Genomic DNA, 57,671 nt, shown 5'->3' with positions numbered 1-57,671 from the left:
GTGAACAGCCCAGGTCGTGCGCTGTCGGTAGTCGGGACCGACGTGATCGACGGTACTGGTGTGACTTCTGAGGCGAAAGTGACGATATGTAATCGTGAGCCGATCGCAATATTCGGCTCCTGTCGGATTCGGGCGCGACGGTCGCGGTCGGATACCCTTGCTGCCGATGACAGCTCGCTTTGACCTTATTGTCGTCGGCTCCGGATTCTTCGGCCTGACGATTGCCGAGCGCGTGGCAACCCAGCTGGACAAGCGGGTTCTCGTCATCGAGCGCCGCCCGCACATCGGCGGTAACGCCTACTCCGAGGCCGAGCCGCAGACCGGCATCGAGGTGCACAAGTACGGCGCGCACCTGTTCCACACCTCCAACACGCGGGTCTGGGACTACGTGAATCAGTTCACCGAGTTCACCGGATACCAGCACCGGGTGTATGCCATGCACGGCGGGCAGGCCTACCAGTTCCCGATGGGGCTGGGGCTGGTGTCGCAGTTCTTCGGCAAGTACTTCACTCCCGATGAGGCGCGACAACTGATCAGGGAGCAGGCCGCCGAGATCAAGACCGAGGACGCGCAGAACCTCGAGGAGAAGGCCATCTCGCTGATCGGGCGTCCGCTTTACGAGGCGTTCGTGAAGGGCTATACGGCCAAACAGTGGCAGACCGATCCCAAAGATCTGCCTGCGGCCAACATCACCCGGCTTCCGGTGCGTTACACGTTCGACAACCGCTACTTCAACGACACCTACGAGGGGTTGCCGGTCGACGGCTACACCAAGTGGTTGGAGAACATGGCCGCCGACGACCGCATCGAGGTCCGGTTGGACACCGACTGGTTCGACGTCCGCGACGAACTGCGCGCCCAGAACCCCGAGGCGCCGGTCGTTTACACCGGGCCCCTCGACCGGTACTTCGACTATGTCGATGGCCGGTTGGGGTGGCGCACCTTGGACTTCGAGATGGAGGTGCTCGACACCGGGGACTTCCAGGGCACGCCGGTGATGAACTACAACGACCTCGATGTGCCCTACACCCGGATCCACGAGTTCCGCCACTTCCACCCCGAGCGCACGTACCCGACCGACAAGACGGTCATCATGCGCGAGTTCTCCCGGTTCGCCGACAACGACGACGAGCCCTACTATCCGATCAACACTGAAGCCGACCGCGCGTTGCTGGCCGCTTACCGGGCCCGGGCCAAGGCCGAAACCGCTTCTGCCAAGGTGTTGTTCGGGGGCAGGCTGGGGACCTACCAGTACTTGGACATGCACATGGCCATCGCCAGCGCGCTGAGCATGTACGACAACACACTCGCACCGCACCTGCGCGACGGTGCGCCACTGACCGAACCGGGCCCAGAAAGCAGTAGCGCATGAGCGAGATCCCCTCCGGCGCATTGGAATCCGCGGAATCCAAGGCGGTCAGCCTGCTGGCCCGTGTGATTCTGCCGCGTCCAGGCGAACCCCATGACGTCCGTAAGCTCTACATCGAGGAAGCGGAAACCAACGCCAAGCGCGCACACGCGCCCTCGCGCACCGAACTCGAGATCGGCACCGAGTCGCAGGTGTCGTTCGCGACCTATTTCAACGCGTTTCCGGCGAGCTACTGGCGGCGTTGGTCGATTCTGCAATCGGTGGTGCTGCGGGTCGAGCTGACCGGCAGCGCGCGCGTCGACGTCTACCGGTCCAAGGCCACCGGCGCGCGGATCACCGTCGGCGGTGCCCCGATCGTCAGCGAGCGCGACGGCGAACCCGCCCATGTCGAGTTCGAGGTCGAGCTGGGCCCGTTCGAGGACGGCGGTTGGATCTGGTTCGACATCGCCACCGACGCCGCCTCGACATTGCACCACGCCGGCTGGTACGCGCCGGTGCCCGCGCCGGGCCGGGCCAACATCGCCGTCGGCATTCCGACCTTCAACCGCCCCGCGGACTGTGTCAACGCGCTGGCGGCGCTGACGTCGGATCCGTTGGTGGACGGGGTGATCAGTGCCGTCATCGTCTCCGATCAGGGAAACAACAAGGCCAAGGACCATCCGAACTTCGGCGAGGTGGCGGCCGCCCTGGGGAACCGGTTGACCATCCACAATCAGCCCAACCTCGGCGGCTCCGGCGGCTACAGCCGGGTGATGTACGAGGCGCTGAAGAACACCGACTGCGAACAGATCCTGTTCATGGACGACGACATCCGCGTCGAGCCCGACTCGATCCTGCGGGCGTTGGCGATGAACCGGTTCGCAAAGACACCGACGCTGGTCGGCGGCCAGATGCTCAACCTGCAGGAGCCCTCGCACCTGCACGTCATGGGCGAGATGGTCGACTCCGAGAACTTCATGTGGACCAACGCGGTCAACACCGAGTACGACCACAACTTCGCCAGACACGCTCTGGCGGACGAGGATTCAGAACGCAGCAAGTTGCTGCACCGGCGCATCGACGTGGACTACAACGGCTGGTGGATGTGCATGATCCCGCGCCAGGTGGCCGAGGAACTCGGCCAGCCGCTGCCGCTGTTCATCAAGTGGGACGACGCCGACTACGGCCTGCGCGCCGGTGAGCACGGCTATCCGACCGTCACGCTTCCCGGCGCCGCGATCTGGCACATGGCGTGGAGCGACAAAGACGACGCGATCGACTGGCAGGCGTACTTCCACCTGCGCAACCGGCTGGTCGTCGCTGCGCTGCACTGGGACGGCAACGTCAGCGGGCTGATCGCCAGCCACCTCAAGGCGACACTCAAACACCTACTGTGCCTTGAGTATTCGACCGTCGCGATTCAGAACAAGGCGATGGACGATTTCCTGGCCGGGCCCGAGCACCTGTTCTCGATCCTGGAGTCGGCGCTGCCCGAGGTGCGCAAGATGCGCCAGGAGTATCCGGATGCGGTGGTACTGCCGAGCGCGGCTGAGCTTCCGACCCCCTCGGACAAGCGCTGGCGCAAAAAGGTGCGGATCCCCACCAATGCGCTGGCCATCTCGACGCGGTTGTCACGCGGCGTCATTCACCAGCTGCGGCCGCATGACCCCGAACACCATCGGCGGCCCCAGATCAACGTCGCCACCCAGGATGCCCGGTGGTTCTCGCTGTGCCGGGTGGACGGCGTCACCGTGACGACCGCCGACGGCCGCGGTGTCGTGTACCGCCAGCGCGACCGCGAGAAGATGTTCGAACTGCTGCGGGAATCGCTCAAGCGCCAGGCGCGGCTCGCGCGCAAGTTCAACCGGATGCGCAAGGTGTATCGCGAGGCGCTGCCGACTCTGACTAGCAAGCAGAAGTGGGAGACGGTCCTTCTGGAGTCGTCTGCACATGGATGAGAGCTCGCTCCTGCGCCCTGCGGGCGAGGACCCGGCTCGTCGCCCGCGAGACCAGCGCGGCGAGGAGGCCGCTCTGGTCGCGGTGCAGTCCGCGCTCGGTGACCGCCCCGCGGTCCTGTCGGTCGCGCGCGCACTGTCCCATTTCGGCGAGCACAGCCTGGGGTGGTTGGCAATCTCCCTGTTGGGAGCGCTCTTTCAGGCCGACCGTCGGCGCGGGTGGCTGACCGTGGGCGCCGGTGCGTTCGCCGCACACGCCGCCGCGGTGCTGATCAAGCGGGTGGTCCGCCGCGAACGACCGCACCACCCCGCGATCTCGGTCAACGTGGGCACGCCGAGCCGATTGAGCTTCCCGTCCGCGCACGCGACGTCGACCACGGCGGCGTCGGTGCTGATGGCCAGGGTCACCGGGCTGCCGCTACCGGCGCTGCTGGTACCGCCGATGGCGTTGTCGCGGTTGGTGCTCGGCGTGCATTACCCCAGCGACGTGCTCACCGGCATCGCGGTCGGGGCCGTCGTCGCCAAGGCCGTCGGCACGGCGGCCGACCGCGCCGAAGGAAACGCATGAGCATCTCCAGTGACAGCAGCGCAGAGAGCGTACGGCCTATGAGCGAACAACCGGCACCGCAGAAGGGGCCGCCGCGCAACGTCGCGACGGGTCTGATCAAGGCGATCCGCCCACGGCAGTGGGTGAAGAACCTGCTCGTTCTGGCCGCGCCGATCGCCTCCCTCGGCGGCGACGTCCAATACGACTACGGCGGCGTCGCGGTCAACATTCTCATCGCGTTCGTGTCGTTCTCGTTGGCGGCCTCTTCGATCTATCTCGTCAACGACGCGCGCGACGTGGAGGCCGACCGTCAGCATCCCACGAAGCGGTTCCGGCCGATCGCGGCCGGCGTGGTGCCGGAATGGTTGGCCTACACCGCATCTGTTGTGTTGGCGGCTGCGGCGCTCGGTATCTCCGTTCTCGCGTCGCTGAACCTGACGGTGGTCATCGCGGTCTACATCGCGATGCAGTTGGCGTACTGCTTCGGGCTCAAGCACCAGGCGGTGCTCGACATCTGCATCGTGTCGTCGGCGTACCTGATCCGCGCCATCGCCGGCGGCGCCGCGGCGGGCATCCCGCTGTCGCAGTGGTTCCTGCTCGTGATGACGTTCGGTTCGCTGTTCATGGTGGCCGGCAAGCGGTACGCCGAACTGCAACTCGCCGAACGCACCGGCGCCAAGATCCGAAAGTCTCTGGAGAGTTATACGGCGTCGTATCTGCGCTTCGTGTGGACGTTGTCGGCTACTGCGATGGTGCTCTGTTACGGCCTGTGGGCCTTCGAACGCGACGGGTCCACCGCGTCGTGGTATGCGGTCACGATCATTCCGATCACCATCGCCATCCTTCGGTACGCGGTCGACGTCGACGGCGGTTTGGCCGGGGAGCCCGAGGAGATCGCGCTCAAAGACCGGGTTCTGCAGCTGCTGCTGCTGGCGTGGATCGGGACCATCGGTGCCGCCGTCTTCCTCAGCTGAGACCCTCCGCCGGCCGGCGCCGGGCGGATGGGTCGGTGAGATCGAACGCAGCCTCGCCCGCTGGCCCGCGTTCCGGTACGACAACACGGTCCGGATCAGCCTGTGGCTCAGCGTGCTGGTGGTCGTGGTGCTGTTCGGGTGGGGGGCGTGGCAGCGGCGCTGGATCGCCGACGACGGCCTGATCGTGCTGCGCACGGTCCGAAACCTGTTGGCAGGCAACGGCCCGGTGTTCAACGCCGGTGAGCGCGTCGAGGCCAACACCTCGACCGTGTGGACCTACCTGGTCTACCTCGGCGCGCTGGTGGGCGGCTCCGTGCGGTTGGAGTACGTCGTGCTCGTCTTGGCGCTGGTGCTCAGCCTGGCTGGCGTCGCCTTGGTGATGTTGGGCACCGGACGGTTGTACGCGCCGAGCCTGCAAGGCAGGCGTGCGTTGATGCTGCCTGCCGGCGTACTGGTCTACATCGCGCTTCCGCCCGCGCGCGACTTCGCCACCTCCGGTCTCGAAAACGGTTTGGTGCTGGCGTATCTGGGTCTGCTGTGGTGGATGATGGTGTGCTGGTCCCAGCAGCCGCGCAGTCACCGCACCACCGCGGCTCCTGTCCCGCGCGCAGGCGCACCGACGATCCGCCGACAACCCCTGGCAACCCAGGCGTCACGCCCCGACAGTCGAACCTTCGACGTCGCACTGGCTTTCGTTGCCGGCCTGAGCGTGCTGATCCGGCCCGAGCTGGCGTTGATCGGCGGGTTCGCCCTCGTGATGATGTTGATCACGGCACGCGGTTGGCGTCGCCGCGCGGTGATCGTCGTCGCCGGCGGCCTGCTTCCGGTGGCCTACCAGATTTTCCGGATGGGCTACTACGGCCTGGTGGTTCCCAACACCGCGGTGGCCAAGGACGCGAGTGGCGCGAAATGGTCGCAGGGCTTCGTCTACTTGGCGAACTTCAATCAGCCCTACCTGTTGTGGGCGCCGGCGATCCTGCTCGCCGGGCTCGCTGGGGTCGTCTGGGTCATCCGCGGCCGTCCCCGTCCGAACCGCGGTGCGTTGGCCGCTGGCTCCGGGCGCCTGGCGCGGATGGTGCAGAGCCCCGCCGCGGTGGTGATCTTCTTCCTCGTCAGCGGTCTGCTGCAGGCGATCTACTGGATCCGTCAGGGTGGGGACTTCATGCACGGCAGGGTGCTTCTCACACCGCTGTTCGTCATGCTGGCGCCGATCGCGGTGATCCCTGTCGTACTTCCCGACGAGACCCGGATGGCCCGCGGCGCGGGCTATCTGTTCGTCGGCGCCACCGCCGTGTTGTGGCTGGCGGTCGCGGGATGGGCGCTGTGGGCGGCCAATTCGCCGGGAATGGGCCGCGACGCCACCCGCGTCACCTACTCCGGAATCGTCGACGAGCGGCGGTTCTACTCCCAGGCCACCGGCCATGCCCACCCCCTGACCGCCGCGGACTACCTCGACTATCCGCGGATGCGCGCCGTGCTCCAGGCGTTGGAGAACACCCCCGACGGTGCGCTGCTGCTGCCGTCGGGCAATTACGACCAGTGGGACGTGGTGCCCGCGCTGCCGCCGCCACCGGATGCGCCGGACGATTACCGTGGCCCGCACACGGTCTTCTTCACCAATCTCGGCATGCTGGGCATGAACGTCGGGCTCGACGTCCGGGTCATCGACCAGATCGGGCTGGCCAATCCGTTGGCCGCACACACCGAGCGCCTCGAGGACGGCCGAATCGGCCACGACAAGAACCTGTTCCCCGACTGGGCGATCGCGGAGGGGCCGTTTCTCAAAGAGCCCCCGTTCATTCCGGGTTACATCGACGAGGACTGGGTCAGACAGGCCGAGGCCGCGTTGGAATGCCCCGAGACCGACGCGATGCTGAACTCTGTGCGCGGTCCGATGACGCCGCGGCGGTTCCTGTCCAACCTCGTGCACGCCTACCAGTTCACGCAGTACCGGATCGACCGCGTCCCCCTCTACGAGCTCGCACGCTGCGGGTTGCCGGTGCCGGAACCGGTATCCGAGCCGTACACGGGGATGCCCGCCACGGGTCCGTAACGCCGCGACCCCTCTGCGCCGATAGACAGACGCGAACTGCTCCTTCGCGGCGCCCGAGATACGAACGGATGGACCGACCTGTGCGAACCTGGCTTCGCCGCGCGCTGGCGGTCGGTGCGGTGCCGCACGCCGGCGCGTTCTCCTGTGCGGGACTTCCCAACGAGTACCTTGCGGCCCACCACCCGCATCAGTTCGCTTATGCGGAGTCACTTTCGGAGTTCCTGAGCCCGTCGGCGCCGTCGATGCCGCAGGTGATCCGGGACAGGTTGGCGGCCAACAACACTCTGCTGTGGATTCACTGTGCGCCAGGCGGATCCGCGCCACCGGACGCGGGTACCGACAGCCTGGAATCGATGGCGGTCAAGAGCAACAAAGACTTCCAGACGGCCCACCTGACGGGCCGGAGGAAACCACGCCACGTTCGAATTCCCTTCCGGGGAAAACACGCGTGGCCGTACTGGGGTGCGCAACTGCAAGCCCTGAAACCCGACCTGGTCACCACACTCCGAGGCGGAGCGGCGTGACCAGGGTCGACATCTCTCGAATGGGAAGATCACGCCGACGTGTGGTTGACTGCACGGGTTACGCGGCTTGCCTGAGGGGCGGTTCCGCGTGCGGCATACAACAGATGGGATAGATGAAGCATGAAGTTCGTTGGCAAGATCCGGGGTGCCTGGATCCGTCGGCTTGCGGGAGCCGCCCTTGCGGCCGCCGTGCTGCCCGGCTTGATCAGCGCCATCGGAGGCTCGGCCACCGCGGGGGCTTTCTCTCGTCCGGGTCTGCCGGTCGAGTACCTCATGGTCCCGTCCGCAGGGATGGGCCGTGACATCAAGGTTCAGTTCCAGAACGGCGGACCGAACGCACCGGGCGTGTATCTGCTCGACGGCCTTCGTGCACGCGATGACTTCAACGGCTGGGACATCGAGACCGCTGCATTCGAGTGGTACCTGGACTCCGGCCTCGCGGTGATCATGCCCGTGGGTGGCCAGTCCAGCTTCTACAGCGACTGGTACAAGCCGGCCTGCGGCAAGGCAGGTTGCTCGACCTACAAGTGGGAGACGTTCCTGACCCAGGAGCTGCCCGCGTACCTCGCGGCCAACAAGGGCGTGAACCCGAACCGCAATGCCGCAGTCGGTTTGTCCATGGCCGGATCGGCCGCGATGACGCTGGCGATCTACTACCCGCAGCAGTTCCAGTACGCCGCCTCGCTGTCGGGCTTCCTGAACCTCTCCGAGGGCTGGTGGCCCATGCTGGTCGGCCTGTCGATGGGTGACGCCGGCGGCTACGAGTCCGAGGACATGTGGGGCCCGTCGAGCGATCCCGCCTGGAAGCGCAACGATCCGATGGTCAACATCGACAAGCTGGTCGCCAACGGCACCCGCATCTGGGTGTTCTGCGGTAACGGCAAACCGGCCGAGATCAACGGTCGCGTCGCCGGTGACAACTTCAACGCGAAGTTCCTGGAGAGCTTCACGCTGCGCACGAACGAGACGTTCCAGGAGCAGTACCTCGCCGCGGGCGGCAAGAACGGTGTGTTCAACTTCCCGCAGGGCGGTACGCACGACTGGCCGTACTGGGGCCAGCAGCTCCAGCAGATGAAGCCGGACATCCAGCGCGTGCTCGGCGCCACGCCGCAGCCGTCGACCCCGATCGCGACCGAGGCCTCGGTCACGACGACGGACGCCGGTAACTGACGGCAATAGGTTCATAGTCGGCGGCGGCGATCCTGCGGGGTCGCCGCCGTCGGCATTTTTGCTCCTCGCGTCCGCGGCGGCCTTTTTGCTCCTCGCGTCCGCGGCGGCCTTTTTGCTCCTCGCGTCCGCGGCCCCTTTTCCGACCACGTCCGCGCCGGTGTGTGATTGACTACCTCGCGCGGGGACAGCAGACCAATGTGAGGTGGGCGAGCCGATGCAGGGGATCTTCCGGGCGATCTTGACCGTGGCGCTGGCCGCCGGCTTGTGGACCGCGGGTACGGCGCTCGCGCCGAAGGCCGAGGCGCAAGTCGAGATGCTGATGGTGCCGTCGGCGGCGATGGGACGCGACATCCCGGTCGCCTTCCAAGGCGGAGGCCCGCACGCGGTCGTGCTGCTCGACGCGTTCAATGCCGCGCCCGACGTCAGCAACTGGGTCACCGCGGGCAACGCGATGAACACCCTCGCGGGTAAGGGCATCTCGGTGGCGGCGCCGGCGGGCGGCGCGTGGAGCATGTACACCAACTGGGAGCTCGACGGCAGCAAGCAGTGGGAGACGTTCCTGGCCGACGAGCTGCCGAACTGGTTGGCCGCCAACAAGGGCCTGGCGCCGTCGGGGCACGGCATCGTCGGTGCGGCGCAGGGCGGCTACGGCGCGATGGCGATGGCCACCTTCCATCCGGACCGCTACCGCTTCGCCGGCTCCCTGTCCGGCTTCCTGACCCCCGAGCGCACCGGCGTCGACGGCGCCATCACCGCCGGGCTGGCGCAGTTCGGCGGAGTCGAGACCCGCAACATGTGGGGACTGCCACAGCTGGGACGGTGGAAGTGGCATTCGCCCAACGTCCATGTGCAGTTGCTGGCGGACAACAACACCCGGTTGTGGGTGTGGAGCGCGCCGGCCGGCGGGTGCACCGATCCCCCCGCGATGATCGGCTACTGCGACATCGCACAGGGCACCAATCGCGAGTTCTACCAGCACTACCGCTCGGTCGGCGGCAAGAACGGACACTTCGACTTCCCGACCAGCGGGACCCACGACTGGGGTTCGTGGAGCGGTCAGCTCGCGGCCATGAGCGGCGAATTGGCGGCGACGATCGCTTAGCCGGCGACCCGCTGTTCAGAACCGGGCCCGCACGTCGGCAGCCGGTACCTTGGAGGAGTGCAACGCTCGGTACGGACGACTGCGGCAGGGTCGCTGCTGATAGCTTCGGCGACGGCGTTGTTGACCGGTTGTTCGGGTCCCGACGTCATGGCTGCCATGGGTTTGCCGACGTCGGAGGCGGCGCCCGCACCCGGCCAGCCGAGCGAGCCGACGGCCCCGCCGTCGGCGACCGGGCACTCCAACACGCTCGTGCTGACCGACCGGCAAAAGGGCTATCTCGACGCGCTCACGTCGGCCGGGGTGACGCCGTCCAGCGACCTGCTGGCGCTGCGCATCGGGTCGTACGTGTGCCAGGCCCGCGCCGCCAGGCACGACGACCAGAAGGTCTGGGATTCGATCTATCCGCTGGTGCGCGGCGATGCGATGGATCACATCTCCGGTAGGAAGCCGACCGTCAACGTGCACGCGGCGACCGCCGATTACATTCGCATCGCAACCGAACGACTCTGCTAGCAGGAGCCCAACCGATACATGGCCACTACCAACCGGCGGAAACGCCACCGTATCCTCGCGCTCGTCGCGGCCGGCGCGATGGCGCTCGTGGTGGTGTTGCTCATCATCATCGTCGTGGTGATCCTGCGAAAGCCCGAGGGCCCGACCGGGGTCCCGCCCACGGCCGTGCCGCCGACCGGGATCAGCCCGACCAAGAAGCCGCGACCGGAGTTCCAGGATGCGAGCTGCCCCGATGTGCAGATGATCTCGGTTCCGGGCACGTGGGAGTCCTCACCGCAACTCGACCCGTTCAACCCGACTCAGTTCCCGATCGCGCTGCTGCTGGGGGTCACCAACCCGATCCGCGGGCAGTTCGCGAACGACCGGCTCGAGGTGTTCACCGTCCCGTACACGGCGCAGTTCCACAATCCGTTCTCGCAGGACGGCCAGATGACCTACAACGACAGCCGCGCCGAGGGCTTCAACGCGACGGTCAGAGCCATGACGGAGATGAACGAGCGCTGCCCGCTGACCAGCTATGTGATCGTCGGGTTCTCACAGGGCGCGGTCATCGCCGGTGACATCGCCAGCGATATCGGCAACGGGCGCGGCCCCGTCGACGAGGACTTGGTGTTGGGTGTGACGTTGATCGCCGACGGCCGCCGGCAGACCGGCGTCGGGGTGGACGTTGGCCCCAATCCGCCGGGTCAGGGCGCCGAGATCACGCTGCGCGATGTGCCCATGCTCGACGGGATGGGCCTGGCCATGACGGGCCCGCGGCCCGGCGGGTTCGGCATGCTCAACGATCGCGTCAAGGAAATCTGCGCGCCCGGCGACCTGATCTGCTCGGCGCCGCCGGAGGCGTTCAACATCATGAACCTGCCCAAGACCATCGACATCCTGCTCGGCGGTGCGGGGCAACCGATTCACGCGATGTACGCCACCACGCAGTTCTGGAATCTCGACGGGCTGTCGGCCACCCAGTGGACGCAGCGCTGGGCGCAGGAATTGATCGATAACGCCCCGCAGCCGAAACATGGCTGACCTGTGACCAGACCTGATTTGGACGGCGCCAGCACGTCCCCTAACATTAAGAAAAAACTAAGAGCATTTAGTGGATAGCCGACCGGTACGATTTTGCGGGGGTTGGGGGCGGCTCGGGGATCATGCGATTCGGCATCCAGAAGTGTGTGCCGTTGACAGGAGAGTGCGATGGGGTTCCATAACCCGTTCATCAAGGACGGACTGATCAAGTTTCCCGACAACGGGAGCCTGGTCAAACACGTCGAACGATGGGCGAAGGTGCGTGGAGACAAGCTCGCCTACCGGTTCATCGACTTCTCCACCGAGCGTGACGGCGTCGCGTGCGACCTGCGCTGGGCCGACTTCGGCGCCCGCAACCGGGCCGTCGGTGCCCGCCTGCAACAGGTCACCCAGCCCGGCGACCGCGTCGCGATTCTGTGCCCGCAGAACCTCGACTATCTCGTCGCGTTCTTCGGCACCCTCTACTCGGGCCGCATCGCGGTGCCGCTGTTCGACCCCAACGAACCCGGCCACGTTGGCCGCCTGCACGCCGTGCTCGACGATTGCCATCCCTCGGCGATCCTGACCACCACTGCGGCCGCCGAGGGGGTTCGCAAGTTCTTCCGCACCCGCCCGGCCAACCAGCGGCCGCGCGTGATCGCCGTCGATGCGGTGCCCAACGAGGTCGGCGCCACCTGGGAGCCCGTCGATGTCGACGAGCACACCATCGCCTACCTGCAGTACACCTCGGGTTCCACGCGGATCCCGACCGGCGTGCAGATCACCCACCTGAACCTGGCCACCAACGTGGTGCAGGTGATCGAGGCGCTCGACGGCCAGGAAGGCGACCGCGGTGTGTCCTGGCTGCCGTTCTTCCACGACATGGGCCTGATCACCGTGCTGCTGTCACCGATGCTCGGCCACTACATCACGTTCATGACCCCGGCCGCGTTCGTGCGCCGCCCCGGTCGCTGGATCCGTGAAATGGCCCGCAAGGAAGGCGACACCGGCGGCACCATCTCGGTGGCCCCGAACTTCGCGTTCGACCATGCCGCGGCCCGCGGCGTGCCCAAGGACGGCGAACCGCCGCTGGACCTGTCCAACGTCAAGTGCATCCTCAACGGCAGCGAGCCGATCTCGGCGGCAACCGTGCGGCGGTTCAACGAGGCCTTCGGCCCGTTCGGCTTCCAGCCCAAGGCGATCAAGCCCTCCTACGGCCTGGCCGAGGCCACGCTGTTCGTGTCGACGACGCCGATGGACGCCGAACCGACGATCACCCCGGTGGACCGTGACGAGCTCAACGTCGGCCGCTTCGTTCCGGTGTCCGAGGATTCGCCCAAGGCCGTTCCGCAGGCCGGCGCCGGCAAGATCGGCATCGCCGAGTGGGCGGTCATCGTCGACAACGACACCGCCACCGAGCTGCCCGACGGGCAGATCGGCGAGGTCTGGATCAGCGGCCAGAACATGGGCACCGGGTACTGGGGCAAGCCCGAGGAGACGATCGCGACGTTCCAGAACATCCTCAAGTCGCGGACCAACCCGTCACACGCCGAAGGGAACACCGACGACGCGACCTGGGTGCGCACCGGCGACCTCGGCGCCTATTACGACGGCGAGCTCTACATCACCGGCCGCGTCAAGGATCTGGTGATCATCGACGGGCGCAACCACTATCCGCAGGACCTGGAGTACTCCGCGCAGGAGGCCACCAAGGCACTGCGCACCGGGTTCGTCGCGGCGTTCTCGGTGCCCGCCAACCAGTTGCCCGACGAGGTGTTCGAGAACGCCCACGCCGGCCTCAAGCGGGATCCCGACGACACCTCCGAACAGCTGGTCATCGTCGGTGAGCGCGCTCCGGGCGCCCACAAGCTCGACATGGGTCCCATCGCCGACGACATCCGCGCGGCGATCGCCGTGCGCCACGGCGTCACCGTGCGCGACGTGCTGCTGACCCCCGCCGGCGCGATCCCGCGCACCTCGAGCGGAAAGATCGGTCGCCGGGCGTGCCGCTCGGCGTACCTGGACGGCAGTCTGCGCAGCGGGAAGATCGCCAACGCGTTCCCCGACGAGACAGACTGAGATTCCACCGAATATGGCTGACACACAAGACGATTCGCAGCAACCCGAGATGCCTTCCGGCGACGAGATCCAGCTCGCGCCCGAAAAGCCGCTCACCGCCCCCAGGACCGATATGACGGTCAACGAGATGCGGGAATGGCTGCGCAACTGGATCGGCAACGCCACCGGACAATCTCCCGACTCGATCAGCGAGTCGGCGCCGATGGTCGAACTGGGGCTGTCCTCTCGCGATGCCGTCGCGATGGCCAGCGACATCGAGGACCTGACCGGCGTCACGTTGACCGCCACCGTGGCGTTCCGCCACCCCACCATCGAGTCGCTGGCCACGGTGATCGTCGAGGGCGAACCGGAGCCCGAGGACGCCGGCGATGACGACGAGGACTGGACGCGCACGCGCGACGTCGAGGACATCGCGATCGTCGGCCTGGCCACCCGCTTCCCCGGGGACATGAACACCCCCGACGAGACGTGGCAGGCGCTCATGGAGGGCCGCGACGCGATCACCGATCTACCGGAGGGCCGCTGGGAGGAGTTCCTCGGCGAGCCCCGCATCGCCGAGCGCGTGGCCAAGGCACGCACCCGCGGCGGTTACCTCTCCGACATCAAGGGGTTCGACGCCGAATTCTTCGCGCTGTCGAAGATGGAGGCCGACAACATCGATCCGCAGCAGCGGATGGCGCTCGAATTGACTTGGGAGGCGCTGGAGAACGCCCGTATCCCCGCGTCGAGCCTGCGCGGCGGCAACGTCGGTGTCTACATCGGCAGTTCGCTGAACGACTACAGCTTCCTGGCGATGTCGGATCCGTCGATCGCGCACCCGTACGCGATCACCGGCACGGCGAGTTCGATCATCGCCAACCGGGTTTCTTACTTCTATGACTTCCGCGGACCGTCGGTGGCCGTCGACACCGCCTGCTCGAGTTCGCTGGTCGCCGCGCACCAGGGAGTGCAGGCGCTGCGCTCGGGTGAGGCCGACGTCGCCGTCGTGGGCGGGGTCAACGCGTTGATCACCCCGCTGGTGACGGTGGGCTTCGACGAAGTAGGCGGGGTGCTCGCACCGGACGGCCGGATCAAGTCGTTCTCGCAGGACGCCGACGGTTACGCCCGTTCAGAGGGCGGCGGAATGCTTGTGCTCAAGCGGGTTTCGGATGCCCGCCGCGACGGTGACGAGATCCTCGCCGTGATCGCGGGCAGCGCGGTCAACCATGATGGCCGGTCCAACGGTCTGCTCGCGCCGAACCCGGACGCGCAGGCCGAGGTGCTGCGCAAGGCGTACAAGGACGCCGGCATCAACCCGCGCCTCGTCGACTACATCGAGGCGCACGGCACCGGCACCATCCTCGGTGACCCGATCGAGGCCGACGCACTCGGCCGGGTCGTCGGAAGGGGTCGGGCGGCCGACAAGCCCGCGCTGCTGGGCGCGATCAAATCCAATGTGGGACACCTGGAGTCGGCGGCCGGCGCGGCGAGCCTGGCGAAGATGACGCTGGCCCTGCGCAACGACAAAATCCCGCCGTCGATCAACTACACCGGCCCCAACCCCTACATCGACTTCGACGGTGTGCACCTCAAGGTCGCCGACACCGTCACCGACTGGCCGCGCTACAGCGGCTATGCGATCACCGGCGTCTCGGGCTTCGGTTTCGGCGGCGCCAACGCCCACCTCGTGCTGCGCGAGGTGCTGCCATCGGACCTCGTCGAACCTGAACCGGAGCCCGAACCCGAAGCCGAGAAGGACAAGTCGTCCGACGCGAACGCCGTCTACATCGGCGGGGTCCGGATGGACGAGTACGGCGAATTCGTCGACGATGACGATGACGACGCTCTGGACCGGCCCGCCCACACGCAGGTCGACGAGCCCGAGCTGCCTGGGCTGACCGACAAGGCGCTACAGCTGCTCGAGGCCGCGCGCGAGGAGATGGAGTCCGGTGAACAGCCGGCACCGGTTGTGCCGCTGGCGGTTTCGGGCTTTCTGACCTCACGGAAGAAGGCCACGGCCGCCGAACTGGCCGACTGGATCGACAGCCCCGAGGGACGCGCGTCGTCACTCGAGTCGATCGGCCGCGCGCTGTCGCGGCGCAACCACGGGCGCTCGCGCGCCGTGGTGCTGGCCCACGACCATGACGAGGCCATCAAGGGTCTGCGCGCGGTGGCCGAGGGCAAGCAGCACCCGAGTGTGTTCAGCGCCGACGGCCCGGTGACGAACGGACCCGTCTGGGTGCTCGCGGGTTTCGGTGCGCAGCACCGCAAGATGGGCAAGAACCTGTACCTGCGCAACGAGGTGTTCGCAGAGTGGATCAACAAGGTCGACGCCCTCATCCAGGATGAGCGGGGCTACTCGATCCTCGAGCTGATTCTCGATGACGCAGTCGACTACACCAACGAGACCTGCGAATACCCCATCGAGGTCGTCCAGACGGTGATCTTCGCCCTGCAGATCGCGCTCGGCGAGTTGCTCAAGCACCACGGCGCCAAACCCGCTGCGGTCGTGGGCCAGTCGCTCGGCGAGGCCGCAGCGGGGTACTTCGCCGGCGGTCTGTCGCTTCAGGACGCGACCCGCGCCATCTGTTCGCGTGCTCACCTCATGGGTGAGGGCGAGGCCATGCTGTTCGGCGAATGGATCCGGTTGATGGCGCTGGTCGAGTACTCGGCCGACGAGATCGACACGGTTTTCGCCGATTTCAAGGATCTCGAGGTGTGTGTGTACGCCGCGCCGACGCAGACCGTCATCGGCGGCCCGCCCGATCAGGTCGACGCGATCATCGAGCGCTGCGAGCAGGAGGGCAAATTCGCCCGCAAGATGCAGACCAAGGGCGCCAGCCACACCTCGCAGATGGACCCGCTGCTCGGCGAGCTGGCCGCCGAACTCGTCGGCATCGAACCGCATCCCACCAAGATCGGTTACTTCTCGACGGTGCACGAGGGCCGCTACATCCGGCCCGGTGAGACCATCCACGACGTCGACTACTGGAAGAAGGGGCTGCGCCACAGCGTCTACTTCACTCACGGCATCGGCAACGCCGTCGACAACGGCCACACCACCTTCCTGGAGTTGGCGCCGAATCCCGTGGCGCTCATGCAGGTCGGCTTGACGACGGCGGCCAAGGGCCTGCACGACGCCCAACTGATCGCGACGCTGGCGCGCAAGCAGGACGAGGTCGACTCGATGACCGCGGCGATGGCCCAGCTGTTCGTGCACGGTCACGATCTGGACTTCCGCACGCTGTTCCCCCGCCGCTCCAAGGGGTTGGCCGGAGCGCTGGATTTCGCGAACATCCCGCCGACCCGTTTCAAGCGCAAACCGCACTGGCTCGACGCGCGGTTCACCGGCGACAGCTCGGTGATGATGCCCGGCAACCACGTCGCCACCCCGGACGGCAGGCACGTGTGGGAGTACGCGCCCAAGGGCGAGCCCGATCTGGCCGGCTTGGTGAAAGCTGCTGCGGCGCAGGTCATTCCGGATGCCAAGCTCGTTGCCTCCGAACAGCGCGCGGTGCCCGGCGAGGGAGCACGGCTGGTGACGACGCTGACCCGCCATCCCGGTGGCGCCAGCGTGCAGGTGCACGCGCGCATCGACGAGTCCTTCACGCTGGTGTACGACGCCGTGGTGAGCCGCACCGGCACCGCGGCAGCGCTGCCGGTGGCGGTGGCGACCGGAGCGGCCGTCGCCGAACAGGTTTCGGCGACGCCTGCGGATGAGCCGGAGGAAGACGCTCCGGAGATCCTGCAGGACAACCTGACTGCCGGCGCGGGCCTGGCCGCCGGCTTCGCGAAGTGGTCCCCGGACTCCGGTGAGTCGATCCGCGACCGCCTCGGCGCGATCGTCGGCGGGGCAATGGGTTACGAGCCCGAGGACCTGCCGTGGGAGGTGCCGCTGATCGAGCTCGGCTTGGACTCGTTGATGGCCGTGCGGATCAAGAACCGCGTCGAGTACGACTTCGACCTGCCGCCGATCCAGCTGACCGCGGTGCGCGACGCCAACCTGTACGCGGTCGAGAAGCTGATCCAATACGCGATCGAGCACCGCGACGAGGTCGACCAGCTCGCCGAGCACCAGAAGACCAAGACCGCTGAGGAGATCGCGGCCGAACAGGCCGAGCTGATGGGCGGTGCGACCACCGTCGCCGAACTCGAGCAGGTGCTGGCCGAGAAGACCGGCATCGCCTCCGAGGTGACCAGTGCGGGCACGGCAACGGAATCCGACATACCGCCCCCACCCACCGACCCGTCCGGTCCGGCGGCCGACATACCGCCGCCGCCGACCGACCCGTCAGGCCCGGCGATTCCGCCGCCGCCGACCGATCCGAGCGGCCCGTCCCAGTCCACCGTCGCGGCCGCCAGCAAGCTCCTCACCCAGGAGGCGGTCACCGAGGCGCTGGGCTCCGACGTGCCGCCGCGCGACGCCGCGGAGCGCGTCACGTTCGCGACCTGGGCGATCGTCACCGGCAAGTCGCCGGGCGGCATCTTCAACGACCTACCCGATGTCGATGACGCGACCGCGACGAAGATCGCCGAACGGCTGACCGAGCGCGTCGACGAGGGCACCATCAGCGTCGACGACGTCCGCTCCGCCAAAACCATCGAGGAGCTGTCCACCACCGTCCGCGACTACCTCGAGGGCGGCAAGGTCGACGGCTTCGTACGGACGCTGCGGGCAGGCGACGACTCGGACCGGATCCCGGTCTTCGTCTTCCACGCCGCCGGCGGTTCGACGGTGGTTTACGAGCCGCTGCTCAAGCGGTTACCCCCCGACACGCCGATGTACGGCATCGAGCGTGTGGAGGGGTCCATCGAGGAGCGCGCCGCGGAGTACGTGCCGAAACTGTTGGAGCTCAACGGCTGGACCGACGGCAAGCGGGGCAAACCGTTCTTGCTCGCCGGCTGGTCGCTGGGTGGGGTGCTCGCCTACGCGTGCGCGATCGGGCTCAAGCAGGCTGGTGCCGACGTGCGGTTCGTCGGTCTGATCGATGCGGTCCGTCCGAGTGAGGAGATTCCCCAGACGAAGGAGGAGACCCGCGCCCGTTGGGACCGCTACGCCCGCTTTGCCGAGCGCACGTTCAACGTCGAGATCCCCGAGATCCCCTACGAGGAACTCGAGGCGCTCGACGACGAGGGCCAGGTCAAGTACGTCCTCGACGTGGTGAGCCAGAGCGGCGTGCAGATCCCTGGCGGCATCATCGAGCACCAGCGCACGTCGTACCTGGATCAACGGGCCATCGACACCGCCGAGATCAAGCCGTACGACGGCAAGGTCACGCTGTACATGGCCGACCGCTACCACGACGACGCGATCTACTTCGAACCGCGCTACGCCACCCGCCAACCCGACGGCGGCTGGAGTGAGTTCGTCTCCGAGCTGGAGGTCGTGCCGGTCGGGGGTGAGCACATCCAGGTGATCGACGAGCCGTACATTGCGAAGGTCGGCGCGCACATGAGCGAGGCGATCAGCCAGATCGAGGCAGACAACACCGATCAGGAGAAGCAGGGCAAGTGACGACGGAATCTCTCCCGCCCACCCGCACCAAGACCACCGCAGAACTGCTCGCCGAACTCCGCGAGAAGCTGGAGCAGGCGAAGGAGCCCGGTGGGGAGAAGGCGGTCGCCAAGCGGGAGAGGAAGGGCATCCCGAGCGCCCGCGCGCGAATCCACGCCCTGGTCGATCCCGGCAGCTTCCTGGAGATCGGCGCGCTGGCCAAGACGCCCGGCGATCCGAACGCGTTGTTCGGCGACGGGGTGGTGACCGGGCACGCCAGGATCAACGGCAGGCCGGTCGGGGTGTTCAGCCACGACCAGACGGTGTTCCAGGGCTCGGTCGGTGAGATCTTCGGCCGCAAGGTGGCCAAGCTGATGGAGTGGGTGGCCATGGTGGGCTGCCCGATCATCGGTATCAACGATTCGGCGGGCGCGCGGATCCAGGACGCCGTGACGTCGCTGGCGTGGTACGCCGAGCTGGGGCGCCGCCACGAACTGCTTCGCGGGCTGGTTCCCGAGATCTCGATCATCCTCGGCAAATGCGCGGGGGGAGCGGTGTATTCGCCGATCCAGACCGATCTGGTGGTGGCCGTCCGCGACCAGGGCTACATGTTCGTCACCGGACCGGACGTGATCAAGGACGTCACCGGCGAGGACGTCTCGCTCGACGAGCTCGGCGGCGCCGATGCCCAGGCCCGGTACGGCAACATCCACCAGGTGGTGGAGAGCGAGGCCGCGGCCTTCCAGTACGTGCGCGATTACCTGGAGTTCTTGCCCCCCAACACATTCGACGATCCGCCCATCGTCAACCCCGGTCTGGAGCCCGAGCTCACACCGCACGACTACGAGCTCGACTCGATCGTGCCCGACAGCGACAACATGGCCTACGACATGCACGAGATCCTGCTGCGGATCTTCGACGACGGGGACGTGTTCGATGTGGCCGAGCAGCAGGGCCCGGCGATCATCACCGCGTTCGCGCGGGTCGACGGCCGCCCGGTCGGGGTGGTCGCCAACCAGCCGATGCACTTGTCCGGGTCGATCGACAACGAGGCTTCCGACAAGGCGGCGCGGTTCATCCGGTTCTGCGACTCCTACAACCTGCCTTTGGTTTTCGTCGTCGATACGCCGGGCTTCATGCCGGGTGTCCAGCAGGAGAAGGGCGGCATCATCAAGCGCGGTGGCCGCTTCCTGAACGCCGTCGTCGAGGCCGACGTGCCGAAGGTGACCATCACCATCCGCAAGTCCTACGGTGGGGCATACGCGGTGATGGGATCCAAGCAGCTGTCGGCGGACCTGAACTTCGCCTGGCCGACCGCGCGCATCGCGGTGATCGGCGCCGAGGGCGCGGCCCAGCTGCTGGTGAAGCGGTTCCCGGATCCGACGGCGCCGGAGGTGCAGAAGATCCGCGCCGACTTCATCGAGGGGTACAACCTCAACATGGCCACGCCGTGGATCGCCGCCGAGCGCGGCTTCATCGACGCGGTGATCCAGCCCCACGAGACTCGGCTGCTACTGCGCAAGTCGCTGAACCTGTTGCGGGACAAGCAGATCACCCGCGTGCAGCGCAAGCACGGCCTGACCCCGATCTAGTCCCCGCGCTCGTGGTCACCCCGCGGGGGGTTGCAGCGGAACCCCTGGTATCAACACCGGGGGCGCGATCGGAGCAACGGGATTGCCGATGTTGGGCGGATTGACAGCGATCGTCGGGAGTCCTGCCCGAGGCGGCACTTGTGGTCCGGCGCCCTGGCCCTCGGCCGGCGGTGCCACGCACTCTTTTCGATTGTCGTTCCACACCCCGCCGCTGTGCTTACAGCAGTACTCGTTCGCGGTGTTGATCCAGTTCTTCGTGTTGTCGAGGCCCTCGTCCAGGGCTTGGGTGCAATTGTCGAACTCCTCGATGTCCCATACGGGCTCGGCACTCGCGATCGTGCCGCACCCGAGTGCGACGCATCCGAGCGCGGCGGCCAGCATCACAACACACCTGAGGAGGAAGGTGCGTGCGCTTTGGCAACGGATTGTCATGGTCAGTCCTAAGTTCATTGCTGTCGGGAATGAGAGACGTGCGACGCGTGCCCTTCAAGTGGGGTCGCCGGCGGTCATCGCCGAGATCGGTCGCGTGCTATTGCCTCGTGTCACATCAGAGCGCGTATCAGGGCGCTCGGCCGAGAGGTCTATCTAGCGGACTTCATCTGCCATATGCGTCCTCACCTTCATGCACCGTGATTGGCGCCGACCCCCGGAATTGGACGGAAACTTTCTCTGAGGATCTCACATCAGAGGCCGGGCGAGTGCAGAGTTTGTCGAACCGATCACCTCGACACCACCAAACTCCTTGTAAGCGCAAGCAGACGCGCGTCGCGGTTTTCTAGCTGTACTGACCACGGATGTCGGTAACGGCGGGGCGTGGTGACATGACGAAGACCTCCGAGTGAAGTTCGCGCGAGCGTGCAGTCAGCGCCGAACCCATCGGACGATGACGGTGCCGTCGTCACCGAGCAGTACGTCGCTGCGCCGCATACGGAGCTCGACATGCGCGGGTGTGGCGGCGATCCGGCGCGCGGGACCCGCCACCATCATCGGGCTGGTGGTAAGGCACAACTCGTCGATCTCGTCGGCTGCGACCAGGTGGGAGAACAGCGTCGGCCCGCCCTCCACCAGCACCCGGTGCAGACCCAGATCGCCAAGGGCGTGACGTATTGCGCCAGAGTCGATTCGCCCCTCCGCCATCTCGCACACGACCACCCCCGACGCTTCCAGCGCTCGCCGCGCTGAACTCGGGGCACTCGCAGAGACCAACACGATGGGCGGAACCGTCGCCGCAAGCAGATGAGGCGGGATCACGCCTCGACTGGAGACGACGACCAACCGCAATACCGACGCCAGCCCGTGGGCGAGCCGCCACCCCAGCGAGTCCGCATCGACACGGAGATCGGCATAGGGTTTGGACGCTGCGGTGGTCGCACCCACCAGGATCACGTCGGCGACTTCACGCAACCGGGCGAAGACGCGTCGGTCTGTCGGCGTACCCAGCTTGCGGCCGGCGCCGTCGAGCGTCACGGCGCCGTCGATGCTCGCGATGAAATTCGCCCGAAGCCTCGGAGCGGTCGGGGTTTCGGGATAGGCGAGCAGGTCGCGCAGCGCGTCATCGGTGAGCGTGTCCACCTCGTGCAGAGTCGACGGTGGCCTCGCGGCGACAGCGGTCATGGCGCAGTGCTCACATTTCTCTCGGAGTGGCTCACGGCTTGGACGGCTCGCGGGGTAAGGCCGGTGAAGAAGAACGCCGCGATCGCACCGATCCCCGCCGCCGCCGCGGGCAACAGCATCGAGTGCGACATCGCCTCGATGGCGGCGGTTGTGGACAACGTCGGCGCCGGTTCTGCAGCATCATGGGACTCGACGTCGGCCACGGCTGCCAACAATGCGGCGATGCTCGCGCTGCCGAGCGCGGCCCCGACTTGTCGAATTGTGTTGAAGGCGGCCGACCCCGCGCCGGCCAGATCGTCGGGCAGCGTCCTGGATGCGATGACAGCCAACGGTTCCCACGTGAGCGCACCCGCGGCACCGATGAGCATGAGCGGCAACGTCATTCGCCATACCGGTGCCGACTGGTTCATCTCCAGCGCGAGCCAGATCAACGCGACGGCCGTCAGCGTGAAGCCGGGGCACACGATGGACCGTGGCGCGACGCGGTCGACGAGCCTTCCGACGATCGGCGCCCCGACACCGGTCGCGACCGCCATCGGGGCCGTCACCAGGCCCGCATGTGTTGCGGACATACCGCGCACGTCTTGCAGATAGAACATCAGCGGAACCGCGAACGCGACGATCGTGAAGCTGATCAGCGCGATGCCGAGATTCGACAGGGCGAAGTCTCGGTGGCGGAACAGGTCCAGGGGTACCAACGGCTCCGAACGCTGAACTGCCTGCCACACAACGAAACCCGCCAGGAATGCGCATCCGCCGACGATCGCCACCCATGTCGTCGGCCCCCACTCGTGATGACGGCCCTCCTGCAGGGCGAAGACGATCAGGCTGACACCGATCCCGGACAGCAGCGCGCCGAGCGCGTCGAGTCGATGCGGTCGCGCGGGCAGGGCGGGAATCAGTCGGAGCGCCAGCACAAGTCCCGCGGCGCCGATCGGAATGTTGACAAGGAAGATCCAGCGCCACCCCAGCGTGTCCACCAGCAGTCCGCCGGCCACCGGACCGATCAGTAGGCCGACAGCCGCTGTCGCACCCCAGAGGCTCATGGGAATGCCGCGGTGCTGGGGCGGGAAGATGCGGGTGACCGCGGACAGCGTCTGTGGTGTCATCAGCGCCGCGCCAATGCCCTGGGCGACCCGCCCGGCGATCAGCATCCCGATCGACTCGGACACCCCGCACCACAGCGACGCCAGCGTGAACACCGCAAGGCCGGCGACATACAGGCTCTTCGGGCCGAAGCGGTCGCCGAGACGGCCACCCACGGGCAGCAGGGCAGCGAACGCCAGCAGGTAGGCACTGGTCACCCAGATGACGGCATGGTAGTGCGCCGCGAAATCCGCTTTGATGACCGGATTGGCGACGGCGACGATCGTGGAGTCGACGATGATCAGCAAGAAGCCGATCATCATGGCCCACACCGCGCGCAGCGACGGCCTTTCGGTCGGCGCGTTCGGCGTGGACACCGCGATCACCGTCGTAAGAGGAGATGCAGCGCCTCTGCCCGGGACGCCGGATCGGTCTGGAACTGCCCGCGCACCGCGGACGTCGTCGTGACAGCGCCCGGCTTTCGCACACCGCGCATTGCCATACACAGGTGCTCAGCCTCGACGACGACAATTACGCCACGAGGATGCAATTTGTTCATGACCGCCTCGGCTATTTGCCCGGTCAGTCGTTCCTGCACCTGTGGGCGCCTGGCATACAGGTCGACCAGACGCGCTATTTTCGACAGGCCGGTGACGCGGCCGTCCTCGCCGGGAAGGTAGCCGACATGGGCGACTCCGTGGAAAGAAACCAGGTGATGTTCGCATGTGGAGTACATCGGAATTTGCTTGATGAGCACGAGTTCGCCATGGTGCTCATCGAACATCGTCGTGAGAACGTCGTCGGGATCGGCATACAGACCTGCAAAAGTCTCCTGATATGCCCGCGCGACCCGTGCAGGAGTGTCGCGCAGCCCGTCGCGGTGAGGATCTTCACCAATGGCGACGAGCAGATCGAAAATGGCGGCTTCGACTGCCTCCTGATCGAATACGCGGGCCCGCGGTAGTTGACCGTTTCCGGTCTGCGGCGCTTCGGGAGTCTGCAACATCAATGCCTCCTCGCCGCATACAGAAAGCGCCACAATGTAATTTGCTACCGAAGCATTTCGAGCAGCTTCAAATTACTACTAGCAGAGGCTTTACCTCGCCGTCAGTTGATTTGTGAAATTCAGATCGACGGAAACGGCAGCCAATCGTCGAACATGAACGCGTCACCGCGGGCGACGACGGTGGCGCCGCCGTGCCCGGGATAGTGCGCGGGCACCACCGCGGCGCGCCGCCGCGACGCCTCGGTGAGGATGCGCTTGCGTGTTGTCGCGGCCGCCGTGAAGTCCTCGTCCCAGGCGCAGGGGTCCTCCGGTCGCAGAACCTGGATGGGGCAGTGCGTCAGATCGCCGACGAACACCGCGGGCCGGCCGGCGTCGAGCCACACCACCGACGATCCCGGGGTGTGACCCGGCGCCGGGCGCAGCCACAGCGATTCGCTGAGCCGATGATCCCCCGACCACAGTTCCATCTGCTCCTGCACCGGGGAAACACTGTCCTCGAACACCGTTCGGACGTGTCGCTGAACGGATTCCTCGTTCTCTGTACGCGGCGTCGTCGACTGCGCGGGACCGTCGGGCCCGAAATGACGGTAGTCGGCCTCGGGTACGAGATAGCGGGCGTTGGGAAACGTCGGCACCCAGGAACCGTTGCTCCACACAGTATTCCAGCCGACGTGGTCGAAATGCAGGTGCGTGTTGACGACCACATCCACGTCGGCGGGGTCGAATCCCGCGGCGGACAACGCGGAAAGGAACTCGGTCTGCAGGCCGGAGAGCACTGCCATCCGCGGTCGGCTCTTGCCGTTGCCCGCACCGGTGTCGATCAGCACCGTCAGGCCGTCGACCTGGATCACCCAGATCTGCATGATGATGCGCCATCCGGCGTCGGTCCAGTAGGTCGGCGAGAGCTCGTCGGCATGGTCGTCCCAGGCCTGCGCGGGAGTGTGCGGAAAAATCGCCCTCGGCAAGGTGTCGACCTGCCACTCCACCGCACGTGTGAGTGTCGCGCCGCCCCACCGGATCCGGTTCACGGCCTACAGGCTAGAGGACCGGTCTGCGGTGGGGCACGCTCGCGGCTCTGCGAATGTGCGCGATGCGTTGCAGATCTGTGGCGTGTCGTGTGCAGACTCGCACGCTCGCGCCCACCCGACGATGGCCCGGCGCTACGGCTTGATGCGGATATGGCCTGGGCTGTACAGGCCGCTGTGGGTGGCCGTGCCGAAGTCCAACGTCGCCGGCGTCGCTCCTTGCGCCTCAGGGGTCATCTCGAACCGGCGCAGCGAGCCCCAGTCCCGGCCCCAGTCCTCCGACAGATACGTCGCCATCACGTGCGCGCGCATCAGCAGATCCGTGATCCCCAGCAGACCGCCGTTGAGGCCGTCCTGCCACGTGTCGGTGTCCTTGCGCTTGGCGTTGTAGTCCGGAGTGATGCGGAACTTCGGAATCTCGGTGACGCCGTTGGCGTGCAGCATCGGCTGCTGGCACGGGAACGCCAGTCCGACCGCCCAGTCCATCAGCACCGGCTGCTCCGAGCCGACGTACTCCTGTACCGACCGCAGTTCGGGCACCCGGGGTGGAGTCACCGCGAGCCAGTCGCCCGGCGTGAGCGAAAGATCCTCGGCGACAACCCGAACGGCGACCGCGTCGGCGGGGATGTCGGCGCGGGGGAAGCGCAGGTTGCGCCACGACGGGATCGGGCCCAGGTCGTAGGGCACCATCCGGCCGGCGGGTACCAGGGCGCCGTCCGGAGCGCGGCGCGCGTACTCCAACTCGACCGTCTCGCCCTCGGTGCGCCCGTTGAACACGCTGTCGCCGGTGATGGTTCCGGCGGCGGTGACGACAACCAGCGGGTGCGCATCGTCGGGGGCCGGCAGTTCGTACCAGGCCGACGTCAACCGGCTCTGCTGCTGGGGTCCCTCGACGTAGGTGCCCGCCAGCGGCACCCGGTTCGGGTCGAGCCCATAGGGCAGCGGCACCGTGGATCCATTGACCCCGGGCTCTTCGAGCTCGGTGGGCTGGTCCCAGTCGTAGTCGGTGCCCGGCATCGGCAGGTTCATCCGGATAGCCTCGGCGACAATCTTTTCCGGCACACCATCGGCGGTGAACCCGACGGGCCGGTCTCCGCCCAGCGGGCCCAACGGCCCGTACTGTCCGGGCAGCGCTGTCAGAAAGCCTTGGTTGGCGTCGGGTTCGACGAGCACGTCGTCGGCAAGCCCGCAGCCACCGGCGAAGGCGCGCAGGTTGGCCCACGCGTTCGAGTAGGTGGGGTACTGGCGAACCGCGCCGACGAGCATCGAACCGACGAACACCACCACCATGAAGCCCGCGACAACCGGGATCGGCGCCGCGGTCAGCGCCCGGGCGATGCGGCCTTCGCCGCGGGTCCGCGACGAGAAGTGCAGCCAGGCCGCCCATATCGCCGCGATCGCGAACAGCCCGAAGAAGATCGTGCTGACGGTGACGCCGCCGATCGCGGGTTCGTCGTTGTTGAAGGGCACGCCGTAACTGGAGACGTACCACCAGCCGTTGGTGGTCGCGAAACACAGTGCGAGCACGAACAACACGGCGGCCAGGAACGCCATCCGGTTGCGTGACCACCTCAGCACGGCCGGCGACACCAGCACGGTGGCCAGCGCCGCCATCGCGGCGCCCACCGCGGCGAACAGACCGAAGTGATGCACCCACTTGGTCGGGGTGAACATCAGGAAGAACACCGTGCCCAGGATGATGCCGATCAGCCGCCACGCGGGGCCCCGTGCCACACCGGGCACGCGTCCGCGCCGCAGCAGGATGAACATCGAGGCGAACAGCGACAGCGCGGTGATCAGGAACCCGAAGCGACGCGACAGCGATCCGTCGACGGTCGGCAGGATCAGGTAGTAGTAGCGCAGGTTCTCGGTGTACCACTCCTGGTTCGGGCCGATGGCGGTGCGAATCCTGGTGGCCTCCAACACCGTTGCGATGGTCTGATCGAAGAAGACCACCGTCAGGATCACCGTTCCGGCGGCAAGCAGCGGCAACACCAGCGGCCAGACGCCCACCACCTGCCGTCGACGCACGAGGATGCGCAACAGCGGTCGGCCGCCTGCCAGCAGCGCGGCGACCGCGATCAGGCCCGTCGGCTGGATTCCGAGCGTGAACGCCGCCGTGATGATCGCGAACGCCGCGGGAGTGAGCCGTCCGGAGGTGATGGCCCGCTCGATCAGCACATAGGTGATCAGCGCGCCGGTGGCGATCTGGCCCTCGGGGCGCAGGCCGTTGTTGAACGGCATCCACGCCGCGAGCAGCACCAGACCCGCCGCCCACAGCGCGGGCTTGCTCGCGGCGACGGCCGGACCGAGTCGCGGCAGCACCTCGCGAGAAAGCAACAGCCAGCACACGATTCCGCACACCAGGTCCGGCAGTCGCATCCAGATGCTGGCGTCGCTGACGCTCGTCATCATCGCCAGCAGGTTGTAGTACCAGCCGAACGGGTCCTCGGGGCTGCCGAACCATCGGAAGTAGTTCGACATGTACCCGGCGTGTCCGGCCACCCGGGCCATCCCCAGGATGTAGCCGTCGTCAGAGGAGTTGGCCCCGATCACGTGCCAGAGGGCGAAACCGCCGACCACCACCACATCGGTGGGGGTGAACGTCCGCCACCGCTGCGGTATCAACCGCCGCATCCGCCTGCCGTCCATGCGGTCCAGGCGCCACAACGCCAGCAGTGCGATCGCCGTCGACACGATGGCCAGCACCATCGCCGTCAGCTTCAACGGCGTCGGCTCGGTGGTGAACCGGGTGTCGATCTCTGCCGACAGGCTCAACCCCGGCGGGGCGGGGCCGGTCAGATCGGTGAACACCCCGACGATCGCTGGGCGCAGGTTCGGGTCCGGGAAACCGGTGTACTGCGGGGACCCGTCGGCCTTCGTCAGGCCGACGAACGTCGCGAACGTGCCCTCCTCGGAGGAGGTGATCTCGATTCGTGAGCACCCCGGGGACTCTCCGGTGCCGACCACCCGGGCCCGGGGGACGCTGGCCACCACCACGTTTCGGTCGGTGATGTCGACGCGTTGCGGGTTGACCGTCACGAACAGGCCCTGCAGTGCGGCCTGCTTACCGTCCTTGGGCGCGGTGCCGAGCACCATTCCGCCGCGCGGCGGCATCGTGCGGATCACCTCGCACGGCACCGTCACCGTCATCCGCACCGGCGTCTGCGTGATCAACGGCGCGGTGACGCTGTTCAACTCCCCCTGCTGCGGCCAGTTCAGCGTCGCCGTGGTCTGTTCCACCGGTAGCAGGGGCGTGGCCACCGACAGCACGAAGCCGATCAGCCCCGCGATCGCCGCGACCCACCGGGCGATCCGCACTTCAGAACTCGACGTCCGGCTCATGGCAGCGCCCTGATGGGTCCGTTACGGCTCCAACCGAATACGCGCACCGCTCCTTGTTCGACGACGGCGTCGGGGGCCTCGGATTCGGGCACCACCCGCAGGTAGCGCTCGATCGAACCCCAGTCGCGGTACCAGTCGTCGCGCAGATAGGTGGGCACGGTCGAGGTGCGCAACAGCGCCTGGATGAACAGGAACGGACCGCCGTCCTCGGCCGACTGCCACTGGTTCGAGGACACGACCACCTGCTTGAGGTTCGGAAGGATGCGGTATTCCGGCAGTTCGGCGATGCCGAGATGTTCGGAGAACGGGTTCTGGCACGGGAAGTTCGCGGCCGTCGCAATGTCCATCAGCACCGGCGTCTGCGAGCCGAGGAACTGCTGCGCCGTCACCAGCACCGGCACCCGCGGCGGGGTGAACGCGAACCACTGGTCGGTGGACAGGTTGGGGTCGTCGGCGACGATGCGCGCGACATTGGCCTCCGGCGGCGCCGTCGTGAGCGGGAAACGCAGGTTGCGCCAGGCCTTTTGGGGCCCCGGCCCGATGTCGATCGGCTGCACCTCGGTCAGCGGCGCATAGCTGCCGTCGGGGCGGTGCACACCCCACTGCAACTTCAGCGACTGCCCGTAGTTGAACGAGCCGTCCTCTTCGTAGAACCAGATCGCCCCCGCGGCCGCGACGGTGACCAGCGGCCGGTCCGGGGTGCGTGGCGGCAGTTGGTACCACGCCGACGTCACCTTGGCCGCGACGGTATTTTCGTCGTAACTGCCCATCACCGGCGTGCGTTCGGGGTCGAGTCCGAACGGCAGGAACACGTTCGAGCCGTTCACGCCCACGGGTCCGTAGCCGCCGCCGGTGCCCGCGGCGAAGCCGATGCCGATGTTCGGTTCATTGGGCGATCCGTCGGAGTTGACCGTGCCGGGGTTGGCGGTGATCGGTTCGGGCGGTTCGAGGGTGTCGCTGACGCCGTTGGGGTTGAAGCCGACCGGGTCCTCCCCGCCGAGCGGGCCGTACTCGCCGAAGCGTTGTCCCGGAACCGGTTGCAGCATCCCGGCATTCGTGTCCGGTTCGACGAGCACATCGTCGGCCATCGCGCAGCTGGTGTCCGAGAGACCGGACTTCAATGCCGAGACGTTGGCCTTGGCTGTGGTGTAGACGGGGTAGCGCTGCACGGCACCCTTGGCCATGGAGCCGACTTCGAGCACCACCATGATCGTCGCCACCACCAGCAGCGGCGTGGAGGCGAGCACGCGGTTGCGCTTGGTGTTGGCGACCTCCGTGTGTCCCGCGTAGTCCATGCGGAAGTGCAGCCACCCGGCGAGCAGACCGGTCACGATCGCCAAGGCCAGGAAGATCCCCGTCACCGGGATACCGGCGATCACCGGCTGCTTGTCGAACCACGGCACACCGTAGTTGCCGACGTAGAACCAGCCGTTGATACCCGATGTGGCCCAGGCCAATACGAACAGCAGCGCGGTGACGTAGAGCGCGAGGTTTCGCCGGCTGTGCAACCCGACGCGGCTGAACGCGAACGCCGTCACCGCACCGAGCGCACCGGCCAGCCCGGCGAAGGCACCGAACTGCACGGCCCACTTGGTGGGCGTGAACGTCAGCAGCAGAAGGCCGATCGCGGTCGACCCGATGAGCCGCCACACCGGCCCGCGCGCCATGCCGACGACACCGCCGCGCCGCAGCAGCACCGCGAGCATCCCGAACAGGCACAGCAACAGCACCAGCACCGCGAAGCGTCGGGTCAGGGACGAATCGACGCTGTCCTCGACGGTGAGGAAGTAGTAGCGCAGGAACTCCTGGTACCACGCGATGGTCGGGCCGACGACGTACTTGATGCGGGCCGACTCGGCCACCGTGGCCAGAGTCTGGTCGCGGAACACCACCACGAAGATCAGCGCGAGCGCACCCAGCAGCGCCGCCAGCGGTGCCAGCACACCGTCGACCGGACGGCGCGCGCGAATGGTGCGCACGATCGCGCGGGCCCCGACCAACAGCGGCGCGATTGCGATCAGTCCCTGCGGCGCCAGCGTCACGCTGAACACCGCGACGACGACGGCCAGCGCGGCCGGCCACGTCCGCCGGGTGGCGACGGCGTTCTCCACCAGCACCCAGACGGCGACCGTTCCGAACGCGATGAGCGGTTCGGGTCGCAGGCCGTTGTTGAACGGCAGCCATGCCGCCAGGAACACCGCTCCGGCCGTCCACACCGTCACCCGGTTGGCAGCGAGCCGGCGGCCGAGGCGGGGCAGGATGCAGCGGCTGACGATCAACCAGGCGCCGATCGCCGCCAGCGTCGCGGGCACCCGCATCCACACACTCGCGGTGCTGACCGAGGCGAACGCCGCCAGCAGGGACTGGTACCAGTCGAACGGGGCCTCCGTGGCGCCGAAGAACCGGTAGTAGTTCGCGGTGTAGCCGGCGTCAGCGGAGACCCGGGCGATGGTGAGGTTGTAGCCGTCGTCCGACGACAGCGCGCCGATGACGTGCCACAGCAGCAAAGTGCCCACGACGGCGAGGTCGGCCACCCAGTGCCAGAAGCCGACGCGCCAGAACCGCCGCCATGCGCGCGCCACGCGGCGACCGCTGTGGCGGTCCAGCACCGCCAACGCGACGATCGACGCGATCACGCACAAGACCCCCAGCACCATCACGGCGAGCTTGAGCGCGGTGGGCGAGGTGATGAACCGGGTGTCGACGTCGACGCGCGCCGACAGCCCCTCCTGTGGCGCGACCTCCATATCCGTGAAGACGCCCGCGACCTGAGGTTTCTCCTCGGCGGGCAGGGTCCCCGCGGCCCCGGGCAGCCCGATGAAGTCGGCGCCGGCCTCGCCTGGGTTGGCCCAGATGTGCAGCGTGCTGCAGGCGCCGCCCTCCACGGCCGGGCGCGGTGCGACGGCGGCGACGGAATCGCGGAACGCCACGACGACGACGTCGGAGGTGGCGCGCACGAACAGCCCGTTACGGCTGGCGTCGATGCCGCCCGGCGGGACTGTCGACAGCACCAGGCCACCGTCATCGCGCAGCGTGGCGACGGCCCGGCAGGGGATCGAGATGTCGAGGGCCTGCGGCGCGCCGGAGACCAGCGGGGCGGTGATGTCGCTGACGAACCCGTCGGGCCCGGTGCCCTGCGGCCACAGGATGGTGGCGGTGGTCTGGTTGACCGGCAGCAGCGGGACCAGCCCGCACAGCAGCACCCCGGCGATGCCTGCGACGACGGCGATCAATCGCGCGATTCGATGGGCAGGCACGAGCGTCGATGGTAGGCGACGAAATCCTCGGAGTCGGTGACGCCAGGCCCACATACCTAGAACTGCTAGGGTGTGACCTAGCAGTTCTAGGTATAGGAGGCTCGGGCGTGCACATCGAGAAAGATCTGGTGGCTGCCTCCGCCACCCCGCTGGTCCTCGGGATTCTGGCCGACGGCGAGTCCTACGGTTACGCGCTCATCAAGCGGGTCAACGAGTTGTCGGGTGGCCGGATGCAGTGGACCGACGGCATGCTCTATCCGCTTCTGCACCGGCTGGAACGACTGGGCTACGTGTCGGCGCACTGGCGGGTCTCCGAGGGCGGCCGCCGACGCAAGCATTACGCGATCACCCCCGCCGGCCTTCAGACGCTCGCCGAACGGCACCGGCAGTGGACCGTCGTCGCCGAGGCGCTGGAGCGGGTCTGGAAGGGCATGCCCACCGATGCGGCTCCGGGGTGGGCGTGATGCAGGCCGACAGCGAGCTGGAATCGCAGATCGCCCACTGGCGTGGCTACGTCCAGCGACACCGCGCCATCGCCGCGGCCGATGTCGACGAGATGGAGGATCACCTCCGCGAGCAGATCGCCGATCTGTCGCGCGCCGGACTCTCCGGAGACGAGTCGTTCCTGGTCGCGGTCAAGCGGATGGGCAACGTCGACGCGATCTCGCGGGAGTTCGCCCGCGAGCACTCCGACCGGTTGTGGAAGCAGCTGGTGCTCGTGTCAGAGGAGACGGTCGAGGACTCGGCCCGGCCTCATCGGGAACTGCTCGTCGTGCTCACGCTCGGGCTCGGTGCGGGCATCGCGGTCAGGTTGGGCTTCGCGTGGCTCGGCGACGACCTCACCTTCGTGCGCAACGCGGGGTTCTTCGTATTCCCGTTCCTGGTGGGCTATTTCGCCTGGAAGCGACGACTGCGCTTGCGGCAGTGGGCGTTGTTCATGGTGCCCGCCGCGGTGTTGGCCCTCGCGCTGAACACCTACCCTTTCGGCGACGACTTCTGGGACCACCGCGACACCGAGGTGCTCGCCGCGATCCATACGCCGATCGTGCTGTGGCTGCTCGTCGGCCTGGCCTACGTCGGCGGGCGGTGGCGCTCCCATTCGCGCCGAATGGATTTCATCCGCTTCACCGGAGAATTCGTCGTCTACTTCACGCTGCTGATGATGGGCGTCGGGGTGTTGATGCTGTTGACCGCGGGCGCCTTCGATGCCATCGGCGTGGACCTGGAGGACTTCGTCAGCCTGTGGGCGCTGCCGATCATCGTGCCGACGGCGATCATCGTCGCGGCGTGGCTGGTCGAAGCCAAGCAGAACGTCATCGAGAACATCGCGCCGGTCCTGACGCGGGTGTTCACTCCGCTGACGATCATCATGCTGCTCGCGTTGCTGGTGGCGTTCTCGTCGGCCGGCAGCGTCATCGGTGTGGATCGCAACCTGCTGATCCTGATGGACCTCATCCTGGTCCTGGTGCTCGGTCTGCTGCTGTATGCGATCTCCGCCCGCGACCCGCTGGCTCCGCCTGCCGTGTTCGACTGGCTGCAACTGGTTCTGGTGCTCAGCGCGCTGGCCGTCGACATCCTGATGCTCGCCGCGATGCTCATCCGCATCGCCGAGTTCGGCTACAGCCCGAACAAGGTCGCCGCGCTCGGGCTGAACCTGGTGCTGCTGGTCAACCTGATCTGGTCGGCTTGGCTCGTGCTCGGCTTCCTGCGGCGACGACGGCCGTTCGGCGACGTCGAACGCTGGCAGACCCGCTACCTCCCGGTCTACGGCGCGTGGGCCGCGCTTGTGGTGGTCGCGCTGCCGCCGCTGTTCGGGTTCATCTAACGGGTTGATTCCACGCACCAGGCGCGTGCGATCAACCCCTTAAGCGGTTATCCACAGCCGGTCCGGCATCAGCTGGTCGTGGTTCGGTGGCTGGTTCACGCTTATCCGCGTGACGCGATGGCATCTCGGGCAGGTCGCGGACTTCACCGTCGCGCAGGACGGAGTCGTCGCACGACGCCAAATGGTCTCGGCCGGAGCCACTGATTTCGACATCGCGCGACTGGTACGCCGCCGCGAATTGATACCGCTCGAGCGCGGTGTCTACGTCAATCACAGTGGGCGCCTCACCCAGATGCAGCGGCACTGGGCCGCGGTGCTGGCGTTCTGGCCGGCGGCGCTGGCACATGTATCGGCACTGCCCAATCCGCCACCGACTGTTGTACACATCGCGATCGACTCGTCGCGCAATCTGCGGACGCTGCCGGGCATCGTGCTGCACCGGACGCCCGACTTCGCGCACCGTGCCGACCTCTTTCGCAACCCTCCGGCAATTCGATTGGAGCACGCGCTGATTGACGTGGTCGGCGGCGAGCTCCGAGAGGAGGACGTCGCGGCGGCGTTCGCAGAAATGGCGCGAGTGTGTGCAACGTGGCGCACCACCCCGCAGCGGATACTGCAGACGTTGGAAACTCGCCGACGTGTCCCGGGGCGGCGCACCGTGGAGGCGATGCTCACCGACCTTCGCGACGGCGCGTGTTCGGTGCTGGAGCGCGGCTACCTGCTTCGGGTCGAACGAGCGCACGGGTTGCCCAGAGGAAAGCGGCAGGCGCGCAGCACCGCGACCGGCCGGGCCACCTACCAGGATGTGCGCTACGGGCGCCAAGGGGTCGTCGTCGAGCTCGACGGTCGCGCGTTTCACGATTCGCCGCGCGACCGCGACCGCGATGCACTGCGTGATCTCGCGGAGTTGAGCCGGTCGGATCTGGTCACCATTCGGCTTACCTACGGACTGGTCTTCGGCGATACATGCCGCACGGCCCAGCTGATCGGCGGCGTGCTCAGGCGTCGCGGCTGGACCGGTCGCGTGCGCACGTGCCCGGTATGCGGTCCCGCGGTCGCACTAACGGGTTGATTCCACGCACCACGTGCGTGCGATCAACCAGCTAAGGGCAATCGAGCAACAAAGTCAGGACAGGCGCAGCGGCGCCGGGCTCCACAACCCGCTGCGCGTCGCCGTGCCGAGGTCGAGGCGGGCCTCCGCGGCGTTCGGGTACCACGGGGTGAGCTGCTGCAGTGAGCCCCAGTCCCGGAACCAGTCGTCCTGCAGATACGTCGGCACCGTCGTGGCCCGCACCAGCAGTTCGGTGATGCCGAGCGGCCCGCCACCGAGGTAGTCCATCACCGGCGAGTTCGCCTCGGCCCCGAAGCGGTCGGGCAGGATCCGCCACTTGGGCACCTCGACGACGCCGTTCTGATGGCCGAACGGCCGCTGGCAGGGGAACGCCAACCCGACCAGCCAGTCGAGCAGCACCGGATCCGACGATCCGACGACGTCCTGCAGCGTGCGCAACTCCGGGATCCGCGGCGGCGTCACCGCGATCCAATGCTGCGGGTCGAGGTCGTCGTCGGAGGCCACCAACCGGATCTGGGTGGCCTCGGGCGGTATCGCGGCCAGCGGGGCTCGCAGGTTGCGCCACGCGGGGGAGGCGCCGACATCGGCGAACCCGATCGCACCACCCGGCTCGTCGGCGGCCGCCTGCTCGTCGGTCGCCCACTGCACCGTGACCTCACCCGCGTCGAACCGGCCTGCGGCCGAGATGACCAGCAGCGGGCCGGCGTCGTCGCGGTCCGGCAGCCGGTACCAGGCCGAGCGCAACTGCGCGGGCTGCTGCGTGCCGGCACGCCAGCTGCCCATCACCGGCGTGGTGGCCGGATCGAGTTTGTAGGGCAGCCGGGCCCGTGAACCGTTGACACCGGCGGCGGCTGTCGTGCCGCCCTCGGTGCCGCCGTTGCCCGCCTGGTCGTCTTCGCTGTCGGTGTCGGCGAAGTTGGTGGAGGTGCCCTGCCCGCTCATGGTCTCGTCGGCGGAGACGTCACTGGGAATCCCGTTGGGGTTGAACCCTTGTGCGGTGCCGGCGCCGAGCGCCTCACCGACGGGCGTGTCGATCGGCGTCAGCATGCCGACGTTGGGGTCCTCCTCGACGAGCACATCCTGGGCCATCCCGCACGTCTTGCCGGTCACGGCTTCGAGGTTGGACCGGCCGACGCTCCACGCCGGGTACTGGTCGATCATGGCCAGCGTCAGCGAGAGCACTTCGAAAACCACCAAAAGCCATGTGGCGATGGCCAACGGCGCCTGCAGCATTCGTTGCCAGCGCCGTTGCGGGCCGGGCGGCGACGAGTCGCGTCCGGAGAAGTGGAACCACGCGGCGGCGAGCAGGGCCAGCACGGCCAGCCCGAGCAGCATCGTCGAGAAGCCGAACTTCCACTCCGGCATGGCATTCGACCACGGCACACCGAAGTTCGACACGTACCACCAGCCGTTGACGGTGGCGAACGACAGCGCCATCGCGAACAGCACCGCGGCGCCGAACACCGAGCGGTTGCGGCGCGAGCGCATCGCCGTGGCGGTGACGGCGACTGCGGCCAGCGCGCCCAGGGAGCCGGCGAGCCCGGCGAACACGCCGAAATGGTGGGTCCACTTGGTCGGGGTGAACATCATCGCCAGAAACGAGATGACCGTGATGCCGATGATGCGGCGGCTGGGTCCCAACGCCGTACCGGGAATCTTGAACTTGCGCAACGACATCGCGACGGCAACGGCCAGCGCCAGCAACAGCGTGAGCACGGCGAACCGGCGCGCCACCGAACCGTCGGGGCTCAGCGTGAACAACCGCTCGTAGCGGATGTGCTCGTCGAACCAGCTCAGGCTCGGCCCCACCGCGGACTTGAAGGCGCTGGCCTGCAGTTCGGAGGCCAGCGTCTGGTCCCGGAAGATCAGGATGATCGTGACGGTGGCCGCGGCCAGGATCGGCGCCAGCAGCGCCAGGTAGCCGAATCGCGAGACATGCGCGGCGACAATGGTTTTCAGTGGCCCGACGGCCACCAGCAGCGCGCCCACGGCGGCGATACCCGTCGGGCCGGAGAACAGCGTGAGCGCACCGATGATGATCGCGACCGCCACGGGCAGCAGCCTGCTGGTGGCCACCCCCCGCTCGACCGAGCACCAGGTGAGAAGGATGCCCAGCGCGATGATCGGTTCGGGGCGTAGCCCGTTGTTCAGCGGCAGCCAGAACGCCAGGAACAGACCCGCCGCCGTCCACGCCGCCGCTGGTGTCTGCTTCACCGCGTGGCCCAGGCGCGGGATCACCTCACGGCTGATGACCCACCAGCACGCCAGCGCCATCACCAACGTCGGTAGCCGCATCCACACGCTGTTCGTGCTGACGTGCGCCCACAACGCCAGCAGGTCGTAGTACCAGCCGAACGGCGCCTCCGGCGTGCCGAACCACCGGTAGTAGTTCGCCATGTAGCCGGCGTGCTCGGAGACCCGCGCCATCGTCAGGATGTAGCCGTCGTCGGCGGTGTTGGCGCCGATGAAGTGCCACCACACCAGCACCGCGGTGACGACGCCGTCGAGCGGGCGCAGCGTCCACCACCTCGGGGGCAGGAACCGTCTGACACCGCGGCCGTCGGCGGTGTCGAGAAGGTGAAGGGCGACCAGGGCGATGACGGTCATCGCCACCCCTATGATCATCGCCAGCGTCTTGAGCAGCGTCGGCGATGTGCTGTAGCGGGTGTCGAGCGTCGCGGAGAATTCCAGCCCCGGCGGTGCCGGACCGCTGAGGTCGGTGAAGACGCCGACGATCTGGGGGCGGAAGTCGTAGCCGCCGCGCTCACCGCGCAGCGGTTCGCCGGGGTCCTCGCTCGGAATCCGTCCCGGGCCCTGAACGAGCCCGACGAACTCGCCGGTCACCTTGTCGGCGTGTGCGGTGAACGTCAACCGCTGGCATTGCGGGCTGAGTACCTGATCCAGCGGCGCGCTGACCACCGGGGTGTTGCGCACGATCACCAGCAGGTCGTCGTTGACCCGCTCGATGAGAAGACCGCGGTCGATGGCCTTGGGCGCCTGTTTGGGCACGGTCGACAACAGCACCGTGCGGCCCTGGTCGCCGGGCCCGGCCAACCCGGCCGCCGCGCGACACGGCACCGAGATCTCGAGGTCGGTCGCGACGTAGCCGATGAGCGGGGCGTCAACGCTTTGCAGGACGCCGTTCTGCGGCCAGTTCAGCTGGGCGGTCGTCTGCGTGACCGGCATCAACGGCGTCGCGATCGCCAGGAGCGCGCCGAGCAACCCGGCGACGATGGCAATGAGGCGCACCGTTCGATGGTTCGACCCGACCCCGGCTTCACCGACCACGGCGTTCGATCCTAATTGGGCTTGCGGATCGCCAACACGAACGGGCCGATGCTGGAGACCTCGAAGCGGGGGTCGTCGAACAATGTCTCGTCCAGGGCGACGTGGTAGCGGCGCACGTTGGGCTGGTTCGGGTAGACGTCGGAGGCCAGGCGCAACGTGTAGGTGTCGTCAGCGCCGCGGCGCATCAGAAACACCGTCGGCGGCTCCCACGGCAGCGCGTCGAGCGCGTCGATGAACTCATCGGCGTCGGTCAGCGTCGCCCAGCTTTCGATGGCTTCGGCACGCTTCTCGAACTGCGCGAGCGGATTCGCATAGTGCGAGGTCAATCCCTGGAAACCGTAGTAGGGGTAATAGGACAAGAAGCTGTAGTCGGCGGTCAGCACGACGGTCTCGTCGCGCGGTCGACCGGTCACCTCGGTGATCCGGTCGTCGATCTCGCGGTAGTAGCGCTCGGCACCGGGCGGTCGCCGGTCGGCGCGCTGACCGTATCCGTCTGTGTCGGTATAGGCGACGACGATGTCGGAGCGCAGCACGTCGGGGATGTCCTGGCTGTAGGTGACGGCGCCGATCGCGCCCAGCGCCGTGGCCGCCGCGACGACGCGTCGCGCGTTCTCGGGTCGCACCCGCGCCGCGACGGCACGCGTGACTTCGATGAAGCCGAAGGCGCCTGCCGCCGTCAGCAGCACGGTCAGCGTCGGGTTCAGTCGGAACGACAACAGCGTGGTGCCCGCCAGCGTGGTCAGCATCGACAGCAGCGACCAGGCGTAGACGGCGAGCACGGCGATCGCCAGAGCGCCGGCCCGGGTGGATGAGCGCGCACGCCAGACCAGCCACAGCGTGCCGAGCATGCACAGCGCTCCGAGCAGCGTGAAGTGCAGCATGGGGAACTCCAGTTGCGCGCCGTCGGTCGGCAGATAGTGCTGCGCGGTTCCCGAGTCGGCGGGCTCACCCCTGGCGGCGGCCAGCAGCCACGGCGCCCAGCCGATCAGCGCGATGGCACCCGAGATGACGGCGATGACCACCAGCCTTAGCAGCGGGTCGATCCGTTTGCGCGCGACGGCCAGCAGCACGCCCATGATCGCCAACGTGAACGCGGCGTAGGCGAACAGCAGTGTGTACGACAGCGCGGCGACGCCGAGGAAGAGCCCGGTGCCGATGACGGCGGGCCAGCCGCCGTTACGCGTCGCCCCGCGCAGACCCGACCACGACAGCACGAACACAGGCGGCAGCAGCACACAGACGATCGCGGCGTAGGGCTCGGCCGGGGAGTACGCCAGCGTGGCCGCGGCGGTGGCGGTGGTGACGACGAGCGCGTACTCGAAGCGAATCATGGCCGCCCACAACACGAACGCCACCGCGATCGCGGCGGTGATCGACATGATCGCCCACGGCTTGAACATCTCCCACGCGGGAGTTCCGGTCAGCGCGGCCAGGCGGCCACCGATCCAGAACCAGCCCGGCGGGTAGAACGGCGGCAGACCCATGTAGGTCATATCCCGCAGCGCTGCGCTGTCGGCCAGCCGGGTGAGGTACTCGGTGCGGAACTGCTGATCGACCGAGATGCCGTACAGGTAGAGCCGGGTCGCGCCGAGGGGCATCGCGAGCGTCACCACCGAGAAGGCGGACAGGAACAGCACCGCCCCGGCCCTCGCGAGCAGTCGGCGACCGCGCCGCCAGATCCAACCGCTGCCCAATAGCCCGGCCAGACAGGCGAACTGGCCCACCGTGGTCAACGCGTGCAGCTGATTGGACGAGTTGTACGCGGGCCACTCCACCCGCGCGATCGCAGCCAGTGAAACGACCGCGACGACGATCGCCACCGCGGCGGCCGCCACCATCTGGCCGGCGACCTTGATCGGCAGGGCCCGTGCGCCGCCTGGCATCAGATGGGTAGCTTGCGGAAGATCGGCCGCGGGATGTGGCGCAACACCATCATCACGTACCGGAACGCTCCCGGCGCCCATACCAGTTCCTTGCCTTTGGCGGCGGCCGTGACGGCCAGTTCGGCGACGTCCTCCTTGTCGACGGTGAACGGCGCCTCCTTCGCACCGGTGGCCTTCCAGTGCTCGATGGTGGTCGTGGTGCGGACCTGGCCGGGCCGGATCACCAGCACCCGAACTCCATGCTCCCGCAACGCCTCTCCCAGGCCGAGGTAGAAACCGTCGAGGCCGGCTTTGGTCGACCCGTACACGAAGTTGGACCGCCGCACCCGTTCACCGGCCGCCGAGCTCATCGCGATGATCTGCCCGAAGCCCTGGGCCCGCATCTTCTCGCCGATCAGCACGCCGACCGAAACCGCTGCGGTGTAGTTGATCTGGGCCACCTGCACGGCCTTGGACTGGTCCTGCCACAGCTCCTCGGCGTTGCCGAGCAGCCCGAAGGCCACGATCGCGACGTCGACGTCACCGTCGCTCCAGGCCTTGTCGATCACGGCGCGGTGACCGGCGGTATCGGTGCCGTCGAAGTCGATCCATTCGACGGACTTGGCCCCCGCGGCCGTCATTGCGGCGATCGCTTCGTCCTTGCGGGGGTGGTTCGGCAAGTCGGCCAGGATGATGCGGGCGTGTGCGTTGCGCAGGTAGCGCTCGCAGATCGCCAGGCCGATCTCCGATGTCCCACCGAGCAGCAGGATGGTCTGGGGGTTACCTACGGCATCAAGAACCATCTACAGCAGCTCCAAGCGTCGTGCCATGTCGGATGCGAAGACGCCGTTCGGGTCGGCCTTGCGGCGCACGGCGATCCAATCGTCGATACGCGGATACATCTTGTGGAACCGCTCGGCGCTGACCCGGGAGTCCTTCGCGGTGTAGACCCGGCCGCCGAATTCCATGACGCGTTCGTCGAGCTCGTTGAGGAATTCGTTGATTCCGGGCTTGTTCGGGAAGTCCATCGCCACGTTCCATCCCGCCATCGGGAAGCTCAGCGGCGCGCGGTTACCGCGCCCGAACAATTTGAACACGTTCAGCGCCGAGTAATGCCCGCGGGTCTGGATCCAGCGGATGATGGCCTTGAACTCCTCGAGCGCATCGGGCGGCACCAGAAACTGGTGCTGCGCGAAACCCGCTGGGCCATAAGCGTTGTTCCACCCGCTGACCAGGTCGAGCATGTGATAGAACTGCGACAAGTTCATGATCTTGCCGGTGTAGGTTCCGCCGAGGCGGTAGTACACCTCGCCGATCGCCATGAACGAGAGTTTGTTCATGGCGCTGACGGGGAAGATGTCGGGCACCGAAAGTAGCTGAGGCGCATCGAATTTCAGCGGGTCCCTGGCCAGCTTCGGCGGCAGCTGATCCAGCGTCGCGAGGCTGCCGCGGCTGATCGCGGCCCTTCCGAGTTTTGGCGGCGGGCTGATCAGGTCGAACCACGCGCTGGAGTAGGTGTAGCGGTCCTCGCTGCCGTCGAGGTGCACGGCGATGGTCTCATCCAGGTCGCCGGTGGACACGCCGTCGGCGATGAAGTACGCGGTTTCGGTGCGGGTCATCGCGATTCGGGCGCGCACCACGATCCCGGTGAGGCCGTTACCGCCGACCGTCGCCCAGAACAGTTCGGCGTCCGGCCCGTCGGGTGCGAGGGTGTGAACCTCGCCGTCGGCCATCAGCAGGTCCATCGACAGGACGTGATTGCCGAAGCTGCCTGCGCTGTGGTGGTTCTTGCCGTGGATGTCGGAGGCGATCGCCCCGCCGACGGTGACCTGCCGGGTGCCCGGCAGCACGGGCACCCACAGCCCGAACGGCAACGCCGCCTTCATCAGCTGGTCGAGGCTGACGCCCGCGTCGACGTCGGCCACCGCCGTGTCCGCGCTGATCGAGTGGATTCTGTGCAGCGCGGTCATGTCCACGACCAGGCCACCGCCGTTGCACGCCTGATCGCCGTAGGAGCGGCCCAGCCCGCGGGCGAGGACGCCGCGGTGCAGGAACGACGGGCTGGATGCGCCGCGGTCGGCGGTCTCGCGGACCGCACGGGCGATCACCTCGACATCCGGCGTGGTCAGCACCTGCGCGACCGACGGTGCCGTGCGGCCGAAGCCGGTCAGGGCACGCGAGGTCGTCGGCAGGTTCTCGGACATCGTGACGAGGGTACCGTGCGCTCACCGGCGCCCCGTCCAGCCGAACACAGGTCCCACGGTCGCGCCCAGTGTGGGGTTGTGTCACGCAACGTGGCCGGCGGCGTGACACAAGTCCACGCTCGCCACACGCCACGTCAGCGCAGCCGGAAGATGACCGCACGCTGGACGACGAAGTTGATCACCGTCGCCGTGCCCTGGGCGATGACGAACGCGACCGGCACCCGCCACGCCTTGTCGTCCCACGCCATGTACAGCACGTAGTTGATGCCGACCTGCGCGGCGTAGGTCACCGCGTAGAGCACACACACCGCGATGAACCGCGCGGTGCTCGGCGGTGCCTGGAAGGTCCACCGGCGGTTGATCAGATACGCCGTGGTGGTGCCCGCGATGAAACTCAGCGTCTTGGCCACGTTGACGTGCAGACCGGCCGCGAGCATGGCCACGTACAGACCGAAGTCGACGATCGCCGAGAAACCACCGGTGACGATGAACCGCCAGATCTGAGTGCCCAGGCTCAGGGTGGGCTGCATCGGGGGCTCGGCCACCCGGGCAGCTTACGTCGGCGCGAACTCACCGACACCGGGCCCGCACGTGAATGCGTCTCCACCAGCAGCCGTCACGTCGCTAGGTTTCAGGTGTGCAAACCCGGTCCGGTGCGGAGATCGTCGTCGACGGTGACGTCGTCTCCAAGCTGCACCGGCCGGGTACCGATCCGCGGGCGTTGACGGTCCGGTTGGGCATCGCCGCCCGGTCCGACTGCCTGCTCTCACCGTTGTCGACGGTTCCCGAGCCGGTCGCGGGCCGATGGCGAACCCGGTGGCCGCGCGTGGAAACCCTTGCGCCGCAACCGGAGTCGGTGCCATGGGCGCAAGCCGGACAACTGCTGGCCCGGCTGCACCGCGAACCACTGCCGCCCCGAGTGCCCGCGCACGGCTGGCCGCAACGCCTGCGGCGGGCCGTCGACGCGCTTCGCGGCGGCGAGCCGACACTGCGCCGCGCCGCGGCCGGCCTACCCGACGCGGTCTGGCTGGCGGGTTCTGCCGACCGGCCAACCACACTCGTGCACGGCGACTTCCATTTGGGGCAGCTCGGCCGCCACGACTCACGGTGGATTCTTCTCGACGTCGACGACCTGGGTGCCGGCGATCCGGCGTGGGATCTGGCCCGACCGGCCGGATTCTGGGCGGCGGGGCTGATCCCGGACGCCGACTGGCAACTCTTCGTCGACGCCTACCGCGCCGCCGGCGGTCCCGCACTGCCCGACGAAGACCCCTGGCCGGTGCTCGACGCCTTCGCGCGCGCGGCCGTCGTACAGGCCGCGGCCCACCATCGCGACGACGAACTGCTGATGGCCGCCTGCGCGCGGATGCTCTAGTACGCCTTAGCTGGAAAAGAACAGCCGGCCGAACCCCTGTTTGCGGTAGTACTTGTTGCCCCGATGGCCCCAACCCGGGCCGTATCCGTATCCCGGCTGGGCGGGCGGCGGGGGCGGCGCGGTCTGCACGAACCGGTTCTCCATCTGCGTCAGCGATTCGAGTTCGCCGAAGTCCAGGAAGATGCCGCGGCAGGTGTCGCACTGCTCCAAGTGGATGCCGTTGCGCTCGTATGTCCGCATCGAGCCCGCACACTTCGGGCAGGTCAACGTGCCCGTCGGTGCGGACGGCGGAGACGACGGCGGCTGATATGGCGGGATGCTCATATCCGCATAACGGCCGCGGGCGACGCCGAAGTTCCGCGCGGGCTCACACCCAGTACGCGACGCGGCCGCGGTACTGGCGCATGGCGAACGCCGCGAAGATCCACCCGACCACGGTCAGCACGATCACCACCACCCAGTGGCGCAGTTCCTGGTCGGCGCCGAGCAGGGGGGCCCGCACGATGTCGAGATAGTGCAGCAGCGGATTGAGCTCGACGATCTTGGTGTACTGCTCGGCGCCCTGCTGTCGCAGGGTGGACTCGTTCCAGATGATCGGGGTCATGAAGAACAACAGCTGCACCAGGCTGACCAGCAGCGGGCTGATGTCGCGGTAGCGGGTGGCCAGGATGCCGAAACACAGCGCGACCCAGATGCAGTTGAGCACGATCAGACCCAGCGCCGGAATGACCGCCAGGTCCGTCCAACTCCACGGCTTGGGGTAGATGATCGCGATGATCACGAAGATGATCATGTTGTGGGCGAACAGGATCATCTGTCGCCACACCAGCCGGTAGACGTGTACCGACAGCGGTGTCGGCAGCTGTTTGATCAAACCCTCGTTGGCGACGAACACGTCGGCGCCCTCCAGGATGGCCGCGTTGATCAGGTTCCACACGATCAGCCCCAGGGTGACGTATGGAAGATGTTCGGAGAGCTCGAGTTTGAACAGCTTCGAGTAGAGCAAGCCCATGGCGACCGCTGTCGCGCCGGTGGCGATCGTGATCCAGAACGGGCCGAGAACCGAGCGGCGGTAACGCTGTTTGATGTCTTGCCAGCCGAGGTGTAACCACAGTTCGTGCTTGCCGAAGCCGGCGACCAGGTCGCCCCAGGCCCGGCTCATGGTCTTCGACTGCGCAGCGGCGTCGGTGAACGTCACGGCTGAAGCCTCCCGAACCTCTCCTTGCGGCCCATGCGCCGCAACCGGATCCACTCCATCAGCCCGGCCGGGTCGCGGCGGGACACCAGGAAGAACCAACCGAAGCGCGCCCATTCCTGTAACTGCAGTCGACGCAATCCCGGCTGGGACAACAGATAGCCGCGATTGCGGTAGGTATAGAAACGTTTGGCCGTGTTGTCCGGATATTGCGTGTGCATCCGGCCGCCGAGGATCGGTTTGAACTCGTCACCGCCCTGCGGGTGCAGGTACACCGCGTCGAGGCAGGTGCCGAACGGCAAGCCGGATCGGACCAGCCTGCGATGCAGTTCGGTCTCGTCGCCGCGCACGAACAGGCGCAGATCAGGCACGCCGGTCGCCTCCAGCGTCGCGGCGGCGAACAGCGCGCCGTTGAACAGCGATGCGATGCCCGGCAACAATCCCCCGCAAGCGGGAGGTGCCCCCACCTCAGTCGATTCGGTGCGTAACTCGTCGACGCGGCGACGCCACACCAGCCCGCGACGCAGGGGAAACGCCAGCCGCCCGGGATCGGTCATGTCACAGACCATCGGCGACACCTCGGCGAGCCCGTGGCGGGCGGCGCAGTCGATCAGCGTGCCCAGCACCTCGGAGTCGGCTGGACGGCCGTCGTCGTCGGCCAACCACACCCAGTCCGCGCCGAGCGCCAGCGCATGCAGCATGCCCAACGCGAAACCGCCTGCGCCGCCCAGGTTCCGGCGGGATCCGAGATAGGTCGATGGGAGGGGTTGCGCGGCGACCAGCTCGGCGACGCGGGGATCGTCGTCGTTGTCGACGACAATCAGGTGGTCGGGGGCGCGGGTCTGGGCCGACACCGACTCCAGTGACTTCGCCAACTCGTCGAGACGACGGTGGGTCACCACCACCGCGCATATGACAGGGCCGGTTGGCTCGTCGGGCAAGCCCGCGTCGGCGGTCATCCCTGGCGCGTCTCTTCGAGCACTTCCCGGACATGCCGGGCGGCGTCCTCGCCCTCATAGGCACGCACGACGTCCTCGATGCCGCCGGTCATCTTGATCGTGCCGTGGTCGATCCACATCGCGGTGTTGCACAGCCGGGCCAGGAACTCGTTGGAGTGGCTGGCGAACACCAGGATGCCCGAGCGCGCGACGAGTTCGGCCAACCGGGTCTGCGCCTTCTTCAGAAACTCGGCATCCACCGCGCCGATACCCTCGTCGAGCAACAGGATCTCGGGGTCGATGCTGGTCACCACGCCCATCGCCAGACGCACCCGCATCCCGGTGGAATAGGTGCGTAACGGCATCGACAGGTAATCCCCCAGCTCGGTGAACTCGGCGATCTCGTCGATCTTGGCCAGCATCTGCTTGCGCGTCTGCCCCAGGAACAGGCCGCGGATGATGATGTTCTCGAAGCCGGAGATCTCCGGGTCCATCCCGACGCCGAGGTCGAACACCGGCGCCACCCGGCCGCTGACGGTCGCCACCCCCCGGGTGGGCTCGTAGATACCCGACAGCAGCCGCAGCAGGGTCGACTTGCCCGCACCGTTGTGCCCGACCAGACCCACCCGGTCGCCGAGTTCCAACGACATGGTGATGTCCCGCAGCGCCTCGATGACCACGACGTTGGAGTCGTTGCGTCCGATCGCGCCGCCGGCCTTACCGAGGAACGCCTTCTTCAGCGAGCGTGACTTCGCATCGAAGATCGGGAACTCCACCCACGCGTTGCGGGTCTCGATGTGTGGGACCAACGCATGCCCCTACAGGTACTGCCCGGTCCCCGGATGCGACGGACCGCCGCGCACCGCGATCCCCGGTGGCAGCGCACCCTGGCCCCGCATCTGCTCCAGCTGCTGACGTGCGGCCATCTGCTGGGCGAACAGCGCGGTCTGGATGCCGTGGAACAGGCCCTCGAGCCAGCCCACCAGCTGGGCCTGCGCGATACGCAGCTCGGCGTCCGACGGCACAGCCTCCTCGGTGAACGGCAGCGTGAGCCGCTCGAGCTCGTCGCGCAGCTCGGGAGCCAGCCCGTCCTCGAGTTCGGTGATGCTCGTGCGGTGGATCTCCCGGAGCCGGTTGCGACTGGCGTCGTCGAGCGGCGCTGCGCGCACCTCCTCGAGCAGCTGTTTGATCATGGTGCCGATCCGCATCACCTTGGCCGGCTGCTCGACGAGGTCGGTCAGCGACTTGCCGTCTTTTTCCTCGTCGTTGTCGGCACCGCTGTCGGCACCGCTGATGATCTCGATGTTGTCGTCCTCGGTCATACTCCCTGCGTTCCCTCTAATCTCCACGGCATTCGTCGCTGCGCCCCGCGATCCCGAGCCAACTAGCGACACTAGTCCGGTCGTGGGCGAGGCGGTCCCCACGTCGGGGACGGGCAAAGTCCGGTAGGTGACCGCAAACCGGCCCGTCGATTGTCCTCGGCGGTCGAGCAAACGGCGTCACGAATGTCACCACTGCTGATGCGGCCATACGTTAACTCAATGTCGCGTCCTGGCCGGCGCGCGGGGGTGACCAGCAACGACAACGGGTTTAGCACCCCGAACGCCAAGATCACTGGACTAGTATGGCTGCCCAGCAGACCCAGTCCGACATGGCGGGTCGGGGCCGAGTATCGGCCGGAATCGTGTGGGTTCGCGAACTCACGGACGCTCGAAGGTGGGCTGACATGGCATACGACGTCGCCCGGGTGCGCGGTTTGCACCCCTCCCTGGGCGACGGGTGGGTGCGTTTCGACGCCCAGCACGGCATGTTGTTGCCTGACACCGTCGGCCGCGCGGTGTCCACGGCGTTCCGAGGGTCGATGCCCACCCCGGTAGGTCCGCATCCGTCGGCACGGCGCAGCGCCGCGGTGTTGGAGGCCGCCCGACTGGCCGTGGCCGATCTGGTCAACGCCGATCCGCGCGGTGTGGTGCTGGGCGCCGACCGCGCAATCCTGTTGACCTCGCTGGCGGACGCGTCGTCGTCGCGTGTCGGTCTCGGTTACGAAGTGGTGGTCACCCGTCTTGATGACGAGGCGAACATCGCACCGTGGCTGCGTGCCGCGAATCGCTATGGCGCCAAGGTGAAGTGGGCCGAGGTCGACATCGAGACCGGCGAACTGCCCAGCTGGCAGTGGGAGAGCCTCGTGACCAAGCCGACGCGCTTGGTCGCAATCACTTCTGCCTCATCGACTTTGGGCACCGTGACCGACCTGCGCGCGGTGACGAAGCTGGCACACGATCAGGGTGCACTGGTGGTCGTCGACCACTCCGCGGCCGCGCCCTACCAGTTGATGGACATCGACGAGATCGACGCGGACGTGGTCGCGGTCAACGCGTTGGGGTGGGGTGGTCCGCCCATCGGAGCCTTGGTCTTTCGTGATCCGGCGCTCATCGACTCCTTCGGATCGGTGTCGTTGGATCCGGAGGCGACCGGAGCGGCGCGGCTCGAAGTCGGCGCGCATCAGTTCGGTCTGCTCGCCGGAGTGGTGGCCAGCATCGAGTATCTGGCCTCCCTGGACGAGAACGCGCGTGGCACGCGCCGCGAACGCCTCGCGATCTCAATGCATTCCGCGAATGCCTATATGAACCGGCTGTTCGACTATCTGCTGATCTCGCTGCGGTCGTTGTCGACGGTGATGGTCATCGGTCAGCCCGAATCACGCATCCCCGTGCTCAGTTTCGCGGTCAACGGCGTACCCGCCGAACGGGTGGTTCAGCGTCTGGCCGACAACGGCATCCTGGCGATATCGAATGCGAGTTCGCGCGTGCTGGACGTGATCGGCGTCAACGATGTCGGCGGTGCGGTGACGGTGGGACTGGCGCACTACACCACCACCGCCGAAGTCGATCAGCTGGTGCGCGCGCTCGCCTCACTGGGCTGACCGTTGCGCTAATCCGCGACGCGCAGAAGCACTTTCCCCGACACCTCGCCTGACTGCAGCAGCTCATGCGCCGCGGCGGCTTCCTGAACCGGGTATTCGGCGCCGATGATCGGCCGCACCTGACCGCGCTCGATCATCGGCCAGACGTTGGCCACCACCTCGGCGACGACCTCACTCTTGCTTGCCCGGCCGCTGACCGGGCGCGCGCGAAGAGCGGTGGCGATGACGCCCGCGCGCTTGCCGAGCAGTTTGCCGATGTTGAGCTCGGCCTTCACGCCGCCCTGCATCCCGATGATCACCAGTCGCCCGTCGTGGGCGAGCGCGTCGATGTTGCGATCAAGATAGGCCGCGCCGATGATGTCGAGGATCACGTCGGCGCCACCCTCGGCCCTGACGCGTTCGACGAAGTCCTCGTCGCGGTAGTTGATCGTCACCTCGGCCCCGAGTTCGGCGCACAGGTCCAGCTTGTGGGCCGACCCGGCGGTGACGGCCACGCGGCATCCGAGCGCGCGGCCCACCTGGACGGCGTGGGTGCCGATGCCGCTGGCACCCCCGTGGATGAGAACGAGCTGCCCGGCCCTCAACCCCGCCGTCATCACCAGGTTCGACCACACGGTGCAGGCCACCTCGGGCAGGCCGGCGGCCTCGTGCAGGGACACCGAGTCCGGAGGCGCCATCACCTGCCCGGCCGGTACAGCCACGTACTCGGCGTAGCCCCCGCCCGACAGCAACGCGCAGACCTGTTGTCCGACTGCCCAATCGGAGGCCTGCTCACCGACCGCCTCGACCGTTCCTGACACCTCGAGTCCGAGGATTTCGCTGGCGCCCGGCGGCGGTGGATACTTGCCCGCGGCCTGCAACAGGTCGGCCCGATTGACGCCGGCAGAGGCCACCTTGATCAGAATTTCGCCCTTGTTCGGCGCGATGTCGGGAACCTCTTGCCAGGTCAATCGGCCTTCCGGGCCGGCCACGATTGCATGCATTCCGATAACGCTACTAGCCTGCGACAACAGTCTTGAGAATTGGTCGCCAGCAATGTCAGGGCCGTTTACTATGACCGCATGGAGGGGATAATTGCGGGTCGTACCGCGGGGGACATGCCGGGGCTGGACATCGCGGAGCAGCGGTCCTGGCAAAACTTTTTGGATGCCGCGCTCCGGCTGTATGCGACCTTGAATCGGTCGCTGGTGGATAAGCATCATCTGACGCTCAACGACGTCAGGCTGCTCGACATCCTGGACAAGTCGCCGACGGGATCGGCCCGAATGGGTGATCTCGCCGAGAATTTGATGTCGTTGCCGAGCCGGGTCACCCGGCAGATCCGTCGCCTGGAGATGGCAGGCCTGGTGTGTCGCGGGGCCAGTCCCGACGACGGCCGTGGTGTGCTCGCCAGCATCACCGACGACGGGCGCACCGCGGTACGCGACGCGATGATCACCTACGGCGAGAGCGTGCGCGCACACTTTCTCGACCGGTTGTCGCGGCCCCAGGTCGCGGCGATGGGTGAGAACTGCAGGCGGATCAGCGTCGGGCTCAAGAACGGGTCGATGAACGCCAAGCTCGGCCGGGTCTGAGGGGATCGCCCGTCGCGACGGTGTGGGCCGGCCCGTACTCTTGTCGGCGGTGGCGTGGCAGAGCGGCCTAATGCACTCGCCTTGAAAGCGAGAGACGGCTAACACCGTCCGGGGGTTCAAATCCCTCCGCCACCGCTCACTTGCTTCATTGCGATTGGGTCAGGCGTCGGGCTTCGCTGAAGTCATAGGGCCCCGACTCGGGGTCCCGCACACTGTGCCGGAAAACGCGACCAGAGTGCCGTAGCCGTAGCCCTTTTCGGCAATTACTTGTCGATGGCGAGTGTGTACCGCACAGCCTGATCAACATCATCATGCCCGCCGGCCGGCCCGTGCTGCGAACGCGTCGAGTGCGGCCAACACCTCGGGTGAACGCCACACCCGATTGCGGGAGCCGCTGGTGGTCTCGACAAGTATCCCGGCCTCAGCGAGCGGGTTGAGGTAGCGGTGCGCGTTGGTCGACTCGATACCCAACTCTTGCGCGAGCAGCGCTGCGCTCACGACAGGGCGTCGGGTCAACAGGTCGGCGACCTTCCATACCGCGGAGTCCGATCGGGCGGTGATCCTGTCGTTCCAGCTGGCGCGGATCGACTCCAGGTCGGCGACCAGCTCCCGCCCGTTGGCTATCGACCGGACACTGGCCTCCGAGAACCGCTCGACGATCGGGACGGCATCGCCGTCGCGGTACGCGGTAAGCGCGGCGAAGTAGGCATCGGTCTGGGCCAGCAGCCCGGCCGATATCGGAACCGTCACCCGGCGAGTCAGCCCTTTGTGGCGCAGCATCGCCTGCACGAGGGCTCGGCCCGTGCGCCCGTTGCCATCTGTGAAGGGGTGGATGGTCTCGAATTGCGCATGGGCAACGGCGATTTGCGGCAAAGCCGGAACGTCACCCCGTTGCGCAAAGGCGATCAGGTCGTCAATCGCGCCGGGGACCAGCTCGTGACGTGGTCCTACAAAAGTCGCACCGATAGGAGTGGAGCCGCCGCCGATCCACACCGGTTCAGTACGAAACTCACCTGCAGTGTGCTGCGGGTCTCCTGCCATCAGCGTCGCATGCATCGCCAGGATCGCATCGGCATCGATAGCCTCGGACAGTGCAATCGCCGCCGTCATCGCCCTCGTGTTGGCGACGACCAGTTCCGCGTTGCGTTTACTGCGGCCGCCGGGCAGTTCGGCTTCGGCGATAGCGCGCGCCGAGGCGGTCAGGTTCTCGATCTGCGAACTGGCGGCAGATTCCGATCGCAGCAGCACCGCGGCGAACGGCGCGATTTCGCCTCCGAGTTCAGCGTCGAACCTCGTTATCTCCCGGCTGGCGGCTTCGGCATCCGCGAGGACCGCCGGTGGCAGTTCCAGGGCAAGGTCCGCAATGGCGGCCGGCAGCGCCGGGTGGTAGGTGCCGTACTTCGGGCGCGTAGAACTTGCATACCGCGAGACGTGCGGTTCCCAGCGCACGCTTTCCCAGGTGACCGGAGTAAGTGAAGTCACCGATCCAGTATAACTTCACGTAGACAACTAAGTGAAGTTAGGAACGTCGCTTGACTTCACTCAGCGAGGCTGGCCATTTCGCTTGACTCCCGGCCTCACCTCAGTTTCGAGCTGGTCACTGCGGCATCGATAGCCTCGACCAGGCGGGCATCGACCCCCCATGGCTGGTCCACGCCGACACGCGAGTCGAGATCCCATAGGACACATCTCTCGCCCGGCATCGCGACCATCGACCACGCGATCACGGTTCTGCGGATCTGCTCGTCTGGCGGGTCGACAGGAGCGTTCGGCGGCGCACCACCTTCGGGGTGGTGATGTAGGAAACGGCCGTATGCGTCCGCGCAGAACGCCGAATACCTTACGGTGCAAAGGCGCTGGGCGGCGGGAACCGCGGGAGCAGTGGGCCTCGGCTACACCGACTCGAGTGGCGGCTGGGACGGCGGCGGCTGCGGTGGTGGTGGCGGCTGCGGCGGCGGCGGTTGTGGCGGCGGCGGAGCCTGAGGTATCGCGTCAGCCAATACCCGCACGCCCGAATAGATCTGTGTCTCAGTGAGGTTCGCGTATCCCAGGAGCAGACCCGGCGGGGCGGACGACGGATCGGCATAACACGGGGCGAGCGGCTCGACCCGCACCCGCCGCTTCTCGGCACGCCGGACCAGCTCCTCGATCGGGAACCCGTCGGGAAAGCGCACGGTCAGGTGAACGCCGGCCGCGGCCCCAAGCACGGTCGCTTGCGGCATGTGCCGGCCCAGTGCCCCCAGCAGGGCATTGCGTCGGGTCAGGTATCGGCGACGCATCTGGCGCAGATGCCTGTCGTATCCTCCCGATCGCAGCAGCTGCGCGAACGCCAACTGGTCCATCACCGAACTTCCGGTGTCCGCAAGACCTTTGGCCAGTTTGACCGCGCCAACGAGATGTGCGGGCAGCACCATCCAGCCGATGCGAAGACCGGGCGCCAGGGTCTTGCTCGTCGAGCCGACGTAGACGACGCGGTCGGGCGCGATTCCCTGCAGCGCGCCGACGGGTGCACGGTCGTAGCGGTATTCAGCGTCGTAGTCGTCCTCGATGACCAGATGGCCGGCTCGGGCCCAGTCCATCAGCTCGGTGCGCCGCGCGGCCGACAGCACGACCCCGGTCGGGGACTGGTGCGCGGGGGTGGTGAGCACTGCATCGGCACCGCTGTCGGTCAGCGCGCCGACATCGAGCCCGTCCTCGTCCACCGGAACTGGTACGGGCTCAATCCCGTTGTTCCGCAGCACCATCCGGTGCAACCAGAAGCCCGGATCCTCCATGGCCAGCGAGGATGTCGGCAGTGACCGGGCGAGCAACGCGATGGCCTGTGTCGCTCCGGAGCACAGCACAATGTGTTGCGGTTCGGCGAGCACACCGCGCACGCGACGCAGATAGTCGGCCAGAGCGACGCGCGTGGTGAACAGACCCTGGGGCGCCACGTAACCGAGCGCATCCGGCCCGATATCGGCCAGGCCCTGCTTCAACGCCCGCAGCCAGGCGTCGCGCGGGAAACTCCGCAGATCCGGTGACCCCGGCAGGAAGTCGACGTCGTAGCGAGCGGCCGGCCCCGTCTCGCGCCGGGAGGGCCGGTCGACGGTGTCGACCGTGGCGACCACCGTGCCCGACCCGTGCTTGCTGAGCAGGAACCCTTCGGCAACGAGCTGACTGTAGGCATCGACCACGAGCCGACGGGACACTGCCAGGTCGGCGGCGAGCAGGCGACTGGACGGCAGGCGAGTTCCCGGTGTGAGGCGGCCCGTTCTGATGGCCTCCCGCAGCCCGTCGGCCAGTTGGCGGTGCAGCGGATCGGTGGCGTCGCGGTCGAGTTCCAGCAGCAGTTCAGGACCGGAACTGGTACCCGATTTCGCTGTCAAAGTGGTGCCTATCTTGAGGCCAGTATCGAACTAGCGTGACCGTATGACATCGACACCGACGCGCACAAGGGCCGGGTTCGTCGAGGTGACGCTCATCGTGTTCGGGCTCTACGCCTTGGCCGTGGGACTGTTCATGATGTTCGCCCCCGGCGCGTTCTTCGACACCCTCGGCACCTTCGGCACGCGCAACGACCACTACATCTTCGACACAGCCACCTTCGAGATTCCGCAGGGGCTCATGCTGCTCGCCGCCGTACGGTGGCCGCGGTGGCGCACTCCGGCGCTGGCATTCGCGACGTTGCACTGGGCGCTGCACTCGCTCAGCCACATCATCGATCCGCACCACGGCGCGGGTGACTGGATCGGGTGGTTGGAGGCGGGAGGCTTGGTGTTGACCACCGTGATACTGGGGATCGCGTTGCGCGCCAGCGTCATTGCCGATCGGAGGCCGTGATGCGGGTCCTGGTTGCCGGCGCGACCAGCGTGCCCGGCCTTCCGCTGCTGCGTGAGCTCAATGCCCGCGGCCACGAGGTCATCGGGCTGACGCGCTCACCGAACAAGACCGGCGCGATCGGCGCTGCGGGCGCCAAGCCCGTTGTTGCCGACGTGTTCGACATCGACGATATCGACAAGGCGGTCGCCGATATCGGTCCTGAGATGGTGGTGTCGCTGCTGACCACGCTGCCGAAGCGGGGACCCATGCGGGTCAGGGACTTCGAGCCCGCGAGAAAGTTGTGGGGGACCGGTGCGCCGAACCTGCTGGCCGCGGCTCAGCGTGCCGGTGTCCGCCGCGTCGTTGCCGAATCGGTGATGTTCGCGTACGGCTATCCGACCACCGGCCCGGCGCTGATGGACGAGAGTGACCCCTATCCCGGTCCGGCTCCGATTGGTGGGGAGGCGATGCTGGCGGCCCTGCGGGGGATGGAGCAGAAGGTCCTGACCTCCGGGGAACACAGTGACACAGAAGGAATCGTGTTGCGCTACGGCGCTTTCTACGGACCGGGTGTGCCGCACGACGAGTTGTTCACTCGGATGGCGAGATGGCGGCTGGCCTTGGACATGGGTGGTGGCGGCATCGTGTCCTGGATCCACATCGACGACGTCGCGAAGGCCACGGCGGCCGCGCTCGACCGCGGACGGGGCGGTCAGATCTACAACGTCGTCGACGACCGGCCGCAGTCCTTCAACGGCTACATCCGCGAGTTGGGCGACAAGCTCGGGCGGCCTCGACAGCTACGCGTTCCGCGTGCGGTGGTCAAGCTCGCCGCACCCTACGGTGTCACCGCGTTCGGCGACACCTGGCTTCCGCTGTCGAATGCCAAGGCCAAGGACGAACTCGGTTGGACGCCCGTGCCCAGGGGCTGACGTCCCAGACCTGCTCACATGTAGCCGAGCGCGGCGTTCTCGGCCCGGATGCGGACGGTGAGCATCAGCGCGTTGGCCACGGTGAAGACCATCGCGGTCAGCCACGCCGAATGGACCAGAGGTAGGGCCGCCACCTCGATGACCACCGCCGTGTAGTTCGGGTGGTGCAGCCACCGATAGGGACCGCGGTGCACGAGGGGTGCTCCCGGGATCACGATGAGCCGGGGGTTCCACCGTTTACCCAAAGTCGCCACGCACCACCAACGCAACGCCGTGCTCGCGCACACGACGGCCACCATCGCCCAGCCGAGTGCCGGAATGAACGGTCTGTGCAGCGCCGCTACCTCGACGGCGCACGACACCAGAAGCAGCGTGTGCATGGACACCATCACTGGATAGTGGCCCTGCCCGAACTCCCTGCCGCCGTTGGCAAGAGACCATCGCGTGTTACGTCGCGACACCGCCAGTTCGACCAGCCGCTCGAGGCCGATCGCGACGATGAACAAGTAGTACGCCATATCCGTTCTCACCAATTCAGCAGCAGCATCTCGAAGCTGAACCCTGGACCCATGGCGAGTAACACGCCGAACGATCCCGGGCCGGGCGGTGAGGCCAGTGTGCGGTGCAGCACGTCGAGTACCGATGCGGATGAGAAGTTTCCGTTGTCCCGCATCGAATTGCGGCTGTGGATGTTTGCCTCGGGCGGCAATCGCAGTGCAGTGTCGATCGCGTCGAGCACCTTGGGCCCGCCGGGGTGACAGACCCATGTGGAGATGTCCGCCACCGTCAACCCGTGGTCGCCGAGGAACGCGGTGACTTCTTCTTCCAGATAGTTCGCGGCCATGTGCGGAACCTCGCGAGACATCACCAGCCCGAAACCATTCGAGGTGACGTTCCACCCCATCACGTCGAGCGTGTCCGGGAAGAGTCGGCTCCTGGTCGCGAGCACCGCGGGCGCGTTCGCGATCGTCGGCGGAACCCGGTCGGCGCCCGAGACCACCACTGCGGCCGCACCGTCACCGAACAAGCAGGCGCCGATCAACGCTGGAATCGACGTGTCGTTGCGCTGCAAGGTAAGTGAGCACAGTTCCACCGAAAGCAGGACCGCGACGTCAGAGCGAAAGCCGGTCAGGTAATCGTGTACGCGTGACATCCCGGCTGCGCCTGCGACACAACCCAGACCGAACAGGGGGATGCGTTTGACGTCAGGCCGCAGCCCGATCCGAGAGGCCACTCGCGCGTCGATCGTGGGCACTGCGACTCCCGTGCTCGATACGAACACGATGGCGTCGACGTCCTGTGCGGTGACGTGAGCCGCCTCGAGCGCGGACCGCACGGCCCGTTCCCCGAGGTCGACGGCCACCTCGATGTAGGCGTCGTTCGCCTCTGTGAAGCCCGACAATTCCGGGTAGCGGGACAACGGAAGCGAGAGACTGCGACTTTGCACGCCACTCGTCGCAGCGAAGCGGACGAATTCCGGTCCGCCAACGCTGGTGAGCATCGCCGCGACGTCGGCCTGCCCGTAGCGATTCGAGGTGAATGCCACGGCTGTGCCCCCGATACGGGGTGCACCGATTCGTTGAAGCGCGTCGCGATCAAACGACGCCAAGTGAGTTGTATCTGTCATGTCGTGCAGAACGCCGCCGCAGCCAGGAACGGTACCCAAGGTGACGCATAGCACAGCAGATTCGTTGAAATCCGTTGTGACCGAAGGGATTCGGTACTACCCATTCCTGTCGGTAAGCCGGGAATCCGGTGGGAATACGCTGGGAATCAACCCTATTCGCCGGTGAACTTGGGCGGTCGCTTCTCGAACATCGCGGTCACCGCTTCGCCCAGATCCTTCGACGGCAGGAACGCCGAATTCCACGCGGCCACATAGCGCAAGCTCTCGGAAACCCGGGCGATGCGCTGCTGGTCGAGCACGTCCTTGATGCCGTGCACCGTCAGTGGCGGGTTGGCGGCGATCTCGGCGGCGGTCGCGTGCGCGGCGGCCAGTGCGGCCTCGGCGTCGTCGTACACGTCGTTGACCAGACCGATCTTCTCGGCGCGGGCGGCATCGATGTCCTTGCCCGTCAGCGTCAGCTCGCGCAGGTGCCCGTCCGACAGGATCAGCGGCAGTCGGGCCAGCGAGCCCACGTCGGCGACGATCGCCAGCTTCACCTCGCGGACGGAGAACTTCGCGTCGGCGCTGGCGTAGCGGATGTCCACCGCGCTGATCAGATCCACGCCGCCGCCGATGCACCAGCCGTGCACCGAGGCGATGGTGGGGGTGCGGCAGTCGGCGACCGCGTTGATCGCGCCTTGCATCTTGGTCAGGGTGCGGTGGAACTCGAGGCGGGCCTTCGCGCCGGCATCGAGGCCGGGCATGCTGCCGCCCATCGCCGCGAGGTCGAGTCCGTAGCTGAAGTTCTTGCCCGAACCGGTCAGCACGATGGCGCGCACCTCTGGGTCGGCGTCGAGCGTGCCGAACACGTCGGGCATCTCGGCCCAGAACGCCGGGCCCATGGCGTTGCCCTTGCCGGGTCCGCTCAGCGTCACCCGCGCGACGTGGTCGGAGATGTCAACAGTGACGGATTCGTAGGTCTCGCCCATGGGCAAGACGCTAGTTGGTCACGACACCGCTCACGGCGGCGGCTTGCCCAGGAGCACCTCGTTGACGGTGGCGCTGGGCAGGAACTGGCAGGCGGCGTCGACGAGCATCTGGCCGATGCCCTCTCCGTCGGGCCCGAGCGGGTTGCCCTCCTGGTTGAGGATCTCGCGGATCACGGCGACCTGGGTCGGCTCGTCGAGCCCGTTGTACTCCGAGCACTGCATGGACAAGGCGTTCGGCGGCGCGGGAACGACCGGGACGTCGGTGTTGCGCGTGGGCAGCGGGATGTCGGGAAGTCCGATGTCGGGCAGCCCGGGAATCGACGGCGACGTCGGCCGTGCCGGTGAGGTGGTCAACGGCGGCCCCGGCTCGGTCGTCATCGCGACGGATCCCTCGGTGGTGCGCGAGCATCCCGCCGCGACAC

General features: G+C 67.3%; 45 protein-coding genes and 1 tRNA gene (1 of these 46 only partly in view). 22 read left to right on the top strand and 24 right to left on the bottom strand.

Going from position 1 to position 57,671, the window contains the following annotated elements; all coding sequences use genetic code 11:
* Nucleotides 1-157 precede the first annotated feature (157 nt).
* From glf to AU072_RS24295, 13 genes are all read left to right on the top strand, one after another.
* Nucleotides 158-1,372 carry a UDP-galactopyranose mutase gene (glf, locus tag AU072_RS24355; protein WP_217266020.1) on the top strand — a complete coding sequence of 405 codons (1,215 nt, stop codon included), beginning with the start codon at nt 158-160 and terminating at the stop codon, nt 1,370-1,372.
* Nucleotides 1,369-3,306, top strand: coding sequence for a glycosyltransferase (locus tag AU072_RS24350; protein WP_064416107.1), 1,938 nt, complete (start codon nt 1,369-1,371; stop codon nt 3,304-3,306). Before glf ends, AU072_RS24350 begins: the two co-directional genes overlap by 4 nt.
* A complete protein-coding gene (locus tag AU072_RS24345; protein ID WP_064416106.1) occupies nt 3,299-3,871 on the top strand; it encodes a phosphatase PAP2 family protein in 573 nt (190 codons plus the stop codon). Before AU072_RS24350 ends, AU072_RS24345 begins: the two co-directional genes overlap by 8 nt.
* 38 nt (nt 3,872-3,909) lie before the next feature.
* A complete protein-coding gene (locus tag AU072_RS24340; protein ID WP_064416105.1) occupies nt 3,910-4,824 on the top strand; it encodes a decaprenyl-phosphate phosphoribosyltransferase in 915 nt (304 codons plus the stop codon).
* Nucleotides 4,802-6,877 carry a terminal beta-(1->2)-arabinofuranosyltransferase gene (gene zomB, locus AU072_RS24335; RefSeq protein ID WP_064416104.1) on the top strand — a complete coding sequence of 692 codons (2,076 nt, stop codon included), beginning with the start codon at nt 4,802-4,804 and terminating at the stop codon, nt 6,875-6,877. The genes AU072_RS24340 and zomB overlap by 23 nt, the downstream gene beginning before the upstream one ends.
* Nucleotides 6,878-6,957: 80 nt before the next feature.
* Nucleotides 6,958-7,401, top strand: coding sequence for an alpha/beta hydrolase-fold protein (locus AU072_RS24330; RefSeq protein WP_064416103.1), 444 nt, complete (start codon nt 6,958-6,960; stop codon nt 7,399-7,401).
* A 120-nt stretch (nt 7,402-7,521) separates the two neighbouring features.
* Complete coding sequence (locus AU072_RS24325) at nt 7,522-8,571, top strand: esterase family protein (protein WP_064416102.1); 1,050 nt, start codon at nt 7,522-7,524, stop codon at nt 8,569-8,571.
* A gap of 214 nt (nt 8,572-8,785) precedes the next feature.
* Complete coding sequence (locus tag AU072_RS24320; RefSeq protein ID WP_064416155.1) at nt 8,786-9,673, top strand: alpha/beta hydrolase-fold protein; 888 nt, start codon at nt 8,786-8,788, stop codon at nt 9,671-9,673.
* Between the two features lie 57 nt (nt 9,674-9,730).
* Nucleotides 9,731-10,186 carry a DUF732 domain-containing protein gene (locus AU072_RS24315; RefSeq protein ID WP_064416101.1) on the top strand — a complete coding sequence of 152 codons (456 nt, stop codon included), beginning with the start codon at nt 9,731-9,733 and terminating at the stop codon, nt 10,184-10,186.
* Nucleotides 10,187-10,204: 18 nt separating this feature from the next.
* Nucleotides 10,205-11,209 carry a carboxylesterase Culp6 gene (gene culp6 / locus AU072_RS24310; RefSeq protein WP_064416100.1) on the top strand — a complete coding sequence of 335 codons (1,005 nt, stop codon included), beginning with the start codon at nt 10,205-10,207 and terminating at the stop codon, nt 11,207-11,209.
* 168 nt (nt 11,210-11,377) lie between these two features.
* A complete protein-coding gene (fadD32, locus tag AU072_RS24305; protein ID WP_064416099.1) occupies nt 11,378-13,267 on the top strand; it encodes a long-chain-fatty-acid--AMP ligase FadD32 in 1,890 nt (629 codons plus the stop codon).
* A gap of 13 nt (nt 13,268-13,280) precedes the next feature.
* Nucleotides 13,281-18,761 carry a polyketide synthase Pks13 gene (pks13, locus tag AU072_RS24300; RefSeq protein ID WP_064416098.1) on the top strand — a complete coding sequence of 1,827 codons (5,481 nt, stop codon included), beginning with the start codon at nt 13,281-13,283 and terminating at the stop codon, nt 18,759-18,761.
* Complete coding sequence (locus AU072_RS24295; protein WP_064416097.1) at nt 18,758-20,332, top strand: acyl-CoA carboxylase subunit beta; 1,575 nt, start codon at nt 18,758-18,760, stop codon at nt 20,330-20,332. The genes pks13 and AU072_RS24295 overlap by 4 nt, the downstream gene beginning before the upstream one ends.
* 15 nt (nt 20,333-20,347) lie before the next feature.
* Here AU072_RS24295 and AU072_RS24290 read toward each other — a convergent pair whose 3' ends face one another.
* From AU072_RS24290 to AU072_RS24260, 7 genes are all read right to left on the bottom strand, one after another.
* Nucleotides 20,348-20,713 carry a hypothetical protein gene (locus AU072_RS24290; RefSeq protein ID WP_133147312.1) on the bottom strand — a complete coding sequence of 122 codons (366 nt, stop codon included), beginning with the start codon at nt 20,711-20,713 and terminating at the stop codon, nt 20,348-20,350.
* Nucleotides 20,714-21,193: 480 nt separating this feature from the next.
* A complete protein-coding gene (locus AU072_RS24285; protein WP_064416095.1) occupies nt 21,194-21,946 on the bottom strand; it encodes a dihydrofolate reductase family protein in 753 nt (250 codons plus the stop codon).
* A complete protein-coding gene (locus AU072_RS24280; protein ID WP_174523806.1) occupies nt 21,943-23,409 on the bottom strand; it encodes a DHA2 family efflux MFS transporter permease subunit in 1,467 nt (488 codons plus the stop codon). The genes AU072_RS24285 and AU072_RS24280 overlap by 4 nt, the downstream gene beginning before the upstream one ends.
* A 5-nt stretch (nt 23,410-23,414) precedes the next feature.
* Nucleotides 23,415-24,038 (bottom strand): GTP cyclohydrolase I FolE, encoded by a 624-nt coding sequence (gene folE / locus AU072_RS27805; RefSeq protein ID WP_082681007.1) that lies wholly within the window; start codon nt 24,036-24,038, stop codon nt 23,415-23,417.
* Nucleotides 24,039-24,157: 119 nt separating this feature from the next.
* Nucleotides 24,158-25,066: an MBL fold metallo-hydrolase gene (locus AU072_RS24270; protein WP_064416093.1), complete on the bottom strand. Its 909-nt coding sequence runs from the start codon at nt 25,064-25,066 to the stop codon at nt 24,158-24,160.
* Nucleotides 25,067-25,198: 132 nt separating this feature from the next.
* Complete coding sequence (locus AU072_RS24265; protein ID WP_064416092.1) at nt 25,199-28,408, bottom strand: arabinosyltransferase domain-containing protein; 3,210 nt, start codon at nt 28,406-28,408, stop codon at nt 25,199-25,201.
* A complete protein-coding gene (locus AU072_RS24260) occupies nt 28,405-31,665 on the bottom strand; it encodes an arabinosyltransferase domain-containing protein (RefSeq protein ID WP_064416091.1) in 3,261 nt (1,086 codons plus the stop codon). Before AU072_RS24260 ends, AU072_RS24265 begins: the two co-directional genes overlap by 4 nt.
* Nucleotides 31,666-31,772: 107 nt before the next feature.
* Between AU072_RS24260 and AU072_RS24255 the strand changes: the two genes are divergently transcribed.
* From AU072_RS24255 to AU072_RS24245, 3 genes are all read left to right on the top strand, one after another.
* Complete coding sequence (locus AU072_RS24255; RefSeq protein ID WP_064416090.1) at nt 31,773-32,129, top strand: PadR family transcriptional regulator; 357 nt, start codon at nt 31,773-31,775, stop codon at nt 32,127-32,129.
* Nucleotides 32,129-33,490 carry a permease prefix domain 1-containing protein gene (locus AU072_RS24250; RefSeq protein WP_064416153.1) on the top strand — a complete coding sequence of 454 codons (1,362 nt, stop codon included), beginning with the start codon at nt 32,129-32,131 and terminating at the stop codon, nt 33,488-33,490. Before AU072_RS24255 ends, AU072_RS24250 begins: the two co-directional genes overlap by 1 nt.
* 109 nt (nt 33,491-33,599) lie before the next feature.
* Nucleotides 33,600-34,562, top strand: coding sequence for a type IV toxin-antitoxin system AbiEi family antitoxin domain-containing protein (locus AU072_RS24245; RefSeq protein ID WP_082680999.1), 963 nt, complete (start codon nt 33,600-33,602; stop codon nt 34,560-34,562).
* A 54-nt stretch (nt 34,563-34,616) separates the two neighbouring features.
* Here the strand turns inward: AU072_RS24245 and AU072_RS24240 are convergent, their stop codons facing one another.
* The 5 genes from AU072_RS24240 to AU072_RS24220 form a co-directional block, all read right to left on the bottom strand.
* The gene (locus tag AU072_RS24240; protein WP_064416089.1) at nt 34,617-37,850 is read right to left on the bottom strand and encodes an arabinosyltransferase domain-containing protein; all 3,234 of its coding nucleotides are present in this window, start codon (nt 37,848-37,850) and stop codon (nt 34,617-34,619) included.
* Nucleotides 37,851-37,861: 11 nt separating this feature from the next.
* On the bottom strand, nt 37,862-39,733 hold the full coding sequence (locus tag AU072_RS24235; protein ID WP_082680998.1) for a galactan 5-O-arabinofuranosyltransferase: 1,872 nt from the start codon (nt 39,731-39,733) through the stop codon (nt 37,862-37,864).
* Entirely contained in the window at nt 39,733-40,515 is a 783-nt protein-coding gene (locus AU072_RS24230; protein ID WP_064416088.1) for a decaprenylphospho-beta-D-erythro-pentofuranosid-2-ulose 2-reductase, read from the bottom strand. Before AU072_RS24230 ends, AU072_RS24235 begins: the two co-directional genes overlap by 1 nt.
* Complete coding sequence (locus AU072_RS24225; RefSeq protein ID WP_064416087.1) at nt 40,516-41,916, bottom strand: decaprenylphosphoryl-beta-D-ribose oxidase; 1,401 nt, start codon at nt 41,914-41,916, stop codon at nt 40,516-40,518.
* 134 nt (nt 41,917-42,050) lie between these two features.
* On the bottom strand, nt 42,051-42,446 hold the full coding sequence (locus tag AU072_RS24220) for a GtrA family protein (protein WP_064416150.1): 396 nt from the start codon (nt 42,444-42,446) through the stop codon (nt 42,051-42,053).
* A 107-nt stretch (nt 42,447-42,553) separates the two neighbouring features.
* On the opposite strand from AU072_RS24220, the gene AU072_RS24215 reads away from it, so the two are divergent.
* Nucleotides 42,554-43,291 carry a phosphotransferase family protein gene (locus AU072_RS24215; RefSeq protein ID WP_064416086.1) on the top strand — a complete coding sequence of 246 codons (738 nt, stop codon included), beginning with the start codon at nt 42,554-42,556 and terminating at the stop codon, nt 43,289-43,291.
* 6 nt (nt 43,292-43,297) lie between these two features.
* Here the strand turns inward: AU072_RS24215 and AU072_RS24210 are convergent, their stop codons facing one another.
* From AU072_RS24210 to AU072_RS24190, 5 genes are read right to left on the bottom strand one after another with little or no spacing between them, the layout of a single operon-like run.
* Nucleotides 43,298-43,615: a TFIIB-type zinc ribbon-containing protein gene (locus tag AU072_RS24210; protein WP_082680997.1), complete on the bottom strand. Its 318-nt coding sequence runs from the start codon at nt 43,613-43,615 to the stop codon at nt 43,298-43,300.
* Nucleotides 43,616-43,658: 43 nt separating this feature from the next.
* Nucleotides 43,659-44,489: a galactan export ABC transporter permease subunit Wzm/RfbD gene (gene wzm, locus AU072_RS24205; protein ID WP_064416084.1), complete on the bottom strand. Its 831-nt coding sequence runs from the start codon at nt 44,487-44,489 to the stop codon at nt 43,659-43,661.
* Nucleotides 44,486-45,445 carry a galactofuranosyltransferase GlfT1 gene (gene glfT1 / locus AU072_RS24200; protein WP_064416083.1) on the bottom strand — a complete coding sequence of 320 codons (960 nt, stop codon included), beginning with the start codon at nt 45,443-45,445 and terminating at the stop codon, nt 44,486-44,488. The genes wzm and glfT1 overlap by 4 nt, the downstream gene beginning before the upstream one ends.
* Nucleotides 45,442-46,233 carry a galactan export ABC transporter ATP-binding subunit Wzt/RfbE gene (gene wzt, locus AU072_RS24195; protein WP_064416082.1) on the bottom strand — a complete coding sequence of 264 codons (792 nt, stop codon included), beginning with the start codon at nt 46,231-46,233 and terminating at the stop codon, nt 45,442-45,444. The genes glfT1 and wzt overlap by 4 nt, the downstream gene beginning before the upstream one ends.
* Before the next feature lie 9 nt (nt 46,234-46,242).
* Nucleotides 46,243-46,746 (bottom strand): bacterial proteasome activator family protein, encoded by a 504-nt coding sequence (locus AU072_RS24190; protein WP_064416081.1) that lies wholly within the window; start codon nt 46,744-46,746, stop codon nt 46,243-46,245.
* A 404-nt stretch (nt 46,747-47,150) separates the two neighbouring features.
* Between AU072_RS24190 and AU072_RS24185 the strand changes: the two genes are divergently transcribed.
* Nucleotides 47,151-48,347, top strand: a complete 1,197-nt coding sequence (locus AU072_RS24185) for a cysteine desulfurase-like protein (RefSeq protein ID WP_064416080.1) — start codon at nt 47,151-47,153, stop codon at nt 48,345-48,347.
* An 8-nt stretch (nt 48,348-48,355) separates the two neighbouring features.
* On the opposite strand, the gene AU072_RS24180 is transcribed toward AU072_RS24185, so the two are convergent.
* On the bottom strand, nt 48,356-49,330 hold the full coding sequence (locus AU072_RS24180) for an NAD(P)H-quinone oxidoreductase (RefSeq protein ID WP_064416079.1): 975 nt from the start codon (nt 49,328-49,330) through the stop codon (nt 48,356-48,358).
* Between the two features lie 78 nt (nt 49,331-49,408).
* On the opposite strand from AU072_RS24180, the gene AU072_RS24175 reads away from it, so the two are divergent.
* Nucleotides 49,409-49,921 carry a MarR family winged helix-turn-helix transcriptional regulator gene (locus tag AU072_RS24175; RefSeq protein WP_064416078.1) on the top strand — a complete coding sequence of 171 codons (513 nt, stop codon included), beginning with the start codon at nt 49,409-49,411 and terminating at the stop codon, nt 49,919-49,921.
* Nucleotides 49,922-49,969: 48 nt separating this feature from the next.
* Nucleotides 49,970-50,056 (top strand) — tRNA-Ser (locus AU072_RS24170).
* Nucleotides 50,057-50,230: 174 nt separating this feature from the next.
* On the opposite strand, the gene AU072_RS24165 is transcribed toward AU072_RS24170, so the two are convergent.
* Complete coding sequence (locus tag AU072_RS24165) at nt 50,231-51,403, bottom strand: Fic family protein (protein WP_064416077.1); 1,173 nt, start codon at nt 51,401-51,403, stop codon at nt 50,231-50,233.
* 410 nt (nt 51,404-51,813) lie between these two features.
* Nucleotides 51,814-53,289 carry a MocR-like pyridoxine biosynthesis transcription factor PdxR gene (gene pdxR / locus AU072_RS24160; protein ID WP_235629951.1) on the bottom strand — a complete coding sequence of 492 codons (1,476 nt, stop codon included), beginning with the start codon at nt 53,287-53,289 and terminating at the stop codon, nt 51,814-51,816.
* Between the two features lie 43 nt (nt 53,290-53,332).
* On the opposite strand from pdxR, the gene AU072_RS24155 reads away from it, so the two are divergent.
* Entirely contained in the window at nt 53,333-53,743 is a 411-nt protein-coding gene (locus tag AU072_RS24155; RefSeq protein WP_064416076.1) for a hypothetical protein, read from the top strand.
* Nucleotides 53,743-54,654: an NAD-dependent epimerase/dehydratase family protein gene (locus AU072_RS24150; RefSeq protein ID WP_064416075.1), complete on the top strand. Its 912-nt coding sequence runs from the start codon at nt 53,743-53,745 to the stop codon at nt 54,652-54,654. Before AU072_RS24155 ends, AU072_RS24150 begins: the two co-directional genes overlap by 1 nt.
* A gap of 14 nt (nt 54,655-54,668) precedes the next feature.
* On the opposite strand, the gene AU072_RS24145 is transcribed toward AU072_RS24150, so the two are convergent.
* The 4 genes from AU072_RS24145 to AU072_RS24130 all read right to left on the bottom strand — a co-directional run.
* Nucleotides 54,669-55,172: an isoprenylcysteine carboxyl methyltransferase family protein gene (locus tag AU072_RS24145; RefSeq protein ID WP_064416074.1), complete on the bottom strand. Its 504-nt coding sequence runs from the start codon at nt 55,170-55,172 to the stop codon at nt 54,669-54,671.
* Between the two features lie 8 nt (nt 55,173-55,180).
* Nucleotides 55,181-56,281 (bottom strand): type III polyketide synthase, encoded by a 1,101-nt coding sequence (locus AU072_RS24140; RefSeq protein WP_174523804.1) that lies wholly within the window; start codon nt 56,279-56,281, stop codon nt 55,181-55,183.
* Between the two features lie 152 nt (nt 56,282-56,433).
* The gene (locus tag AU072_RS24135; RefSeq protein ID WP_064416073.1) at nt 56,434-57,249 is read right to left on the bottom strand and encodes a crotonase/enoyl-CoA hydratase family protein; all 816 of its coding nucleotides are present in this window, start codon (nt 57,247-57,249) and stop codon (nt 56,434-56,436) included.
* 30 nt (nt 57,250-57,279) lie between these two features.
* Nucleotides 57,280-57,671 carry the 3' portion of a hypothetical protein gene (locus AU072_RS24130; RefSeq protein WP_064416072.1) on the bottom strand. Its footprint extends 46 nt past the window's final position, so the window shows 392 of its 438 coding nt (coding positions 47-438); its start codon lies off the right edge, out of view — the gene reads right to left on this strand; it ends in the stop codon at nt 57,280-57,282.

This window comes from Mycolicibacterium novocastrense, assembly GCF_001499835.1.
GTDB classification, from domain to species: domain Bacteria; phylum Actinomycetota; class Actinomycetes; order Mycobacteriales; family Mycobacteriaceae; genus Mycobacterium; species Mycobacterium novocastrense.
The sequence above is the reverse complement of the archived record's forward strand: the minus strand, read 5'-3'. Positions and strand labels throughout refer to the sequence as shown.

Bases quoted from the DNA above. Each gene is read 5' to 3' on its own strand.
- AU072_RS24350 (WP_064416107.1), top strand. From the start codon at position 1,369: ATGAGCGAGATCCCCTCCGGCGCATTGGAATCCGCGGAATCCAAGGCG.
- AU072_RS24345 (WP_064416106.1), top strand. From the start codon at position 3,299: ATGGATGAGAGCTCGCTCCTGCGCCCTGCGGGCGAGGACCCGGCTCGT.
- AU072_RS24340 (WP_064416105.1), top strand. From the start codon at position 3,910: ATGAGCGAACAACCGGCACCGCAGAAGGGGCCGCCGCGCAACGTCGCG.
- AU072_RS24325 (WP_064416102.1), top strand. From the start codon at position 7,522: ATGAAGTTCGTTGGCAAGATCCGGGGTGCCTGGATCCGTCGGCTTGCG.
- AU072_RS24320 (WP_064416155.1), top strand. From the start codon at position 8,786: ATGCAGGGGATCTTCCGGGCGATCTTGACCGTGGCGCTGGCCGCCGGC.
- culp6 (WP_064416100.1), top strand. From the start codon at position 10,205: ATGGCCACTACCAACCGGCGGAAACGCCACCGTATCCTCGCGCTCGTC.
- fadD32 (WP_064416099.1), top strand. From the start codon at position 11,378: ATGGGGTTCCATAACCCGTTCATCAAGGACGGACTGATCAAGTTTCCC.
- pks13 (WP_064416098.1), top strand. From the start codon at position 13,281: ATGGCTGACACACAAGACGATTCGCAGCAACCCGAGATGCCTTCCGGC.
- AU072_RS24290 (WP_133147312.1), bottom strand. From the start codon at position 20,713: ATGCTGGCCGCCGCGCTCGGATGCGTCGCACTCGGGTGCGGCACGATC.
- AU072_RS24285 (WP_064416095.1), bottom strand. From the start codon at position 21,946: ATGACCGCTGTCGCCGCGAGGCCACCGTCGACTCTGCACGAGGTGGAC.
- folE (WP_082681007.1), bottom strand. From the start codon at position 24,038: ATGTTGCAGACTCCCGAAGCGCCGCAGACCGGAAACGGTCAACTACCG.
- AU072_RS24265 (WP_064416092.1), bottom strand. From the start codon at position 28,408: ATGAGCCGGACGTCGAGTTCTGAAGTGCGGATCGCCCGGTGGGTCGCG.
- AU072_RS24250 (WP_064416153.1), top strand. From the start codon at position 32,129: ATGCAGGCCGACAGCGAGCTGGAATCGCAGATCGCCCACTGGCGTGGC.
- AU072_RS24235 (WP_082680998.1), bottom strand. From the start codon at position 39,733: ATGCCAGGCGGCGCACGGGCCCTGCCGATCAAGGTCGCCGGCCAGATG.
- AU072_RS24230 (WP_064416088.1), bottom strand. From the start codon at position 40,515: ATGGTTCTTGATGCCGTAGGTAACCCCCAGACCATCCTGCTGCTCGGT.
- AU072_RS24225 (WP_064416087.1), bottom strand. From the start codon at position 41,916: ATGTCCGAGAACCTGCCGACGACCTCGCGTGCCCTGACCGGCTTCGGC.
- AU072_RS24220 (WP_064416150.1), bottom strand. From the start codon at position 42,446: ATGCAGCCCACCCTGAGCCTGGGCACTCAGATCTGGCGGTTCATCGTC.
- AU072_RS24210 (WP_082680997.1), bottom strand. From the start codon at position 43,615: ATGAGCATCCCGCCATATCAGCCGCCGTCGTCTCCGCCGTCCGCACCG.
- glfT1 (WP_064416083.1), bottom strand. From the start codon at position 45,445: ATGACCGCCGACGCGGGCTTGCCCGACGAGCCAACCGGCCCTGTCATA.
- AU072_RS24190 (WP_064416081.1), bottom strand. From the start codon at position 46,746: ATGACCGAGGACGACAACATCGAGATCATCAGCGGTGCCGACAGCGGT.
- AU072_RS24185 (WP_064416080.1), top strand. From the start codon at position 47,151: ATGGCATACGACGTCGCCCGGGTGCGCGGTTTGCACCCCTCCCTGGGC.
- AU072_RS24180 (WP_064416079.1), bottom strand. From the start codon at position 49,330: ATGCATGCAATCGTGGCCGGCCCGGAAGGCCGATTGACCTGGCAAGAG.
- AU072_RS24175 (WP_064416078.1), top strand. From the start codon at position 49,409: ATGGAGGGGATAATTGCGGGTCGTACCGCGGGGGACATGCCGGGGCTG.
- AU072_RS24155 (WP_064416076.1), top strand. From the start codon at position 53,333: ATGACATCGACACCGACGCGCACAAGGGCCGGGTTCGTCGAGGTGACG.
- AU072_RS24150 (WP_064416075.1), top strand. From the start codon at position 53,743: ATGCGGGTCCTGGTTGCCGGCGCGACCAGCGTGCCCGGCCTTCCGCTG.
- AU072_RS24145 (WP_064416074.1), bottom strand. From the start codon at position 55,172: ATGGCGTACTACTTGTTCATCGTCGCGATCGGCCTCGAGCGGCTGGTC.
- AU072_RS24140 (WP_174523804.1), bottom strand. From the start codon at position 56,281: ATGACAGATACAACTCACTTGGCGTCGTTTGATCGCGACGCGCTTCAA.
- AU072_RS24135 (WP_064416073.1), bottom strand. From the start codon at position 57,249: ATGGGCGAGACCTACGAATCCGTCACTGTTGACATCTCCGACCACGTC.